The 54,188-nt window shown below is 53.0% G+C and carries 71 protein-coding genes (2 of these 71 running past the window's edge); 60 read left to right on the top strand and 11 right to left on the bottom strand.

Annotated elements, in window-relative coordinates:
- From F3F93_RS00645 to gltX, 3 genes are all read left to right on the top strand, one after another.
- Positions 1-100, top strand: the final stretch of a protein-coding gene (locus F3F93_RS00645) for a hypothetical protein (protein ID WP_176957227.1). 110 nt of this gene lie to the left of the window's left edge; the window shows 100 of its 210 coding nt (coding positions 111-210); its start codon lies beyond the left edge, outside the window; it ends in the stop codon at positions 98-100.
- A 94-nt stretch (positions 101-194) separates the two neighbouring features.
- Entirely contained in the window at positions 195-971 is a 777-nt protein-coding gene (locus F3F93_RS00640) for a methyltransferase domain-containing protein (protein WP_176957226.1), read from the top strand.
- 259 nt (positions 972-1,230) lie between these two features.
- Positions 1,231-2,619, top strand: coding sequence for a glutamate--tRNA ligase (gene gltX / locus F3F93_RS00635; protein WP_176957225.1), 1,389 nt, complete (start codon positions 1,231-1,233; stop codon positions 2,617-2,619).
- A 6-nt stretch (positions 2,620-2,625) separates the two neighbouring features.
- On the opposite strand, the gene F3F93_RS00630 is transcribed toward gltX, so the two are convergent.
- Entirely contained in the window at positions 2,626-3,483 is an 858-nt protein-coding gene (locus tag F3F93_RS00630; RefSeq protein ID WP_176957224.1) for a 50S ribosomal protein L11 methyltransferase, read from the bottom strand.
- Between the two features lie 101 nt (positions 3,484-3,584).
- Between F3F93_RS00630 and F3F93_RS00625 the strand changes: the two genes are divergently transcribed.
- From F3F93_RS00625 to F3F93_RS00595, 7 genes are all read left to right on the top strand, one after another.
- Positions 3,585-4,253, top strand: coding sequence for a hydrogenase (locus F3F93_RS00625; RefSeq protein WP_241696868.1), 669 nt, complete (start codon positions 3,585-3,587; stop codon positions 4,251-4,253).
- A gap of 70 nt (positions 4,254-4,323) precedes the next feature.
- A complete protein-coding gene (gene ruvX / locus F3F93_RS00620) occupies positions 4,324-4,749 on the top strand; it encodes a Holliday junction resolvase RuvX (protein WP_347239160.1) in 426 nt (141 codons plus the stop codon).
- On the top strand, positions 4,746-5,255 hold the full coding sequence (gene pyrR / locus F3F93_RS00615) for a bifunctional pyr operon transcriptional regulator/uracil phosphoribosyltransferase PyrR (RefSeq protein ID WP_176957222.1): 510 nt from the start codon (positions 4,746-4,748) through the stop codon (positions 5,253-5,255). The genes ruvX and pyrR overlap by 4 nt, the downstream gene beginning before the upstream one ends.
- Positions 5,255-6,256: an aspartate carbamoyltransferase catalytic subunit gene (locus F3F93_RS00610; protein ID WP_176957221.1), complete on the top strand. Its 1,002-nt coding sequence runs from the start codon at positions 5,255-5,257 to the stop codon at positions 6,254-6,256. The genes pyrR and F3F93_RS00610 overlap by 1 nt, the downstream gene beginning before the upstream one ends.
- On the top strand, positions 6,253-7,542 hold the full coding sequence (locus tag F3F93_RS00605) for a dihydroorotase (protein WP_176957220.1): 1,290 nt from the start codon (positions 6,253-6,255) through the stop codon (positions 7,540-7,542). Before F3F93_RS00610 ends, F3F93_RS00605 begins: the two co-directional genes overlap by 4 nt.
- A complete protein-coding gene (locus F3F93_RS00600; RefSeq protein WP_176957219.1) occupies positions 7,535-8,407 on the top strand; it encodes an FAD-binding oxidoreductase in 873 nt (290 codons plus the stop codon). The genes F3F93_RS00605 and F3F93_RS00600 overlap by 8 nt, the downstream gene beginning before the upstream one ends.
- On the top strand, positions 8,404-8,952 hold the full coding sequence (locus F3F93_RS00595; protein WP_176957218.1) for a DUF924 family protein: 549 nt from the start codon (positions 8,404-8,406) through the stop codon (positions 8,950-8,952). Before F3F93_RS00600 ends, F3F93_RS00595 begins: the two co-directional genes overlap by 4 nt.
- 45 nt (positions 8,953-8,997) lie before the next feature.
- Here the strand turns inward: F3F93_RS00595 and F3F93_RS00590 are convergent, their stop codons facing one another.
- Complete coding sequence (locus F3F93_RS00590) at positions 8,998-9,225, bottom strand: hypothetical protein (RefSeq protein ID WP_176957217.1); 228 nt, start codon at positions 9,223-9,225, stop codon at positions 8,998-9,000.
- Positions 9,226-9,404: 179 nt separating this feature from the next.
- Complete coding sequence (locus tag F3F93_RS00585; RefSeq protein ID WP_176957216.1) at positions 9,405-13,976, bottom strand: NAD-glutamate dehydrogenase domain-containing protein; 4,572 nt, start codon at positions 13,974-13,976, stop codon at positions 9,405-9,407.
- 80 nt (positions 13,977-14,056) lie between these two features.
- Here F3F93_RS00585 and radC point away from each other — a divergent pair, with 80 nt between their 5' ends.
- Entirely contained in the window at positions 14,057-14,731 is a 675-nt protein-coding gene (gene radC / locus F3F93_RS00580; protein ID WP_241696866.1) for a DNA repair protein RadC, read from the top strand.
- Positions 14,732-14,781: 50 nt separating this feature from the next.
- On the opposite strand, the gene F3F93_RS00575 is transcribed toward radC, so the two are convergent.
- A complete protein-coding gene (locus F3F93_RS00575; protein WP_176957215.1) occupies positions 14,782-16,041 on the bottom strand; it encodes an HD domain-containing phosphohydrolase in 1,260 nt (419 codons plus the stop codon).
- 158 nt (positions 16,042-16,199) lie between these two features.
- Here F3F93_RS00575 and F3F93_RS00570 point away from each other — a divergent pair, with 158 nt between their 5' ends.
- Both F3F93_RS00570 and rlmB read left to right on the top strand, forming a co-directional pair.
- On the top strand, positions 16,200-17,159 hold the full coding sequence (locus F3F93_RS00570; protein WP_176957214.1) for a DHH family phosphoesterase: 960 nt from the start codon (positions 16,200-16,202) through the stop codon (positions 17,157-17,159).
- Complete coding sequence (rlmB, locus tag F3F93_RS00565) at positions 17,149-17,904, top strand: 23S rRNA (guanosine(2251)-2'-O)-methyltransferase RlmB (RefSeq protein ID WP_176957213.1); 756 nt, start codon at positions 17,149-17,151, stop codon at positions 17,902-17,904. The genes F3F93_RS00570 and rlmB overlap by 11 nt, the downstream gene beginning before the upstream one ends.
- A 13-nt stretch (positions 17,905-17,917) precedes the next feature.
- On the opposite strand, the gene F3F93_RS00560 is transcribed toward rlmB, so the two are convergent.
- On the bottom strand, positions 17,918-18,094 hold the full coding sequence (locus F3F93_RS00560; protein ID WP_176957212.1) for a zinc-finger domain-containing protein: 177 nt from the start codon (positions 18,092-18,094) through the stop codon (positions 17,918-17,920).
- 101 nt (positions 18,095-18,195) lie between these two features.
- Here F3F93_RS00560 and folB point away from each other — a divergent pair, with 101 nt between their 5' ends.
- The 40 genes from folB to F3F93_RS00360 all read left to right on the top strand — a co-directional run bounded on the left by folB (position 18,196) and on the right by F3F93_RS00360 (position 42,694).
- Positions 18,196-18,561, top strand: a complete 366-nt coding sequence (gene folB / locus F3F93_RS00555) for a dihydroneopterin aldolase (protein WP_176957211.1) — start codon at positions 18,196-18,198, stop codon at positions 18,559-18,561.
- A complete protein-coding gene (folK, locus tag F3F93_RS00550; RefSeq protein ID WP_176957210.1) occupies positions 18,561-18,983 on the top strand; it encodes a 2-amino-4-hydroxy-6-hydroxymethyldihydropteridine diphosphokinase in 423 nt (140 codons plus the stop codon). The genes folB and folK overlap by 1 nt, the downstream gene beginning before the upstream one ends.
- A gap of 92 nt (positions 18,984-19,075) precedes the next feature.
- The gene (locus F3F93_RS00545) at positions 19,076-20,212 is read left to right on the top strand and encodes a Re/Si-specific NAD(P)(+) transhydrogenase subunit alpha (RefSeq protein WP_176957209.1); all 1,137 of its coding nucleotides are present in this window, start codon (positions 19,076-19,078) and stop codon (positions 20,210-20,212) included.
- 11 nt (positions 20,213-20,223) lie between these two features.
- Positions 20,224-20,541: a proton-translocating transhydrogenase family protein gene (locus F3F93_RS00540; RefSeq protein WP_176957414.1), complete on the top strand. Its 318-nt coding sequence runs from the start codon at positions 20,224-20,226 to the stop codon at positions 20,539-20,541.
- A 9-nt stretch (positions 20,542-20,550) separates the two neighbouring features.
- On the top strand, positions 20,551-21,954 hold the full coding sequence (locus F3F93_RS00535) for an NAD(P)(+) transhydrogenase (Re/Si-specific) subunit beta (protein WP_176957208.1): 1,404 nt from the start codon (positions 20,551-20,553) through the stop codon (positions 21,952-21,954).
- 219 nt (positions 21,955-22,173) lie between these two features.
- Positions 22,174-22,545: a 30S ribosomal protein S12 gene (rpsL, locus tag F3F93_RS00530; RefSeq protein ID WP_176957207.1), complete on the top strand. Its 372-nt coding sequence runs from the start codon at positions 22,174-22,176 to the stop codon at positions 22,543-22,545.
- A 15-nt stretch (positions 22,546-22,560) separates the two neighbouring features.
- Positions 22,561-23,031 (top strand): 30S ribosomal protein S7, encoded by a 471-nt coding sequence (rpsG, locus tag F3F93_RS00525; RefSeq protein ID WP_176957206.1) that lies wholly within the window; start codon positions 22,561-22,563, stop codon positions 23,029-23,031.
- Positions 23,032-23,182: 151 nt separating this feature from the next.
- The gene (fusA, locus tag F3F93_RS00520) at positions 23,183-25,261 is read left to right on the top strand and encodes an elongation factor G (RefSeq protein ID WP_176957205.1); all 2,079 of its coding nucleotides are present in this window, start codon (positions 23,183-23,185) and stop codon (positions 25,259-25,261) included.
- Positions 25,262-25,271: 10 nt separating this feature from the next.
- Positions 25,272-26,462: an elongation factor Tu gene (gene tuf / locus F3F93_RS00515; protein ID WP_176957204.1), complete on the top strand. Its 1,191-nt coding sequence runs from the start codon at positions 25,272-25,274 to the stop codon at positions 26,460-26,462.
- 11 nt (positions 26,463-26,473) lie between these two features.
- Positions 26,474-26,782: a 30S ribosomal protein S10 gene (rpsJ, locus tag F3F93_RS00510; RefSeq protein ID WP_100266087.1), complete on the top strand. Its 309-nt coding sequence runs from the start codon at positions 26,474-26,476 to the stop codon at positions 26,780-26,782.
- Positions 26,783-26,796: 14 nt separating this feature from the next.
- Positions 26,797-27,429 carry a 50S ribosomal protein L3 gene (gene rplC / locus F3F93_RS00505; protein WP_176957203.1) on the top strand — a complete coding sequence of 211 codons (633 nt, stop codon included), beginning with the start codon at positions 26,797-26,799 and terminating at the stop codon, positions 27,427-27,429.
- Between the two features lies 1 nt (position 27,430).
- Positions 27,431-28,054: a 50S ribosomal protein L4 gene (gene rplD / locus F3F93_RS00500; RefSeq protein ID WP_176957202.1), complete on the top strand. Its 624-nt coding sequence runs from the start codon at positions 27,431-27,433 to the stop codon at positions 28,052-28,054.
- Positions 28,051-28,350, top strand: a complete 300-nt coding sequence (gene rplW, locus F3F93_RS00495; protein ID WP_176957201.1) for a 50S ribosomal protein L23 — start codon at positions 28,051-28,053, stop codon at positions 28,348-28,350. The genes rplD and rplW overlap by 4 nt, the downstream gene beginning before the upstream one ends.
- A 3-nt stretch (positions 28,351-28,353) precedes the next feature.
- A complete protein-coding gene (gene rplB / locus F3F93_RS00490; protein WP_176957200.1) occupies positions 28,354-29,184 on the top strand; it encodes a 50S ribosomal protein L2 in 831 nt (276 codons plus the stop codon).
- Positions 29,185-29,192: 8 nt separating this feature from the next.
- Complete coding sequence (gene rpsS / locus F3F93_RS00485; protein ID WP_176957199.1) at positions 29,193-29,471, top strand: 30S ribosomal protein S19; 279 nt, start codon at positions 29,193-29,195, stop codon at positions 29,469-29,471.
- Between the two features lie 5 nt (positions 29,472-29,476).
- A complete protein-coding gene (gene rplV / locus F3F93_RS00480) occupies positions 29,477-29,818 on the top strand; it encodes a 50S ribosomal protein L22 (protein WP_176957198.1) in 342 nt (113 codons plus the stop codon).
- An 11-nt stretch (positions 29,819-29,829) separates the two neighbouring features.
- Complete coding sequence (rpsC, locus tag F3F93_RS00475; protein WP_176957197.1) at positions 29,830-30,480, top strand: 30S ribosomal protein S3; 651 nt, start codon at positions 29,830-29,832, stop codon at positions 30,478-30,480.
- 27 nt (positions 30,481-30,507) lie between these two features.
- Positions 30,508-30,930, top strand: coding sequence for a 50S ribosomal protein L16 (rplP, locus tag F3F93_RS00470; RefSeq protein ID WP_176957196.1), 423 nt, complete (start codon positions 30,508-30,510; stop codon positions 30,928-30,930).
- Positions 30,927-31,124: a 50S ribosomal protein L29 gene (gene rpmC, locus F3F93_RS00465; RefSeq protein ID WP_176957195.1), complete on the top strand. Its 198-nt coding sequence runs from the start codon at positions 30,927-30,929 to the stop codon at positions 31,122-31,124. The genes rplP and rpmC overlap by 4 nt, the downstream gene beginning before the upstream one ends.
- Before the next feature lie 14 nt (positions 31,125-31,138).
- Complete coding sequence (rpsQ, locus tag F3F93_RS00460) at positions 31,139-31,405, top strand: 30S ribosomal protein S17 (protein ID WP_176957194.1); 267 nt, start codon at positions 31,139-31,141, stop codon at positions 31,403-31,405.
- A 15-nt stretch (positions 31,406-31,420) separates the two neighbouring features.
- On the top strand, positions 31,421-31,789 hold the full coding sequence (rplN, locus tag F3F93_RS00455; protein WP_176957193.1) for a 50S ribosomal protein L14: 369 nt from the start codon (positions 31,421-31,423) through the stop codon (positions 31,787-31,789).
- 23 nt (positions 31,790-31,812) lie between these two features.
- The gene (gene rplX, locus F3F93_RS00450) at positions 31,813-32,142 is read left to right on the top strand and encodes a 50S ribosomal protein L24 (RefSeq protein WP_176957192.1); all 330 of its coding nucleotides are present in this window, start codon (positions 31,813-31,815) and stop codon (positions 32,140-32,142) included.
- Positions 32,143-32,153: 11 nt separating this feature from the next.
- Positions 32,154-32,693, top strand: a complete 540-nt coding sequence (gene rplE / locus F3F93_RS00445) for a 50S ribosomal protein L5 (protein WP_176957191.1) — start codon at positions 32,154-32,156, stop codon at positions 32,691-32,693.
- A gap of 12 nt (positions 32,694-32,705) precedes the next feature.
- A complete protein-coding gene (locus tag F3F93_RS00440) occupies positions 32,706-32,891 on the top strand; it encodes a type Z 30S ribosomal protein S14 (protein WP_176957190.1) in 186 nt (61 codons plus the stop codon).
- 13 nt (positions 32,892-32,904) lie between these two features.
- On the top strand, positions 32,905-33,300 hold the full coding sequence (rpsH, locus tag F3F93_RS00435) for a 30S ribosomal protein S8 (RefSeq protein WP_176957189.1): 396 nt from the start codon (positions 32,905-32,907) through the stop codon (positions 33,298-33,300).
- Positions 33,301-33,308: 8 nt separating this feature from the next.
- Positions 33,309-33,842 carry a 50S ribosomal protein L6 gene (gene rplF / locus F3F93_RS00430; protein WP_176957188.1) on the top strand — a complete coding sequence of 178 codons (534 nt, stop codon included), beginning with the start codon at positions 33,309-33,311 and terminating at the stop codon, positions 33,840-33,842.
- A 24-nt stretch (positions 33,843-33,866) separates the two neighbouring features.
- Entirely contained in the window at positions 33,867-34,220 is a 354-nt protein-coding gene (gene rplR, locus F3F93_RS00425; RefSeq protein WP_176957187.1) for a 50S ribosomal protein L18, read from the top strand.
- 13 nt (positions 34,221-34,233) lie between these two features.
- Positions 34,234-34,713, top strand: coding sequence for a 30S ribosomal protein S5 (gene rpsE, locus F3F93_RS00420; protein WP_176957186.1), 480 nt, complete (start codon positions 34,234-34,236; stop codon positions 34,711-34,713).
- Between the two features lie 18 nt (positions 34,714-34,731).
- Positions 34,732-34,923 (top strand): 50S ribosomal protein L30, encoded by a 192-nt coding sequence (rpmD, locus tag F3F93_RS00415; RefSeq protein ID WP_176957185.1) that lies wholly within the window; start codon positions 34,732-34,734, stop codon positions 34,921-34,923.
- 3 nt (positions 34,924-34,926) lie between these two features.
- On the top strand, positions 34,927-35,379 hold the full coding sequence (gene rplO / locus F3F93_RS00410) for a 50S ribosomal protein L15 (RefSeq protein WP_176957184.1): 453 nt from the start codon (positions 34,927-34,929) through the stop codon (positions 35,377-35,379).
- A 4-nt stretch (positions 35,380-35,383) separates the two neighbouring features.
- The gene (gene secY, locus F3F93_RS00405; RefSeq protein WP_176957183.1) at positions 35,384-36,715 is read left to right on the top strand and encodes a preprotein translocase subunit SecY; all 1,332 of its coding nucleotides are present in this window, start codon (positions 35,384-35,386) and stop codon (positions 36,713-36,715) included.
- Positions 36,715-37,356, top strand: a complete 642-nt coding sequence (locus tag F3F93_RS00400; protein WP_176957182.1) for an adenylate kinase — start codon at positions 36,715-36,717, stop codon at positions 37,354-37,356. The genes secY and F3F93_RS00400 overlap by 1 nt, the downstream gene beginning before the upstream one ends.
- A 2-nt stretch (positions 37,357-37,358) precedes the next feature.
- Entirely contained in the window at positions 37,359-37,577 is a 219-nt protein-coding gene (gene infA, locus F3F93_RS00395; RefSeq protein WP_018288171.1) for a translation initiation factor IF-1, read from the top strand.
- Positions 37,578-37,741: 164 nt separating this feature from the next.
- Positions 37,742-37,855 carry a 50S ribosomal protein L36 gene (gene rpmJ / locus F3F93_RS00390; RefSeq protein ID WP_100266064.1) on the top strand — a complete coding sequence of 38 codons (114 nt, stop codon included), beginning with the start codon at positions 37,742-37,744 and terminating at the stop codon, positions 37,853-37,855.
- A 70-nt stretch (positions 37,856-37,925) separates the two neighbouring features.
- On the top strand, positions 37,926-38,294 hold the full coding sequence (gene rpsM / locus F3F93_RS00385; RefSeq protein WP_176957181.1) for a 30S ribosomal protein S13: 369 nt from the start codon (positions 37,926-37,928) through the stop codon (positions 38,292-38,294).
- An 11-nt stretch (positions 38,295-38,305) separates the two neighbouring features.
- On the top strand, positions 38,306-38,707 hold the full coding sequence (gene rpsK / locus F3F93_RS00380; protein ID WP_176957180.1) for a 30S ribosomal protein S11: 402 nt from the start codon (positions 38,306-38,308) through the stop codon (positions 38,705-38,707).
- 12 nt (positions 38,708-38,719) lie between these two features.
- A complete protein-coding gene (gene rpsD, locus F3F93_RS00375) occupies positions 38,720-39,349 on the top strand; it encodes a 30S ribosomal protein S4 (RefSeq protein ID WP_176957179.1) in 630 nt (209 codons plus the stop codon).
- A gap of 17 nt (positions 39,350-39,366) precedes the next feature.
- Positions 39,367-40,344, top strand: coding sequence for a DNA-directed RNA polymerase subunit alpha (locus F3F93_RS00370; RefSeq protein ID WP_176957178.1), 978 nt, complete (start codon positions 39,367-39,369; stop codon positions 40,342-40,344).
- A 34-nt stretch (positions 40,345-40,378) separates the two neighbouring features.
- Positions 40,379-40,765, top strand: a complete 387-nt coding sequence (gene rplQ / locus F3F93_RS00365) for a 50S ribosomal protein L17 (RefSeq protein ID WP_176957177.1) — start codon at positions 40,379-40,381, stop codon at positions 40,763-40,765.
- A gap of 198 nt (positions 40,766-40,963) precedes the next feature.
- Positions 40,964-42,694, top strand: a complete 1,731-nt coding sequence (locus tag F3F93_RS00360) for a PAS domain S-box protein (RefSeq protein WP_176957176.1) — start codon at positions 40,964-40,966, stop codon at positions 42,692-42,694.
- Positions 42,695-42,715: 21 nt separating this feature from the next.
- On the opposite strand, the gene F3F93_RS00355 is transcribed toward F3F93_RS00360, so the two are convergent.
- Positions 42,716-43,267 carry a septation protein A gene (locus F3F93_RS00355; RefSeq protein ID WP_176957175.1) on the bottom strand — a complete coding sequence of 184 codons (552 nt, stop codon included), beginning with the start codon at positions 43,265-43,267 and terminating at the stop codon, positions 42,716-42,718.
- Between the two features lie 127 nt (positions 43,268-43,394).
- Between F3F93_RS00355 and F3F93_RS00350 the strand changes: the two genes are divergently transcribed.
- The gene (locus F3F93_RS00350) at positions 43,395-44,606 is read left to right on the top strand and encodes an alpha/beta fold hydrolase (RefSeq protein ID WP_176957174.1); all 1,212 of its coding nucleotides are present in this window, start codon (positions 43,395-43,397) and stop codon (positions 44,604-44,606) included.
- On the opposite strand, the gene rnhA is transcribed toward F3F93_RS00350, so the two are convergent.
- The gene (rnhA, locus tag F3F93_RS00345; RefSeq protein ID WP_176957173.1) at positions 44,585-45,025 is read right to left on the bottom strand and encodes a ribonuclease HI; all 441 of its coding nucleotides are present in this window, start codon (positions 45,023-45,025) and stop codon (positions 44,585-44,587) included. The two genes, F3F93_RS00350 and rnhA, sit on opposite strands and share 22 nt — an antisense overlap.
- On the bottom strand, positions 45,022-46,113 hold the full coding sequence (locus F3F93_RS00340; protein WP_176957172.1) for a mechanosensitive ion channel family protein: 1,092 nt from the start codon (positions 46,111-46,113) through the stop codon (positions 45,022-45,024). The genes rnhA and F3F93_RS00340 overlap by 4 nt, the downstream gene beginning before the upstream one ends.
- A gap of 164 nt (positions 46,114-46,277) precedes the next feature.
- Between F3F93_RS00340 and F3F93_RS00335 the strand changes: the two genes are divergently transcribed.
- The 4 genes from F3F93_RS00335 to F3F93_RS00320 all read left to right on the top strand — a co-directional run bounded on the left by F3F93_RS00335 (position 46,278) and on the right by F3F93_RS00320 (position 48,736).
- Positions 46,278-46,853 (top strand): YceI family protein, encoded by a 576-nt coding sequence (locus F3F93_RS00335; protein ID WP_176957171.1) that lies wholly within the window; start codon positions 46,278-46,280, stop codon positions 46,851-46,853.
- 114 nt (positions 46,854-46,967) lie between these two features.
- On the top strand, positions 46,968-47,258 hold the full coding sequence (locus F3F93_RS00330; RefSeq protein ID WP_176957170.1) for a hypothetical protein: 291 nt from the start codon (positions 46,968-46,970) through the stop codon (positions 47,256-47,258).
- A gap of 36 nt (positions 47,259-47,294) precedes the next feature.
- Positions 47,295-48,047: a tRNA pseudouridine(65) synthase TruC gene (gene truC / locus F3F93_RS00325; protein ID WP_176957169.1), complete on the top strand. Its 753-nt coding sequence runs from the start codon at positions 47,295-47,297 to the stop codon at positions 48,045-48,047.
- Between the two features lie 59 nt (positions 48,048-48,106).
- Complete coding sequence (locus tag F3F93_RS00320) at positions 48,107-48,736, top strand: inorganic pyrophosphatase (RefSeq protein ID WP_176957168.1); 630 nt, start codon at positions 48,107-48,109, stop codon at positions 48,734-48,736.
- A 94-nt stretch (positions 48,737-48,830) separates the two neighbouring features.
- Here F3F93_RS00320 and F3F93_RS00315 read toward each other — a convergent pair whose 3' ends face one another.
- The 3 genes from F3F93_RS00315 to F3F93_RS00305 are packed head-to-tail and all read right to left on the bottom strand — an operon-like array spanning position 48,831 to position 51,756.
- Positions 48,831-49,859, bottom strand: coding sequence for a metal-dependent hydrolase (locus tag F3F93_RS00315; RefSeq protein ID WP_176957167.1), 1,029 nt, complete (start codon positions 49,857-49,859; stop codon positions 48,831-48,833).
- Positions 49,847-51,016 (bottom strand): anhydro-N-acetylmuramic acid kinase, encoded by a 1,170-nt coding sequence (locus F3F93_RS00310; RefSeq protein ID WP_176957166.1) that lies wholly within the window; start codon positions 51,014-51,016, stop codon positions 49,847-49,849. The genes F3F93_RS00315 and F3F93_RS00310 overlap by 13 nt, the downstream gene beginning before the upstream one ends.
- 14 nt (positions 51,017-51,030) lie before the next feature.
- Entirely contained in the window at positions 51,031-51,756 is a 726-nt protein-coding gene (locus F3F93_RS00305) for a hypothetical protein (protein WP_176957165.1), read from the bottom strand.
- A gap of 176 nt (positions 51,757-51,932) precedes the next feature.
- Between F3F93_RS00305 and tyrS the strand changes: the two genes are divergently transcribed.
- Both tyrS and F3F93_RS00295 read left to right on the top strand, forming a co-directional pair.
- Positions 51,933-53,117, top strand: coding sequence for a tyrosine--tRNA ligase (gene tyrS, locus F3F93_RS00300; protein ID WP_176957164.1), 1,185 nt, complete (start codon positions 51,933-51,935; stop codon positions 53,115-53,117).
- A 55-nt stretch (positions 53,118-53,172) separates the two neighbouring features.
- Positions 53,173-54,188 carry the 5' portion of a M48 family metalloprotease gene (locus F3F93_RS00295; protein ID WP_176957163.1) on the top strand. Its footprint extends 529 nt past the window's final position, so only the first 1,016 of its 1,545 coding nucleotides appear in the window; it begins with the start codon at positions 53,173-53,175; its stop codon lies off the right edge, out of view.

Genomic DNA, 54,188 nt, shown 5'->3' with positions numbered 1-54,188 from the left:
CGGCAGGGATATCGGCAGGCCGCTGCGCATGATTATACTCTCGCTGATTCTCTGGTATGCCACCATCTATATTGCCAAAGACTTTGTCGGGCGGTTTTAACGTTTCAGAATCTATGCTGCCCTCTGCGCAGGTTTCCTTTGCTAATCACTGCTAAGCCCAAATAATAGGCGCTCTGAATCGGGAGCGACTACCTATGATCCACTCTGATCGAAATTTTGATGATCTGACCGAACGCTTTGCACGTAATATCTACGGTAGTGCCAAGGGTGAGGTGCGGCTGGCGATTGTCTGGCAACATCTGTTGCAGACGCTGCCGCAACTGACGGCTGGCAAGCCGCTGCGTATTCTTGATGCCGGTTGCGGTCTGGGTCAGATGGGTTTGAAGCTGGCCGAGCTCGGCCATGAGCTGGTGCTCTCCGATCTTTCCGGGAAGATGGTGGATCAGACCCGCACGCTGTTTGCTGAAAAACTGCCGGACGTGGCTGTTGAATGTCTGCATGGCCCGGTACAGGAGATGTCTGCCGATGCGCTGGGGCAGTTTGATCTGGTGCTGTTCCATGCTGTGCTGGAGTGGGTGGCAGAGCCGAAAGAGACATTGGAGCATCTGCTCACCCTGATCAGACCGGGCGGTGATCTCTCGCTGATGTTCTATAACCGTGATGCGCTGATCTTCCGCAATCTGATTCGTGGCAACTGGCGCAAGGCAGAGAGTGATAACCTGCAGGGTGAAGAGGGTGGTTTGACACCCTATAACCCGTTAACGCTGCAAGAGGTCGAGGGTTGGTTGGAAGAGTGGAACTTTGAGCTGCTTAGCCGGGCCGGTGTGCGGGTGGTCTATGACTATATGGATCGCAAGATGCGCGAGGCGCGGCCTGTCGAAGAGGTGGTGCGTATCGAGATGAAGTATGCGCGGCAGCCGCCATATCTGCAGATGGGGCGCTATCTGCATCTGATTGCAAAGAGGCGCTAGAGCTCCTACTTGAGGAATTCTGAGATGGCCATGCCGAGCATCAGGAAGCCGATGAGAAACAGAGCGATACCCAGATAACGTTTGACGGGATTTTCCTGATCGTGCTGTTTGTCGCTCATGATTCTCTTCTCCATGCCTTGGGGATAAGCGCAATTATCGCGCTCAATCGGCTGCTGGCAAATCGGAACCTGTAAACAGCTCCTGCTTCCAGTTATGCTGCGCCGCCCGATTGATAGAGATTGTTGTTCAGGAGTATCCCATGACAGTTCGTACCCGTTTCGCCCCATCGCCCACAGGCATGCTGCATATCGGTGGTGCCCGCACCGCCCTGTTTGCCTGGCTCTATGCCCGCCATCACGGTGGTGAGTTTGTGCTGCGCATTGAGGATACCGATCGCGAGCGTTCCACCGAAGAGGCGACGGCAGTGATTCTGGACGGCCTGAAATGGTTAGGACTGGATTGGGATGGTGAGCCGGTTTTTCAGGCTGAACGTCAACCTGAGCATATCGTTGCCGTCGATCAGTTGATCGAAGAGGGGCACGCCTACCGCTGTTACTGCAGCAAGGAGGAGCTCGATGAGATGCGCGAAGCGCAGCGTACGGCGGGCAAGAAGCCGATGTATGATGGCCGTTGCCGTCACCGCTCGGATCGTCCTGAAGGGGCTCCTTTCGTGGTGCGTTTCCGCTCTCCTGACGAGGGGGAGACCATCGTCAATGACCTGGTGCTGGGTACGGTAACCTTCCCAAACGTTGAACTGGATGATCTGATCCTGCTGCGTACCGATGGCACGCCAACCTATAACCTGGCGGTTGTGGCTGATGATGCGGCAATGGGTATTACCCATGTCGTACGCGGCTCTGATCACCTGAACAACACCCCGCGCCAGATTCAGCTTTATCAGGCGCTGGGTTTGCCGATTCCACAGTTTGCCCATATTCCACTGATTCACGGCCCCGACGGTGCCAAGATGTCCAAACGTCATGGTGCAGTAGCGATTACCGAATACCGTGAGAAGGGTTATCTGCCCCATGCGGTGAACAACTATCTGGCGCGCCTTGGCTGGTCACACGGTGATGAGGAGGTCTTCTCCCGCCAGCAGCTGATTGAGTATTTCGATCTGGCGGCAGTCGGCAAAGGGGCCTCCCGCTTTGATCAGCAGAAGCTGGATTGGTTAAACGGACACTGGATGCGTGAAGCTGAGGCTGCCGATCTGGTGGCTGAGGTGGCGCGTCTGCTGGCCGTTGATACCGCAGCAGGGCCGGATCTTGAGCCTGTGATCGCATCACTGCAGGAGCGCTCGAAGAATCTTGTTGATCTGGCTGAAGGGGCACGTTTCTTCTATACCGCACCAAGCGCATATGATGAGAAGGCGGTAGCCAAGAACTTCAAAGAGGGTACCACCGAGCTGGTTGAGAAGTTTATTGCCGGTATCGAAGCGATGGATGATTTCTCCGGTGAGGCTGCACATGCGCTGATTGGCCAGGTATGCGAAGCTGAAGGGGTGGGCATGGGCAAACTTGCTCAGCCGATCCGTATCCTCGTGGCCGGTGGTCCTGTCTCGCCACCGATTGATCTTACCCTTGGTCTGCTCGGCAAGGATGAGTCACTGGCGCGTCTGAAGAACGGGCTGGCTGCTCTCAAGCAGTAACTGGATTCACTGACTTCGTGGTGAAAACTCCACGCTGGCCCAGTCGCCCTGTGCATCTCGTCGTGTTTCACAAAGCCCCTCTTTGATGTAGGCCTCAGCCACATCATCGACCTGCGTGGTTAGCAGGCCTGATAAAACCAGTCGTTCACCGACACAGGGGGCCAGCTCTTTGGCCATCCAGACCAGCGGTCCGGCGAGAATATTGGCAACGACCAGATCGAACTGGTCAGCAGGCGGTGTGTCATCCAGCTTTGCTTCTAGTGTCACACCGTTGATGGCAGCATTGGTTTCACACGCCTCCACCGACTCCGGTTCCATATCGATAGCCAGCGCAGAGCCTGCGCCCAGCTTCAATGCGGCAATGGCCAGAATGCCGGAGCCTGCCCCCATATCGAGCAGTGTAGCAGGGGGATTATCGGCACAGATGCGCTCAACCGCTTCCAGGCAGAGCTGTGTGGTGGGGTGGGTGCCGGTGCCAAAGGCCATGCCGGGATCAAGTACGATATCGATTCGGCCATCATCAGCGGCCTCGCAGAATGAGGGGCGCACCCTGAGGTTGTTGCCGATATCCATCGACTGCCAATCCTTCTGCCAGGCGGTCTCCCAGTTCTGCTGCTCCAGCGTTGCCATTGTGATGCTATCCCGGCTTATGCCCTGTAGGATTACAGCATCAGCTATGGCCGCTTTGGTCTGCGCCTCATCCTCTGCAATGGCAAACCATGCAATGCGATCGGTTAATTCAGCATCCACATCGGTCTCTTCAGCTGAGCCGAGTGCGCCCAGTGAGGAGATCAACAGTTCAAAGGCCTCCTCTGAGATAAGATCCGTCCGGATTTTCAGTTCAATGCATTTTGATGCTTGCATCTTTGGCTCCCCTTCGTTGCAATAGCCCTCCTGATACCGGAGGTCATTTTCAAGTGCAGTACTCTTCTACATATCGCATGCGGGTGAAAGAGAATATCCGTATGACCGATCCAGACTGTCAGGATACGGTCATCCACCTCTCGCTTGAAGCGTTGCGCGGCCAGGTGGGGAACTTTCGCCCGGGTCAATATGTACGCATTGGTATCCCCAAATTAAATGATCCTGCCCCCGGCTATTTTGCCATTGCCTCCTGCCCCGATGAACCGGATGGATACGAGTTCTTTATCAAGGATGCCGGGCCACTCTCTGCCTACCTCTGTGAAGTGGAGCCGGGCACCCTGCTGGAGGTGGAGGGACCTATGGGCAAAGGGTTTGATCTTGCCCCCTACAAAGGCAGTGATATCTATCTGATTGGTGTGGGTACCGGCATCGCGCCGCTTCGTAGCCTCTGGCACAGCATTATCCGCCACCGGGAGGATTTCGGCAGGGTGGCGATCTACGCCGGATTTCTCTCTGAGATGCACCAGCTTCTGACTGAAGAGCTGGCTGAACTCTCGCGCCATAATATAGAAGTATCCATCACGCTGGAGCTGGGACACGACAGTTGGGATGGCCCTATCGGTTATGTGCAGCATGCGCTGAAGAGCGATGCGCCGGATGGCACCAACGCAGTTGCCTGTCTTGCCGGCATGAGTGCAATGGTGGACGCATGCACCGAAACGCTGCAGAATCTCGGATTTAATGACGACCGCATTCTGCTCAACCACTGATTCTTTGAAGCCCGATTCCGGAGCTGAATCGCCCCATTCAAAGTCCTCACCTGAAAATTCCACCCAACCCCTGCAACTTCCACTGCTTGCACTTGATATCGGCATGAAGCGCATCGGTGTGGCTGTTTGTGATCGTCTCGGCATCTCCTGCCGCGGCGTCACCTATCTGCATCGTAATGATAAGGGGTGGCCGCAGCAGCTGCTTAAACTTATCCGCGAGTACGGCAGCAAAGGCATTGTAGCCGGACTGCCCAAAAACATGGATGGTACGGAGGGTGTGCAGGCAAGAGATGCCCGCGCTGCCGTTAAACAGCTGCAGAGGACAACTGCATTGCCTGTTGTTTATCAGGATGAACGGCTCTCCACCTGGACCGCCAAAGAGCGCCTTTATGCCCAAGGCTTAAACGAGAAAAAGGTGAAAGAGAAAATTGACCAGACGGCGGCAGCCGTCATTCTGGAAGATTTTCTACTGGCACATCCGGAGTTGAAACCATGACAGATTCGATCCTCTACACGCCGCAGGCTGTTGAAGATGCACTGAACAGAATGGCTGATGCCATGCAGGCCCCTGAACTCTTTCTGGTCGGCATCCACAGTGGTGGCGCCGATGTGGCAGATGCCATCCAGCAGCGTCTTGAAGCAAGCGGGACAAGGGTGAATCGCGGTAATCTTGATATCAGCTTCTACCGTGATGATCTCGATACCATTGCACCGCATCCGCTGGTGCGCCGCAGTGAGCTTCCCTTTGATGTTGCAGGCAAAGATATCTGGCTGGTGGATGATGTGCTCTACTCGGGCCGCACCATACGCGCCGCGATGGATGAGATCTTTGATTACGGCAGGCCGGCATCGATCCGTCTGGCGGTGCTGGTGGATCGCGGTGGCAGACAGCTACCGATTGCTGCTGAGTGTTTCGGCTTTAGTCATGAGGCACCGGCTGATTGCAATGTTGAACTGGTAACAGATGGAGAATGGCTCATTGAGCAGAGGCAGGTGAAATAGTGCGACCAATAAAACATCTCTTCGGCATTGCTGATCTCGACAGGGAGCAGATTGAATATCTGGTCAACCTCGGTGACTCCTTTATCGACATCAACCGCAGACCACTGAAAAAGGCGCCGACACTGCGTGGTAAAACCATCATCAATCTCTTCTTTGAGAACTCAACACGCACGCGCACCAGCTTTGAGCTGGCCGGCAAACGACTCTCTGCCGATGTCATCAACATCTCCGCCTCAACCAGTGCCACCAAGAAGGGTGAGACACTGCTTGATACCGGACAGACACTGGCAGCGATGCAGCCGCATGTGCTGGTGATCCGCCACTCGCTGGCCGGCACCTGCGAATTTCTTGCCGACTACCTGCCCAATACCGCACTGGTAAATGCCGGTGACGGTGCTCATGAACATCCGACTCAGATCCTTACCGACCTGCTGACTATGAAACAGGCATGGGGAACGCCAGCAGGAAAAGTGATTACCATTGTTGGCGATATTGCCCACTCACGTGTTGCCCGCTCGCATCTTCTGGCCGCGAAAAAGCTGGGTTATACGATGCGGGTTGTGGCACCGAAAACATTGCTGCCATCCCAGATTGAGCGTTACGGCTGTGAGGTGTTCCACGATTTTGATGCGGCGCTGCCCGGCTCTGATGCGGTGTACATGCTGCGTGTGCAGACAGAGCGACTGACCGACAACTGCGCCTTTCCATCGGTGCGCGAGTACCATGAGGCCTACGGCCTGAATGGTAAACGACTGCGTGCCGCTGGCCCCGACTGTATCGTCATGCATCCCGGCCCGATGAATCGTGGTGTGGAGATTGCCACTGATGTCGCCGATTCAGCCAGAAGTCATATTCTTGATCAGGTGGAGCATGGTGTAGCCATTCGTATGGCTGTGCTGGCGGCACTCTGCGGTGGTCAGGAGGAAGAGAAGAAGATGGGCGGCAGTAGCAGAAAACAGCTCTCCGAAGAGGCGATGCAGGCGCAGGGGAGACTAATATGAGCGGCACACTGCTGATTAAAAATGGACATATCATCGATCCGGCAAACGCTGTCGACGGGGTAGCCAACCTCTGGATCAAAGATGGCAAGATTGTCGCCATAGGCGCCTATGATGGTGAGGCTGAGCGGGAGATCGATGCGGATGGGAAGATAGTCTGCCCGGGGCTGATCGATATGCATGTGCACCTGCGCGAACCGGGTCAGGAGTGGAAAGAGGATATTGAGTCGGGCTCACGTGCGGCAGTGGCCGGTGGTGTCACTTCGATCTGCTGTATGCCCAATACAGGCCCCCATATCGATCATGCAGGCATTGCTCTGCAGATCATTGCGCGAGCTAAACAGGTGAATCTCTGCAATGTACATCCGATCGGTGCGGTGACCAAAAACCTTGAAGGTAAAGAGCTGACCGAGATGCGCGAACTTTCGCGCTGCGGTTGTGTTGCATTCTCCGATGATGGCTTGCCGATCTGGCATGCCGGTGTGATGCGCAAGGCACTGGAGTATGCCTCAAGCTTCGGTTTCATGGTGATTCAGCACGCCGAGGAGAAACAGCTGACCGCTGGTGGTGCCATTAACGAGGGGTGGATCTCTACCCAGCTTGGTGTCTCCGGTATGCCTGCAGAGGGTGAGGATTCGATGATCGCCCGCGACATTATGCTGGCCCGCAAGGCCGATGCCCGTTACCACGTGGCTCATATCTCCACACAGGGCGGCGTAGCAATGGTGCGCCAGGCTCGTGCTGAAGGGTTGAAGGTCTCTACTGAAGCGGCACCACACCACTTCGCACTCACCGAAGAGGAGGTGCTGGGCTACAACGTCGATGCCAAGATGAGTCCGCCACTGAGAACGGAAGCTGATCGTCTGGCGGTGATCGAGGGGCTGCGGGATGGCACCATCGAGGTGATTGCCACTGATCATGCGCCCCATCACGAGGATGATAAACGTTGCGGCCTCTCCTGTGCTGCGTTCGGTATTGTCGGTCTTGAGACGATGCTGCCGGTATCGCTTGATCTGGTACGCGCCGGTGTTCTGACGATGTCCGAACTGATCGCCAAGATGACAAGCAATCCGGCCCGTTTGCTGGGGCTGGATGCAGGCACACTCTCTGTCGGTGCTGAGGCAGACGTCACCATCTTTGATGCTGATGCAACCTGGATGGTGGATCGTGAGAAGATGGTATCAAAAGGAAAGAATACACCCTGGCATGGTAAAACGATGACAGGGCTGGTGACTCACACCGTCAAAGCGGGTCGCATTGTGTTTGCAGAAGGGGACGTGTGTGGCTAATCATCAGGGTACAATTTTTGAAGAGCAGGCTGAGGTGCTGGCCCATATCACCCATCCCGGGGATCAGTTTGTGATGCGCGTGAAAGCGCCCAAAACTGCAGCCAAAGCCAAACCTGGTCAGTTTGTGCATCTGCGCGTCTCTGATGAGCGGGCGCTGCGCCGGCCGATCTCGATCATGCTCACTGATCCGGAACGTGGTACGGTGGATCTTCTGTATAAAGCGATTGGTGAAGGCACCCGTCTGCTCTCGGAGCGAAAGGTTGGTGACACTATTCCGATGCTCGGCCCGATTGGTGAACCGTTTGATCTTTCCGACACCTCAAAACGTTATATATTGATTGGTGGCGGTGTCGGTATTCCTCCGATGATCTTTGCTGCTGATCATCTATACGGCAGGGGTGGCGATTGTGTGGTGTTTGCAGGTTCTGAAGTCGAATTTCCGTTCGCACTGAAACCATCAGCCACGCTGCTGCCCGGTGTGAATGGTAACGCGATTCTGGCGATTCGTTCACTCGAGGAGCGGGAGGTGCCGTCGCGGCTGGCCTCCAATGCCGGGCTGTATGGCTGTTATGAGGGACATGTGCCTAATCTGGCACGTGATTATCTGGCCGCCCTCAGTGATGAGGAACGCAAGCGTTGTGTGCTGCTCTCCTGCGGCCCGCATCCGATGCTGCATGCGGTGGCAAGGGTAGGGCGAGAGTTTGATCTGCCGACCTTCCTGAGCCTTGAAGAGCATATGGCCTGCGGTATTGGGGGCTGTGCCGGATGCGTAGTTAAAACAGTTGAGAATGGGGAAGAGAAATATCGTCGTGTCTGTGTTGACGGGCCGGTGTTTCCCGCAGAATTGCTGCCTGAATTCGCATGAACTCCGTCTATGCACTGGATGTTCTGCAGTTCTGGTTTGCAGAGCTTGAGCCACGTCAGTGGTGGGTGAAAGATGAGGCCCTTGATCGCGAGATAGCGGAGCGCTTTGGTGAGCTGCACAGTGATGCGGCAGCAGGTAAACTCTATCAGTGGCGTGAGGATGCGAACGGGCGTTTGGCTGAGGTTATTATCCTCGATCAGTTTTCACGAAATATCTGGCGCGATCGCCCTGAAGCTTTTGCCTGCGATGGTATGGCGCTGGTGCTGGCACAGGAGGCGGTGCGCATCGGGGCGGATCAGGAGTTTGATGCACCTGAAAAGGCCTTCTTCTATATGCCCTATATGCATAGTGAATCGATGGCGATTCATAGTCAGGCAGTCAAACTGTTTGATCAGCCGGGTGTCGAATTTAATCTTGAGTTTGAACTCAAGCATAAGATGATCATTGATCGCTTTGGCCGCTATCCGCATCGCAATGCCGTTCTGGGAAGAGAGTCCACGCCTGAAGAGCTCCGGTTTTTAAAGCAACCCGACTCCTCATTCTGATCATATAGAAACTGTTGCCTGACCTGGTTAAACGAGCGTGGATAGTTAGTAGACCAGCAGGTCGGGCTCTTTCAGTTTGTAAGTCATACCGGACTTGCAGGTGTAAACGGTGGTCTCTCCAGCCTGATCAACGAGCAGAAGGCCGCCATGGTCGCGACACGTCTCTTCACCAATAGCTTTATAGTTTACCTGCCGCTCATCTGAGGCGCAGCCTGCCAGTATGCAGGAGATGGCAATGATGATCATTGATACAACGCCGGTTTTTATAGTCATGGTCACCTCCCGTTAAGTGATGCTCCACCTTATCATAGCAAAAGCGGAAACATAGCCGATGATTAGCTACTTTGGCTTGTAAGTAAACATGCCCCTTCAACTTCATGCGGTTATTTGATCTGCTACAGGTCTGATTCACATTCAAAATCGTTATCAGGGCAGCAGTCCCTGTTACCGTCTCAGCTTTCGATAATAGATTCTAACCGGGTCAATGCCAGCAGTAGTTGCATGCGCCTTGATTCGGCGCGACGCGGTTCAGCTGGCTGGTTCGTATCACTAGCCTCACTACGCATCAGGTGCTCAACCTTTACCCAGGCAGAGTGCTGGTGCCATCTCTCCTTTGCAGTTGCATCATAACGACTGCCACCCGCATCCAGTAGTTGGCAGATCGCTTTCTCTTTCAGGATAACCAGCCGTTGCAGCCACTCCCGGCGCAGGCTGTGGGCATCTGCAGAGCCCCAGTCAGATGAACGCAACTGCCGCTCCATCGCTCTGATCGGCAGCAGCTGCATACAGGCTCTGCTGGCTGCAAGGCAGCGGTTTAGTGGCATCTGATGCATTGAGGAGATATGCAGTGCGCAGGCGGCATGAGCCAGTTCAGGCAGAACTGTCAGTTGCTCAAGTCCCTCTGCCTCCAGTCCGCCCACATCAGGTTCGGCTCTCTTCTCCAGCATCAATTTATCTCGGAAACGTGCCAGGCCACTACGCTGTTTTTTCAGCCACGCCTGATCAAGCCGGTCAATCGGGCAGAGGCGCAGAAGCTCTTCAGCAAAGTGGAAGAGTTGCTCCTGCAGTTGCTGCTGCAGAGCAATCGCCTGATCGGGCTCTGTAACCTTGAGCCATATCGCATCGCGAAGTGGTTTAACCTCGAGAAGTGCCTCACTGATCAGCAGTGCCTCAACGATGTGGCTCACCGAGTGATCGACCATGCTCTCCAGATGGTGAACTGCACCAAGGCCGAGATGGTTGACGATATGATTACTCGCCACGGTGTGAATGATCTCAGAGGCCAGAGGATGATCTGAAAATTTTGCAGCAAAGCGTTTGTGCAGGGCATCAGGGAAGTAGCTGTTGAGCAGCTGCTGGTTAAAGGCACCATGCTGATGGAATGATTCAGCGCTGAGTCGGGCATGGATGCGGTTCTTCTCCTGACCCAGCAGCACTGAGAGCTGTGGACGAAGATGCAGCAGCTCATCCTCCTGCATGCGCGGCGCAACGGCTTCACCCAGCCAGCCCTGCTGCGTAAGATGGTCACGCAGCCTGCGCAGGCGAAGCGGGTGCTGGCTTGCAGCCGCTTCGGCCAGCGTGATGGCACGCGACTGCAGCAGGTTGTTATTCAGACAGTCGGCAGTAACCGCTTCAGTCAGCGACTTGAGCTGACTGTTGCGCTTATCAAAGGATATTTTGTTTCCTGATTGCGGGGAGAGAAGAATCTTCAGATTCACCTCATGGTCAGACATATCCACACCTGCTGCATTATCCATTGCATCGGTATTGATGATGCCACCAGCGACTGCATATTCGATGCGTGCTTTCTGGGTCAGCCCGAGATTGCCCCCTTCACTGATCACCCTGCAACGCAGTTGTGTGGCATCGATGCGTACCGCATTGTTGCCGGGATCGCGCACATCAGCATGGCTCTCCGAGGCCGCTTTGATATAGGTGCCGATACCGCCGTTATAGAGCAGGTCAACAGGTGCAGAGAGAATGGCCCTGATCAGTGCTTCGCCTGAGAGGCTTGTCTCCTCACACATCAGCTGTTTGCGTATATTGCTGGCCAGTGGGATCGATTTGGCACTGCGCTCAAAAACGCCACCCCCCTGACTGATCAGCTGCTGGTTGTAGCTCTCCCAGCCTCCCGTCTGCTCAAACAAGCGCTGCCTCTCGGCAAATGCTCCGGTCGCATCCGGCTCAGGATCAAGGAAGATATGCCTGTGATTAAAGGCGGCAATCAGTCGCAGATTGGGGTTTAACAGCATGCCGTTGCCAAATACGTCACCACCCATATCGCCAATGCCAACACAGCTGATCGGATCGTTGTATGCATCGATGCCGAGTTTGCCGAAGTGGTGCGCCACACATACCCAGGCTCCGCGCGCAGTAATGCCTACCTGCTTATGGTCATAACCAAAGCGGCCTCCACTGGCAAAGGCATCACCAAGCCAGAAACCGGCCTGCAGTGAACGCGCATTGGCATCATCAGAAAAACGGGCTGTACCTTTATCCGCAGCAACCACAAGGTAGGGGTCGTTGGCATCACTTGCGGCGATGCGAATCCCCTCTGCCGCAACGGTAACTGCCCTGTCCATATTGTCGGTCAGTGCCAGCAGGGTATCAATAAAGGTGCGGTACTGATCCAGTACAAACGAGGAGCCAGTGCCGCCGCGCACAACAAAACCTCCTTTGGAACCGGTGGGCACGATCTGGCCATTTTTTACCACCTGTGTGCTCATCAGCTCCAGTACCTCGGTGCGGAAATCGGATGGGCGGTCAGAGTGGCGCAGGCCACCACGTGCAATGGGGCCGGCACGCAGGTGGACACCTTCGATATGGACGCCGTGAACAAAGATCTCCCGATAGGGCTTGGGCTCCGGCGCATAGCTCAGTTTGCCGGGGTCAATCTTGATGCCGACAGGTTCACCGAATTGGCGAATAAAGGCGTTGCTGCGCAGTGATGCTTCGACAAGTTCGGCCAATGCTCTGAACCAGCGATCGTCAGAGAGGTTGCTGATGCTGCCCATCGCCTCGTGGAACAGCTCACGGGCTTCGGCAAGAAAACTCTCCGGCATGGCTGGCAGATGGTGGGCTGCAAAGAGTTTGTGCAGTGCGGCGGTCACCTCGGGGTGGCGCAAAATCATATCCGAGAGCGGCAGTTTTGCAGCATCGGGGATCAGTTGAATCAGATGATTGCGCAGTGTAATCACTACAGCAATTTGATCGATCTCAAGTCGGGCTGTAATCAGTAGCGCATTGATCGGATCGTGGTCGGCTTCATCATTAAGCGCCTGAGCCAGACCCCTTCGCAGCCTCTGGGCATCCTCTTTGTCCAGATGGCGGGGGGCGCGGCAGGTGAGTGAGCTGATATGAATGCAGCCACAGCGGCCATCGGGGTTTTCAAGGCAGTCCGGATCTCTGCCAAAGGGGACAACCGCCTCCTGAATTGGGTCCAGGCCAAAGGCGCGGATGGTATCTACAAGCGTGCCCAGCGAAGGTTGCTTGAGTGAATAGATGTGCAGCTCCACCTCATCGCCTGTCGCTTTGGCACGCGGGGTTACATAAACGCGTGTGCGTCCGCTCTGCAGAACGCGTTCGCGCATCTGCAGGTCACGGGTGAACTGGGCTGGTGGAAAGAGTTCCTGATAGAGCGGTGGAATCAGTTCCAGTTCATTCAGGGTTGCCGGGATATCAAAAATGTCGGAATGGCGCATCACTTCGGCGCGTGCGATATCTTTCCAAAAGATAATGCAGTGGCGAATAAGCTCTTCGAGGTTGTTCTGCTGGATGGCTGGCGAGCTGCGATCAATGCCGATAAGGATGATGCGATGGGGGCCGATACCGAATGTGTCATAGCCATGGGTGATCTGCCCGGCAGCGGCGAGCGCCTGCAGCATATGTTGCATGACGGTTGGGCCGAAGCGTTTGGCTGTGACGGTAATCATCAGGATATCGCTGTTGCCCTCGAGTACAGGGATCAGACGGGCGACCAGCTGCATCGGGCCGGCCAGATCAATGATCTCCTTAAGGGGCTCCAGCCAGTCGCTGCCCTTACTGGCCAGAAGGATACGCTTGGGCATGCGGTCAAACAGGGTGCGAATTTCGCGACGATAAAATGCCGAGTGCTGCAGCAGTGTGTCACCGGCCAGTTCACGCCAGTGGCGGGCCAGAAGCGGCAGGTAGCTGGCATTGGCGTAGCGAGCGCTGCGGGAGAAGTGGCCGATAAGTATAATCTGCTGCATCTCACCTTTAGCCCCTCTCCAGCTGGCGCGCACCACCTCTACGCTGGCCGCACTATAGAGGTACTGGGCGCAGGCACTCAGGCTGAGCCAGCGCAGACCTATCTCTGTCGCTGGTTGTGTAGTGTTGATCTGATCGAGCAGTCCCGGAGCGATGCGATCAAGCACACGACTCTTTTTTGCCACGCCGAAGCGCGTGTTGTCGTGAATAATGCCGAAATAGAGGAAGTGGGCGTCATTCATCCAGTCGAGAAGCGATGCGCCGTCACTATCGTCTGCCATCAATCCGGCTACAGCCCGGGCCACCAGTTTCTGCATGGGTTGGTAATCACGAACCGAGAGATCAACTGCCTGCAGAATCGCCTGAATATCTTTTTTCAACGGCTCTATATCGGGCGTGATCGTGGCTGAGATGTGCAGGGCGATAAACATAAAGTTCGCCTCATCCCGAGCGTCCGGTTTGCGCAGTTCAAGGGAGCAGAACTCATCATCACACTCCATTTTTGCAACCATGGTCTGCTGGCCTATAGGCTGGATGTCGCACTTGAGCAGATACCCTTTGATGGCATCAAGGTAGAAGGCCTGATCAGGGCAGCGGATGGTGAATATATGGCGGTGAAGATTGCCGTGGGTGAGGGTGCGTGCTGAGAGCGCCACCCGTTTGCTTTTACCCTTGGGAAGCAGGGCGAGGAAATCCTTAACCAGCACAGCCAGAAGCCGTTTTGGAACGATCTCTATACGGTGCTGCTGGCGCGCCTGATCAAGCAGGTCGATGAGCTGGGAGCGAAGCTGTCGCATGGTCACAGCATAGGTGCTGGCGGGAGGGAGGGCAATCGCCTCTGTTTGACGCGTTGATGGTGATCGGCTTTGATAAGAGTATGGACGCAACGATCAGAGGCCATCGCCAACGTTTAAGAGCGCGTTTTGCAGCCCATGGCTTTGACGGTTTTCATGACTATGAGGTGCTTGAGCTGCTGCTCACCTACGCTATTCCGCGTGTTGATGTGAAACCGATTGCCAAGCGGCTGCTGGATATTTTCGGCACGCTGGCCGGTGTGTTCGATGCTTCTGTAGCCGAGCTGGCGCAGGTCTCCGGCATGGGTGAGAAGGGGGCACTGTTTCTGATGCTGATCCGTCAGGCAGAGCTACGCTATCTCGCCTCTGATCTGCCGGGCAAAAAGGTGTTCGACCGCCCTGAACGGGCAAAAGATCATCTGCGTATTCTTGTGCAGGGGCGTGGCATGGAGTGTTTCGGCGCCATCTTCACCGATCAGCAGCACCGCCATATCGCCACACAGGTACTCTTTGAAGGCACCGTGGATCGCACCGCAGTATTTCCTCGCAATCTGATGAAACGGGCGCTGGAGCTCGATGCCAAAGGGCTGATCCTCTTCCATAACCATCCCGGTGGCACCACGCATGCCAGCCGCGAAGATATCGAGTTGACCAAACGGTTATCAGAAGCGTGCGCCGCACTGGATATTAAACTCCTCGACCATTTTCTCATCGCTGGCAGAGAGGTGTTCTCCTTCAAAGAGAAGGGCTGGTTTTAATCTGCATGTGTCATTTTCTCGCCAATATGAGATTGAGAAAGAAGCTCTGATCAGTGGGCTTTAGCGGCAGCGGCCTCTTTCTGATCCTGCAGTGTGGCTTTGCGCCAGCAGGATTCCAGATGCTCCCCCACCATCTCAACAACTCGCGCGTCGAGTTTGCCGACGTTGGAGTCATTGGAGAGAATAGAGTAGATCTCGGCCGGGGTTAAAGCCGGGCGATAGGGGCGATCCTGAGCCAGCGCCTGAAAGACATCGGCTACAGCTACGATGCGCGCCTCCAAGGATAGCCTGTGCTCTTTGGCATGGTAGGGGTAGCCACCACCATCCACCCGCTCGTGATGTTGTCCTGCCCAGAGGGCGATATCGTCAAAGCCGCGAATCTTCTTCAGGATATTGAAGGTGTCAAAGCTGTGGCGCTGGATGGTTTTAAACTCAACATTGGAGAGTTTGCCTGATTTCTCCAGCACATCATCAGGCACTCTCAGTTTGCCGATATCATGTAAGAGGCCGGCCAGATAGAGCATATCACAGTTATGTTCCGCAACTTCAAACAGTTCACCCAGGTGTTGCGACAGATTGGCAACACCCTGCGAATGTTCGTAGGTGTAGGGGCTCTTTGCATCAACGATATGGGAGAAAATCTTGACCAGACTTTTGACATCTTCAAACGGGATGGGGCGAGTGGTTTCGTGGGCTATCCACTCATAGACGTAACCATCGACATGCTCACGTTCCAGTGACAGCCAGAAGGCTTCGGAGTCGGCAACCTCCAGGAAAACATTGACCAGTTCCGGATTGAACAGCGTACCGCTGTTTTCGACGATCTTCTCTTTTATCGCATCGGTGCCGAGCAGGATATTGGCATCTTTTACCTGCGCATGCAGGGAGAGAACATCAACACGATCAACCAGGAAGATCAGGTTGGCCATGAGTTTTACATCGTCTGGAAGGTTGAGCTCTTTGAGTTTGTCCCAGTGGGTATGGTGATGCAGGATAACATCCGAGAGGTGGGCCAGCGGCGGCGTGATGCCAAGCAGGGCGGCACCAATCTCGCAATGGCCGTGCACCTTCTCCCACTCAAACTGGGCCAGTCGGGCATGTACTGAGGTGTTGGATACACCGCAGTCGTGCAGAATGGCGGCCTGGAACAGGCTGTCGAGCGTAGAGGCCTTCAGTCCCATCTCCCTGCCGCACTCAGCAGCCATGAATCCCACGCGTTTACCGTGATGAATCTGCACCACTCCGACCAGATCCAGCGCATCTGAAAGGCTGTAAACAAGCTCATGCAGGTTGATGTTGAAGTTGCTCAATGCAGGGCCTCCTGGCGGCAGGGAAAAGAGTTGATACTGAGCTTCTACTCTATCGCGAGTTACGAGTTATACATGAGCATAAATATTATGCCTATTGTTAATTCATCGATTCTGTGCTTTTGCTTGCATTTGCAGGTCTGGTTGCGAAGGGTTTGCCCATGACCTGTTTTGATATATTTAATGGCGACGCCGATGGCATCTGCGCCCTGCACCAGTTGAGGCTCTCCTGTCCGCGCAAATCCGAGCTGGTTACCGGCGTGAAGCGCGATATTTCGTTGCTGAAAAAGGTTGAGGCTCAGGCTGGAGATAAGCTGACTGTGCTGGATATATCTCTGGATAAAAACCGCGATGATCTGTTGCGGCTGCTTGATGCTGGTGCTGAACTCTTTTACTGCGATCACCATTTTGCCGGGGAGATCCCGACGTCGGATCGTCTGCAGGCCCGAATTGATACTTCGGCCGATACCTGCACCAGTCTGCTGGTTAACAGCTATCTCGATGGTGCGCATCTGCCGTGGGCTGTTACGGCAGCATTTGGTGACAATCTGTTTGATTCAGCCCGTGCCGCAGCCGCCCCGCTGAAGCTCTCCGATGCCCGGCTCTCACAGCTGGAGCAGCTCGGTACGCTGATCAACTACAACGGATATGGCGTAACACCTGAAGATCTCCATTTTCATCCGGCCGATCTCTATCGCGCCATCTCACCCTACGCTGACCCTTTCGCTTTTATCGCTGAGTCGGCTGACTTCGCCAGACTCGCTGAGGGTTATGAGGCCGATATGGCTCAGGCGCGCAATCTTACACTGGCAGTCGAGGAGGAGTATATCGCTGTGGTGGTGCTGCAGGATGCGCCGTGGACGCGGCGTGTCTCCGGTGTCTATGGCAACGAGCTTGCTCGTCAGTATCCGGATCGGGCGCATGCGCTTTTGACCGCGCTTCCAGGTGGTGAGTTCCGCATCAGCGTGCGCGCTCCGTTGAATAATAAAACCGGCGCGGATGAGCTCTGCATGATGTTCCCGACCGGTGGTGGCAGAAAAGCGGCAGCCGGCATCAATGCACTGCCGGCAGCGATGTATGATGCATTTATCGACGCATTCAGGGAGAAGTATGAACAGTAATGGAAATGTGATCGCCGGTATTCACGCCGTCAAACATGCACTTGATGCAGGTGATGCGATTGATGAGTTGATGATTGAGCGGGGTAAATCGCATCCGCGCTTAAATGAGCTGATCCATCTGGCCAAAAAGAAAGGTTTAAGGGTGAATTTCATGCAGAAAGATGCGCTGGCTCGCCTTGCTGATGGTGTGCCGCATCAGGGTGTGGTGGCCCGCATGGCTGTTGCCGGAGCCAGGAAGGGGCTCTCCTTTGAGCAGTGGCTTGATTCGCTGAATATGGATGCCGGGCCTATGGTGCTGCTGCTGGATCAGGTGACCGATCCACACAATCTCGGAGCCTGTGTGCGCACCGCTGAGGCGGCAGGTTGTGTCGGGGTGATTGTGCCCAAGGACCATGCTGCCGATCTGCATTCGCCTGTTGTGAGCAAGGCTGCCTGCGGTGCACTGGCACGACTGCCGCTGTTGCAGGTGACCAATCTGAAGCGTGCGATGGAGAAGCTGCAGCAGGTGGGTTTCTGGGTTGTCGGGCTGGCAGGAGAGGCTGATTGTTCGATCTATGCAGCCGGACTGAAGGGTGCGACGGCGGTGGTGATGGGTTCTGAGGGTAAGGGTATGCGCAGGCTGGTGCGTGAGGGTTGTGATCAGTTGATCAGTATCCCGATGCCCGGCCATGTGGAGTCATTGAATGTATCGGTGGCGACAGGCGTTGCTCTGTTTGAGATCAACAGGCAGCGCGTTGAAGGTTAAGCCGGAAGCTGTTTCAGGCTGCTTTTTTTTCGGTGCTGGCGGAGTCGGTTGTTGTCGTGCGGATGAACTTCTGACCGCAGTATTGGCACTGGCCATGCCCCGGTTTCAGGCTGATGTAGATCAGAGGGTGCTGACCGTTGTCTGAACATGAAACGATCTCTTCAGTTGATTTAATTGCGACACTACTCATTGGGACCCCTCTCCTTGCACCAAAAAAAGCGCGGCGAATAATGGTGCAAAATGGCAAAGTGTCAAGTTTTCATCATCTGAAAAAGATATATGGAGTATGTCATGAGCGTTAAAGACCTTGTGCTGATTGAGGGATTGGAGATCAGGACCGTGATTGGAATCTATGACTGGGAGCGGGAGATTCGCCAGACTGTGCGGCTTGACCTGGAGATGGCCTGGGATATTTCGCGGGCTGCAGCATCGGATAATATTGAAGATGCACTGGACTATAAATCGGTATCCAAACGACTGATATCGTTTGTTGAGGGTTCGAGCTTCGGGTTGATCGAGAAGCTGGCAGAGCAGTGTGCGCAGATTCTGATGAACGAGTTCGCAGTACCGTGGTTGCGCCTGAAAATGTCCAAGCCGGGGGCTGTGCGTGGTACTGAGAATGTTGCGGTGCTTATTGAGCGGGGGTGCATCGACTGATGGTCCAGGTGCTGATTGGCATGGGCTCCAATATTGAGCCCGAGCAGAATCTCAGGCTTGCGGCTATTGCGCTGCGCAGGGATTTTGAGGAGGTATGTTTCTCTGCGGTCTACCATTCGCCAGCGGTAGGCATGGAGGGGGCGGACTTTCTTAACGCCTGCTGCAGGGTTGAATCTGAGCTGCCTGCATCGCAACTCAAGGCCCGGCTGAAGGCGCTTGAGGATGCACAGGGGCGTGATCGCTCTGAAGGGTCGTGGAGGCCGCGCACGCTGGATCTTGATGTGTTGATGTATGACGGGCAGGTGCTTGATGATGAGCTCTACCGGTATGCTCACGCCTATGTGCCGGCGGCCGAACTCGTTGCGCTGGAGCTTCCCGGAGATGGTGCAGGGGCAGTAACCTTAGTCGAATTGCGCTTGTAATACGGGGCGGTGCTTTTACAATGCCACTTCCATTGAGTTGTCATCATGATGATCACAGTTCAGACAACTTGCTCACAGGGGAAAATGAACAGATGTTGATCGCGGTTCCAGCCGAAACCCAGCTTCACGAAAAACGCGTTGCAGCCACACCTGAAACGGTAGCCAAATTTATGGCGGCCGGTTGTCGTGTAGTGGTTGAGAAGGGGGCGGGTCTTGCCGCCAACTATCCTGATGCGGCCTATCTCGAAAAAGGGGCTGAGCTGGCAGACGACTTTGCCGCTACCTGTGGCAGTGCCGACCTGATTTTGAAGGTGCGTCCGCTCAATGAGGCCGAAATACCGGCCCTTAAAAAGGGGGCTGCGGTTGTCAGCCTTGTCTCACCATTCACCAATCCACTGCTTAAAAGCTATGCCGATGCGGGACTGACCTGTTTCTGCATGGAGATGGTGCCGCGTATTTCGCGAGCCCAGAGCATGGATGTGCTCTCTTCGCAGGCCAATATTGCCGGTTATAAGTCGGTGCTGCTTGCGATGGAGCACTATCAGCGTTTCTTCCCGATGCTGATGACAGCTGCTGGTACTGTACAGCCTGCCAAGGTGCTGATTATGGGGGCAGGTGTGGCAGGCCTGCAGGCGATTGCCACGGCAAGGCGCATGGGTGCCAATGTTGAGGTGTTTGATGTGCGCGCTGCAGCCAAGGAGCAGGTTGAGAGTCTGGGTGCCCGTTTTGTTGAGGTCGCTTCGGATGTCGATGCCGAAGATGCCGGTGGTTATGCCAAAGAGATGGATGATGATTACAAGCAGCGTCAGGCTGATCTGATTGCCGAGCGCGCGGCTAAAGCCGATATTATTATCACCACGGCGCTGATTCCTGGCAGGCCTGCGCCGGTGCTGATCACAGAAGAGATGGTGAAAAGCATGAAGCCGGGTTCAGTCATTGTGGATCTGGCTGTTGAGATGGGTGGAAACTGCCCGCTCTCCGAGCTGGATGAAATTGTCAGCAAGCATGGCGTGACGCTGGTCGGTGTTGGCAATATTCCGGCTCTGATGGCTACTGATGCCAGTGGCCTCTATGCGCGCAACCTGCTGAACTTCCTGACTCCGATGCTGGACAGGGAGAGTGGCGGGCTGTCCATCAATATGGACGATGAGGTGATCGCATCCTCGCTGCTTACCCGCGATGGAGAGTTTCTTAAGCCTGAGCTGTTGAATAAGGGAGAGAAGGCGTGAATATAGATGCTGTGGAGAATGCGGCGCAGGCTGCACAGGATGGGGCGGCTGATCCTATTGTCCTCTCCGTTACCGTTTTTGTTTTGGCGATCATTGTCGGATATCACGTGGTCTGGAATGTTACACCTGCACTGCACACGCCGCTGATGAGTGTAACCAATGCCATCTCCAGTATTATTATTGTCGGTGCACTGCTGGCGGCTGGCCCGTTGGAGATGAATCTGGCGACCGTGCTCGGTCTGATTGCCGTAGGTCTTGCTTCGGTGAATATCTTCGGTGGTTTTATGGTGACGCAGCGCATGCTGGCGATGTTCAAGAAGCGGACGTAAGGGGAACTCATGTTATCAGCCAATATGGTGGAGCTGGCGTACCTCGTCGCATCCGTACTGATTATTTTTGCCCTTAAGGGGCTGGCCAGTCCGGCCTCTGCCCGTCGTGGTAATGCCTTCGGCATGCTCGGCATGGGCATTGCTGCGCTGGTGACGCTGCAGCTTGATGCCGTACAGAACTACGCCTGGATTGTTGCGGCTATCGCCATCGGCGGTCTGATTGGTGGCGTGGTGGCACGCAAGGTGCCAATGACCCATATGCCTCAGACCGTGGCTTTCATGCATTCGCTGGTCGGTCTGGCGGCGGTATTGATTGCTGTATCGGCCTGTTATGACCCGGTGGCTTATGGTATTGCCAATGCACAGGGCGGCCTCTATCTGGCCAGTCGTGTTGAGCTGTTTCTCGGCACCTTTATCGGTGCCATTACTTTTACCGCATCACTGATCGCTTTTGGTAAATTGCAGGGGCTTCTTTCTGGTCGGCCATTGCAGTTCTCCGGCCAGCATCTGCTCAATCTGGTGTTGGGTGTGGTGATGATTGGTTCGGGCATTATGTTCTGCGTCAGTGGCGCATGGCTGCCATTTCTGATTATGCTGGCTGTTGCACTGGTGTTGGGCGTGTTGCTGATTGTGCCCATTGGTGGCGCCGATATGCCGGTGATTGTTTCGATGCTCAACTCATACTCAGGCTGGGCTGCGGCAGGTATCGGATTTACACTGGGTAACAATATGCTGATCATTGCCGGTGCGCTGGTCGGCTCTTCCGGTGCGATTCTATCTTATATTATGTGCAAGGCGATGAATCGCTCGCTGTTTAATGTGTTGCTGGGTGGGTTTGGTGGCGACGCTGCAGCGGCATCGGCTGCAGGCGGTGAGGTTGTCGAGCGTCCGGTGAAGAGTGGTGCGGCTGAAGATGCGGCATTTATGATCGGCAATGCCCGCTCTGTGGTGATTATTCCGGGTTACGGGCTGGCGGTTGCACGTGCTCAGCATGCTCTGAAAGAGATGGTGGATGTGCTGCTCAAGCAGGGTGTGGATGTGAAATTCGCCATTCACCCCGTGGCAGGACGTATGCCGGGTCATATGAATGTGCTGCTGGCTGAAGCCGATGTGCCGTATGATATTGTTTTTGAGATGGATGAGATTAACTCTGAATTTGCAGATACTGATGTTGCTCTGGTGATCGGTGCCAATGATGTGGTTAACCCTGCAGCCAAAACTGATCCGGCCAGTCCGATCTACGGTATGCCGATTCTGGAGGCCTCTAAAGCCAAACATGTGATTGTGGTCAAACGTTCGCTGGCTGCCGGCTATGCAGGACTGGATAATGATCTGTTCTATATGGATCAGACTATGATGCTGTTTGCCGATGCCAAAAAGGCGTGTGAGGCGATTGTTCAGGCGCTGGATTGATCTGCCGGCTACCTGCCAGTTAATAATAGCAAGCGCGTTAAAAATAGAATTTCCGGCTGCATGATTACTGTAGCTGGAGCGGAATGTGTCGAGTCTGTTTTTTTAGTGATGAAAGCGGTTGACAGCAATAGAGAGCGACACTAAGGTTCGCGACCCTTCGCCAGGGCTGTGCTTTTTTTCAGCAAATTGGCGGGGTGAAAGTTTGGAGAAGAGGTAACAATGCCAACGATTAATCAGTTGATTCGTAATGAGCGAAAAGACAAACGCAAGATCAATAAGGTCCCAGCTCTGCAGGCTTGTCCGCAGCGTCGTGGCGTTTGTACCCGTGTTTACACCACAACCCCGAAAAAGCCGAACTCGGCACTTCGTAAAGTTGCGCGTGTACGTCTGACCAATGGTATGGAAGTGACTGCATACATTCCTGGTGAAGGCCACAAGTTGCAGGAGCATTCAGTTGTTCTGATCCGTGGCGGCCGTGTAAAGGATTTGCCGGGTGTTCGTTACCATATCCTGCGTGGTGTTCTGGATACGACAGGTGTTGAGGGCCGTAAGCAGGCTCGTTCTAAGTACGGCGCCAAGCGTCCTAAGTAAGAGAGGAATTGAGATATGCCACGTAAAGGACCTGCCCCACGTCGCCCGGTCACACCGGATGCGAAGTTTGGTGACACAACCGTTTCCAATGTAGTTAACAAGGTGATGCTTGACGGTAAGAAGACCGTTGCAGAAGCGATTGTTTATGAGGCGATGGATATCGCTGCGCAGAAGACCGGCAGTGAGCCTCTGGCTTGCCTGTTGAATGCGATCGAGGCTATTAAGCCTGCCGTTGAAGTGAAGTCTCGCCGTGTTGGTGGCGCGACCTATCAGGTGCCGATCGAAGTTTCTGATCGTCGTCAGCACTCACTGGCTGTGCGTTGGCTTGTTGAGTTCTCCCGCAAGCGTTCTGAGCACACTATGGCTCAGCGTCTGGGTAACGAGATGGCTGATGCTGTTGCGGATCGCGGCGGAGCCTGGAAGAAGCGCGATGAGACTCATCGTATGGCTGAAGCGAACAAGGCGTTCTCGCACTTCCGCTGGTAAGCAAGATTTGCAGGCTTCGGCCTGCTGTTTAAACCCGGACCTGCCGAGCAGGTTCATTGCAGAAGAGGGTTGCCTCTCTGCTGGATGAGGGGTCTGGCCTCTTATCCGGGAACAGTTTGTTCTTTTAATTTGATGGTAAAGGAGTGGCGACGTGGCTCGTAAGACCCCACTGGAACGTGTACGTAACATCGGCATTATGGCTCATATTGACGCTGGTAAAACTACCGCGACTGAGCGTATTCTTTTCTACACCGGCGTAAGTCATAAGATTGGTGAAGTGCATGACGGCGCTGCTACCATGGACTGGATGGCGCAGGAGCAGGAGCGCGGCATCACTATTACCTCGGCTGCAACAACCTGTAGCTGGAAAGACCATCAGATTAATATTATTGATACCCCTGGACATGTGGATTTCACTATTGAAGTAGAGCGCTCACTGCGCGTTCTTGATGGTGCGGTCGGCGTATTCTGTGCGGTAGGTGGCGTGCAGCCACAGTCAGAGACCGTTTGGCGTCAGGCTGACAAGTATAAAGTTCCCCGTGTTGCATTCGTTAACAAGATGGACCGTACCGGTGCTGATTTCTTCAACGTGATTGAAGAGATTCGTGAGCGTCTGGGTCACAATGCTGTTGCTTTGAATATCCCTATCGGTGCTGAAGAGAATTTCCAGGGTGTTATCGATCTGGTCTCTATGAAAGCGATCGTCTGGAAAGATGAGGCGATGGGTGCAATGTACGAGGTTCAGGAGATTCCTGAAGATCTTCTCGAGGTTGCTGAAGAGCGTCGTGAACTGCTGCTGGATGCTGTTCTGGTTAACGATGAAGAGCTGATGATGGCCTACCTTGAGGGTGAAGAGGTTGACGAAGCGGCACTGAAAGAGTGCATTCGTAAATCAGTTCTCGATATCTCTGTGATTCCTGTTCTCGCAGGTACTGCCTTTAAGAATAAGGGTGTTCAGACGCTGCTTGATGCTGTTGTTGAATACATGCCTGCACCGACTGATGTTCCTGCGATTACCGGTGTTCATCCCGACACCGAAGCGCCGGATACTCGTCCGTCTTCAGATGATCAGCCGTTTGCAGCGCTGGCATTCAAGGTGATGACTGACCCGTTTGTAGGTACGCTGACCTTCTTCCGTGTCTACTCCGGTTCAATTGAAGCGGGTTCTTATGTTATCAACTCGACCAAGGACAAAAAAGAGCGTCTGGGTCGTATTCTGCAGATGCATGCCAATGAGCGTTCCGAGATCAAGGAAGTTCGTGCCGGTGATATCGCAGCTGCCGTAGGTCTGAAGTTCACCACTACCGGTGATACACTCTGCGATGCTGAGCATCCGATCATTCTTGAGCGTATGGAGTTCCCTGAGCCGGTGATCTCGGTTGCTATTGAGCCGAAGACCAAGGCGGATCAGGAGAAGATGGGTACTGCACTGGGCAGGCTTGCTGCTGAGGATCCATCTTTCCGTGTTCGTACCGATGAAGAGACTGGTCAGACCATTATCTCAGGCATGGGCGAGCTTCACCTTGAGATTCTTGTTGACCGCATGAAGCGCGAATTCAATGTCGATGCCAATGTTGGTAAGCCGCAGGTTGCCTACCGTGAAACCATCCGTGCCAAGGTTAAGGCTGAAGGCAAGTTTGTTCGTCAGTCCGGTGGTCGTGGTCAGTATGGTCACTGCTGGCTTGAAGTTGAACCGAATGAAGTTGGTGCCGGTTTTGAATTCATCGACAAGATCTCCGGTGGTTCTATTCCGCGTGAATATATCCCGGCTGTTGGTAAGGGTGCTGAAGAGGCGATGCAGAACGGTGTTCTGGCCGGTTATCCGATGGTTGATATCAAGGTTACCGTGGTTGACGGCTCTTACCATGACGTCGACTCCAATGAGATGGCGTTCAAGGTTGCTGGCTCCATGGGTCTGCGTAACGGTTGTGCGATGGCCAAGCCGGTTATTCTTGAGCCGATGATGGATGTTGAGGTGGTAACACCTGAAGATTACATGGGTGATATCGTTGGCGATCTGAATCGTCGCCGTGGTCGCGTTCTCGGCATGGAAGCACGTGGTAACGGTAAGGTTATTGAGGCTGAAGTTCCGCTCTCTGAGATGTTCGGCTACTCAACCAATGTTCGTTCGATGTCTCAGGGTCGTGCGACCTACACAATGACATTTAAACACTATGAAGAAGTACCAAACAATATTGCGCAAGAAATTATTGCTGCTGTTAAAGGTTAAGGAGTAGATCATGGCAAAGGAAAAGTTTGAACGTAATAAGCCGCATGTGAACATCGGTACCATCGGTCACGTCGACCATGGCAAGACCACGTTGACCGCTGCAATCACCAAGGTTCTGTCTCTGACAGGCGGCGCTGTGTTCAAGGACTACGGCGACATTGATGGTGCTCCGGAAGAGCGCGAGCGCGGTATTACTATCGCTACAGCTCACGTTGAGTATGAGACTGAAGCGCGTCACTACGCACACGTTGACTGCCCGGGCCATGCTGACTATGTAAAAAACATGATCACCGGTGCTGCGCAGATGGACGGCGGTATCCTGGTAGTTTCTGCTGCTGATGGCCCTATGCCACAGACCCGTGAGCATGTACTGCTGGCGCGTCAGGTAAACGTACCTCACCTGGTGGTATACCTGAACAAGGCTGACATGGTTGATGATGAAGAGCTGCTTGAGCTGGTAGAGATGGAGGTTCGTGAACTTCTCGACTCTTACGACTTCCCGGGTGACGACACACCAATCATCATCGGTTCTGCACTGAAGGCACTGGAAGGCGATGAGTCTGAGATCGGCGCGCCATCTATCCTGCGTCTGATGGCTGCAGTGGATGAGTACATTCCTACCCCTGCACGTGATGTAGACAAGCCGTTCCTGATGCCTGTTGAGGATGTGTTCTCCATCTCAGGTCGCGGTACTGTTGCAACCGGTCGTATCGAAGCTGGTGTGATCAAGGTTGGTGAAGAGATCGAGATCGTTGGTATCAAAAACACTGTTAAGACTACCTGTACCGGTGTTGAGATGTTCCGCAAGCTTCTGGATTCCGGTGAAGCAGGCGACAACGTAGGTCTTCTTCTTCGTGGTGTTAAGCGTGAAGATATCGAGCGTGGTCAGGTTCTGGCCAAGCCAGGCTCCATCACGCCACACACCTCATTTAAAGCTGAAGCATATATCCTGAATAAAGAAGAGGGTGGTCGTCATACCCCATTCTTTAACGGTTACCGTCCACAGTTCTACTTCCGTACAACTGACGTAACCGGTTCAGTTACCCTTCCTGAGGGAACTGAGATGGTAATGCCTGGCGATAACATCTCTATGGATGTTGAACTGATTACCCCAATCGCAATGGATAAAGAGCTTCGTTTCGCTATCCGCGAAGGTGGTCGTACGGTCGGCGCTGGCGTCGTAACCGACATAACTAAGTAAGGGGGCCGTACGTGGCAACTCAAAGTATTCGTATTCGCCTGAAAGCTTTTGATCACCGTATTCTTGATAAGAGTGCGGCTGACATTGTAGCTACAGCAAAACGTACCGGTGCAGAAGTACGTGGTCCGATTCCAATTCCGACCAAGATTCGCAAATTCTGCGTAATCAAATCTCCGCACAAGTACAAAGATTCTCGTGAACAGTTCGAGATTCGTACCCACAAGCGTATGCTTGATATTGATAAGCCAACTCCACAGACCGTGGACGCGCTAATGAAGCTTGATCTGCCATCCGGTGTGGATGTCGAGATCAAACTTTAATCGGGAGGATAATCATGAGTGTTGGATTGATCGCCCGGAAAGCGGGCATGACACAGATCTTCGCAGAAGATGGTACTGCGGTGCCTGTGACTGTTTTGAATGTTGAGCCGTGCAAGGTAATCGCACGTCGTACCTCAGATCGTGACGGTTATGATGCTGTTCAGGTCGGTTATGGTGCTGCCAAGCGTCATAACAGCCGTGCTGTTCAGGGTCATTTTGCCAAGCAGGGCCAGGAAGTGACCGGCGGGCTGAAAGAGTTCCGTGTCGCTGCGGATGCTGAGTTTGAGCTGGGTCAGGAGCTGAACGCTGCACAGTTTGAAGTTGGTCAGAAGATCGACATCTCAGGCACCTCTAAGGGTCGCGGTTTTGCCGGTGTAATGAAGCGTTACAACTTCGCAGGTGGCCGTGCGACCCACGGTGCTGAAAAAGTACATCGTCAGATGGGTTCTACCGGTCAGTGTCAGTGGCCGGGCCGTGTATTCCCGGGCAAGAAGATGCCTGGTCACTACGGTAACGAGCGTGTAACGACTCAGAATCTTGAAGTGGTTCGCGTGGATGCCGAATCCAATCGTATTCTGGTAAGGGGTGCTGTACCTGGTTCGCGTGGCGGACTGGTTGAGCTGCGCCCTGCCGTGAAGGGAGCGTAAGATGGCGAAGATCACCATCGTAGATCAGAACAATAAAGAAGTGAGCAAGCGTGAGCTGAACCCGGCTGTGTTCGGCCTGGATTCCGACGCTGGCTTCGTTCACCGTGTATATGCATCTCTTGCATCTGCACAGCGTGCAGGCACAAGTGCGACCAAGACTGTGGCTAATGTTTCCGGTGGCGGCAAAAAGCCATTCAAACAGAAGGGTACAGGTCGTGCACGTCAGGGTACTACCCGTGCTGCACAGATGCGTCATGGTGGAACCGCACATGGTCCGAATGCAAACACCACGTTTGATTCGCGTATCAACAAGAAAGAGCGTCGCCGTGCACTCTGTCTGGTTCTCTCCGACTGCGTTCGTGAAGGCAAGTTGACTGTTGTCAACAAGCTTGAGCTGGAGGCGCCAAAGACCAAGGCCTTTATTGAGGTGCTTGGCGCTCTGGAAGCAACTTCAGGTCTGTTTGTTCTGGACGCAGCCAATAGCAATGTGGAGCTCTCCGGTCGTAACATTCCTCACACCAAAGTGGTGCTTGATGGTCAGATGACCATTCACGACCTGCTTAAATGTGAGCGTGTGATCCTGACTGAAGCTGCTGTAGATAAACTTGAGGAGCGTCTGTCATGAGTGCAAACATCAATCATTTCGACATCCTGCGTCAGCCTGTAATTACCGAGAAGAGCTATTCAGGTACCGGCGCAGCCAATCAGTACACTTTCCGTGTCGCCCGTAAAGCAACCAAAACTCAGGTTAAGGCCGCTGTTGAAGCTGTCTTCGAAGTGAAGGTTGATAAAGTTCAGGTTATCAATATGCCTAGCAAGCCGAAACGTCGTGGAGCCCAGACCGGTTCCCGTTCGGGTTACCGCAAGGCTGTGGTTCGTCTGGCTGAGGGACATAGTCTGGAAGTGGCGGAAGAGGTATAAATCATGGCATTGAAGGCATTAAAACCAACAACTAACGGCAACCGTGGCCGTATCGGTGTGGTTAATGAAGATCTGCACAAGGGCGCTCCTGAGAAGAGCCTGGTAGTAGGCCTCACCAAATCCGGTGGTCGTAACAACAATGGTCGCGTTACCAGTGCCCATCGTGGCGGCGGACATAAGCGTCTCTACCGTATGGTTGATTTCAAGCGTGACAATTTCGGTATTGGCGGTAAGGTTGCGCGCGTTGAATATGACCCCAACCGTACAGCGCACATCGCGCTGGTTGTTTTTAGCAACGGTGACAAGCGTTATATCCTCGCACCACAGGGTCTTCGTCCGGGTGATGAGGTCATGAGCGGTCCTGATGCAGAGATTCGTCCGGGTAATGCGTTGCCACTGTCGAATATCCGCGTAGGTACTCAGGTGCATAACGTAGAGATGAAGCCCGGTAAGGGCGGTCAGATCGCACGCAGTGCAGGTGCATCTATTCAGTTGATGGGTAAAGAGGGCGGTCGTGCCGTTCTGAAGATGCCATCCGGCGAGTTCCGTCGTGTGGATATTCGCTGTCTGGCAACGATTGGTGTGATGGGCAATGCTGACCACTCCAACCGCAAGGTAGGTAAGGCTGGCCGCACACGCTGGCTGGGTGTTCGTCCCAATGTTCGTGGTGTTGCCATGAACCCGGTAGATCATCCACATGGTGGTGGTGAAGGCCGCACATCCGGTGGCCGTCATCCGGTTACACCTTGGGGTGTACCAACCAAGGGTCATAAGACTCGTGCAAAGAACAAGGCGTCGAACCGTGATATTATTCGCCGCCGCAACCAGAAGTGAGGTAAGAGATGGCACGCTCATTAAAGAAAGGTCCGTACATTGAGGCCTCCCTTCAGAAGAAGGTTGATGCTGCACTGGCCGCAGAGAAGAAATCTGTGATCAAAACCTGGTCACGTCGTTCTACTATTGCGCCCGATTTTGTAGGTATGAATTTTGCAGTACACAACGGACACAAGTTTATTCCTGTGTTCGTAACCGAGAACATGGTTGGTCATAAGCTGGGTGAGTTTTCACCTACCCGTACCTACTATGGTCACGGTGCTGACAAAAAGGCTAGGAAGAGGTAATCGGCATGTCTGAACAAGTACGTGCATTGCACAAAAACAGCAAGATCAGCTCCCAGAAGGCGCGTTTGATGGCAGATGCTATCCGTGGTCTGGACGTTGATCGTGCGCTGGCAGTACTGACCCTGTCTCCTGCAAAGTCAGCTCGTCTGTATGAGAAAGTTCTCAAGTCCGCTATTGCTAACGCCGAGCAGAACCATGGCCTGGATGTAGATACACTGTATGTATCTGAAGCAAAAGCAGATGCAGGCATGACGCTGAAGCGTTTCCGTCCGAAAGGAATGGGTCGTATGCGTAAACGTTTCCACCGCCACAGCCACTTGACCGTTGCTGTTAGCGAACGCGGTTAAGGGGAGAAGTCATGGGACAGAAAGTAAATCCAATTGGATTCCGTCTTGGAACGATTCGTAACTGGGAATCGATCTGGTACGCCAATGACAAAAATTTCGGCAACAACCTGCGTGAAGATATTAAGCTTCGTCGCCATGTTAAAGCTCGTCTGAAACATGCCGGTGTATCTCGCATCATCATCGAGCGTCCTGCTGATAAGATTAAAGTAACTGTTCATACCTCGCGTCCTGGTGTTGTGATTGGTAAGAAAGGTTCCGAGATCGATGCAGTACGCAACGAACTGATCAAAACATTCGGTCAGGAAGTTCAGGTATTTATCGTAGAGGTTCGTCGCCCTGAAGCAGAGGCACAGCTGATAGCAGAGAATATCGCTTTCCAGCTCGAGCGTCGTGTCGCTTTCCGCCGTGCTATGAAGCGTGCGGTTCAGAGTGCACTGCGTATGGGTGCTAAAGGCGTTCGAATCAACTGCTCCGGTCGTCTGGGTGGTGCTGAGATTGCACGTACCGAGTGGTACCGCGAAGGTCGCGTGCCGCTGCACACCCTGCGTGCTGATGTGGACTACGGCTTTGCCGAAGCGCACACCACCTACGGTGTTGTTGGTATTAAGGTTTGGGTATTCCATGGTTTGAAGCTAGGCGACACCGCCGCTGACAACGCATAAAGATTGAGTTGAAGAGGATTAGTAACGATGTTGCAACCTAAGAAAATTCGCTGGCGCAAGCACCATAAAGAGCTGCAGCGCATTCGCGGTAAAAGCCCGCGTGGCGCAAGCCTGAACTTTGGTCAGTATGGCCTCAAAGCGATGGAACCTGGACGTATTACCGCCCGTCAGATCGAAGCGGCGCGTATTACTATTAACCGTCACGTCAGACGTCAGGGTCGCGTATGGATTCGTATCTTCCCGGATCTTCCGGTTTCCAAGAAACCTGCTGAAGTTCGAATGGGTAAAGGTAAAGGTTCACCTGAGTACTGGGTTGCCGCTGTTAAAGCTGGTCGTATCCTGTATGAGATGGACGGTATTGATGAAGAGATGGCATATGGCGCACTTCAGCGTGCGGCTGCCAAACTTCCAATCCGTACCAAGATTGTCGTGCGTGGAGTAGGACGATGAGTGATATCAAGAAAGCAAAAGATCTGCGTGGCATGAAAGATGCCGATCTGAAAGAGCGCATGGATGAACTGGCAGCTGAGCACATGAAGCTCCGTTTCCAGAGGGCCACGATGCAGCTGAACAATACCGCACGTGTTGGTCAGGTACGCCGCGAAATCGCACGTATCAAGACTATTCTTGCTGAGCGCGGCTAAGGGGTAAAAGAGAGATGTCCGAGGCAACAACAAACAAGCGCACCCTGGAAGGGGTAGTAGTTAGTAATAAAGGTGAGAAGACCGTGGTGGTGCAGGTTGAGCGTAAATTCCTGCATACCCGTTACCGTAAGACGGTTCGTTCACACAAGAAATATATGGCTCACGATGCTGAAAACACCTGCAATGTAGGTGATACCGTACGTATCATTGAATCTGCTCCAATCTCCCGCCGCAAGCGCTGGGTTATGGAAGCGGTTCTGACACGTGCTGAGCAGCTGTAATCCGGAGGTTTTGCAATGATTCAGAATGAAACCGTACTGCAGGTTGCAGATAACTCAGGCGCCAAGCGCGTTAAATGCATCAAGGTTCTGGGTGGCTCTAAACGTCGCTACGCCAGCGTTGGTGATGTGATCGTGGTAGCTGTAAAAGAAGCAATGCCAGGTGGTAAAGTGAAGAAGGGTGAGGTTCAGCGTGCTGTTGTAGTGCGTACGGCCAAAGAGTTCCGTCGTCCAGACGGCTCCTCCATCCGTTTTGACGAAAATGCGGCAGTCCTGCTCTCTAAACAGAATGAGCCAATGGGTACCCGTATTTTTGGCCCTGTAACACGTGAACTGCGTGCCAAGGGTTACATGAAGATCGTTTCACTTGCACCAGAAGTGCTGTAAGCGGAAAGAGAGGCGAAAGAATAATGACAACGTTGGTTAAAACCCGAATTCGCAGAGATGATGAAGTGGTTGTAATTTCCGGTCGCGACAAAGGTGCGCGTGGTAAGGTCATCCGTGTAATGCCGCAGGATAGCAGTGTGCTGGTAACAAAGGTGAATATGATTAAACGTCATACCCGCCAGAGCCAGGCCAGTGCTGGTGGCATCATCGAGAAAGAAGCCCCTATGGCCATCTCGAATGTGCAGTACTACTGCTCCAAATGTAAATCTGGTGTCCGTCTTGGCGCGAAGCTGCTTGAAGATGGTCGTAAAGTCCGCACCTGCCGCAAATGTGGCGAAGTGCTGGATAACTAGGAGTTTCGACAATGGCTCGTTTGAAGGAATTTTATAAAGAGACGGTTGTGCCTGCGCTGAAGGAAGAGTTCGGCTACAGCAACCCGATGCAGATCCCCGGTCTTACCAAGATCGTGGTCAATATGGGTGTGGGCGAAGCGTCTCAGAACTCGAAAGCGATTGAAGGCGCACTGGCTGACATGACCGCAATTACCGGTCAGAAACCTGTGACTACACGTGCTCGCAAGTCTATTGCAAACTTCAAGCTGCGTGACGGCATGGTTGTCGGCTGCCGCGTAACTCTGCGTGGCGATCAGATGTGGGAGTTCCTTGACCGTCTGGTCAATATTGCTCTGCCACGTATTCGCGATTTCAAGGGTGTTTCACCTAAATCATTTGATGGCCGCGGCAACTACACGCTGGGTCTGAAAGAGCAGATCATTTTTCCGGAAATCGAATATGATCAGGTGGATAAGGTTCGCGGCATGGATATCACTATCTGTACCACTGCGAACACCAACGATGAGGGACGTGCACTGCTGAAACAGTTCAGTATGCCGTTCCGCACTTAAGAGGGTTAGCTCATGGCTTCAACAAGAATGATTGTCAAATGCAATCGTAAACCAAAATTCAAAGTTCGCGCTTATACACGCTGTCAGCTGTGCGGTCGTCCGCACTCTGTTTACCGTAAACTCGGTATGTGCCGTATCTGCCTGCGCAAGCATGCCCTTGCCGGTGAAATACCTGGCATGGTTAAGTCGAGCTGGTAAGGGGTATAGAACTATGATGATGGACCGTATTGCCGACATGTTGACGCGTATTCGTAACGCGCAGACGGCTGGAATTGAAAAGGTTGAGATGCCTGCGAGTAACGCTCTGCTGGCTATCGCTGAAGTACTTAAGGAAGAGGGCTATATCGCTGCTGTGAAAGCCTACAACCACAAGGGACACCGTTTCCTGCGCCTGACCCTGCGCTATGATGACGACGGTAAAGCGATTATTCATGAGATTAAACGCATCTCAAAATCTGGACGCCGTGTTTATGTTGGCGCCGATGAGATCCCGCGTGTGAAGTCCGGTTACGGTGTTGCTGTAGTGAGCACCTCTCAGGGCATTATGACCGACAAGAAAGCTCGTGCTGCAGCAATCGGCGGCGAAGTTCTCTGTACGGTATTTTGAGGTAAGTTATGTCACGTGTTGGTAAAGAACCTATTAATATCCCTGCCGGAGTTGAGATTCGTCTGAATGACGACTCGGTAACGGTTAAGGGCGCAAAGGGTGAACTCACCTCTCCTCTGTTCGCAGGTATCTCTGTTGAGCAGGAGGGAAACACTCTGACTGTGAAGTGTGACGATCTTGAGACCAAGAAGACAAAATCTTTCTTCGGTCTGGCTCGCATGCTGATCGCAAACAACATTACCGGTGTAACTACAGGTTTTGAGAAGAAGCTTGAGCTGCGCGGCGTTGGTTATCGTGCCCAGGCACAGGGTAAGAATCTGAATCTCTCCCTTGGTTTCTCACATCCGGTTATCTATGCGCTGCCTGATGGCGTAGATGCAGCTGTTGATGCAAGCATTATTACTGTATCCGGTATCGATAAGCAGAAGGTTGGCCAGGTTGCTGCAGAGATCCGCGCTTACCGTCCACCAGAGCCTTATAAAGGCAAGGGTGTCCGTTACGTCGGTGAGTATGTAGCGATGAAAGAAGGCAAGAAGGCTTAAGGGCGACAGGTTAGGAGATAAGAGATGTCTGTTAAACGTTATGAATCCAATGGCGCTGTGCGCCGTGCTCGCAAGGTTCGCGCTCGCGTTAAGGCCACCGGCCGCCTTCGTCTGAGTATTTTTCGTTCTGCCCGCCATATCTATGCGCAGGTAATCGACGATGCTAATGGTACAACATTGGCAACTGCATCCAGCCTGGACGCTACCGTTAAATCCGGTGGCAACAGAACTGGCGCAGAAGAGGTAGGAAAATTAATTGCCGAGCGCGCTGTTAAAGCGGGTATCAGTGAAGTTGCTTTCGATCGTGGCCGCTTCTCATACCATGGTCGCGTAAAGGCACTGGCAGAAGGCGCCCGTGCCGGCGGCTTGAAGTTCTAGGAGATTATAGAAGATGATCAATGTAGACGAATTGGAACTGAACGAGAAACTGATTACGATCAACCGTATCGCCAAAACAACATCCGGTGGACGTCGCATGAGCTTCTCCGCTCTGATGGTAGTTGGTGATGGCAATGGGCACATCGGTTTTGGTCATGCCAAAGCGAAAGAGGTTCCTGAAGCGATCCGCAAGGCTACCGACATTGCCAAGAAATCAATTATCTTTGTACCACGCAAAGAGGGTACCATTCACTATAAAGTGATTGGCATTCAGGATGCAACGCGTGTGATGCTTAAGCCCGCCTCCGAAGGTACCGGCGTAATCGCAGGTTCTGCGGTACGTGCAGTACTTGATGCTGTCGGCATCAAAGATATTCTGACCAAATCACTCGGTTCCCGTAATGCACTGAATACCGTGCGCGCTACCTTTAACGGTTTGAAAGAACTGGAAAGCCCTGAGCAGATTGCCACCCGTCGTGGCAAGTCCGCTTAATCGGATTAGGAGTTTCAAATGGCTAAGAAAGAGACTATTCGCATCCGCCAGTTTAAGAGCGGTATCGGTTACGCCAAAGATCAGAGGGCAACTCTGGTAGGTCTGGGTTTCCGTCGTATGAATCAGGTTGTAGAGCTGGAAGATACCCCTTCTGTTCGCGGTATGGTGAACAAGGTGCGTCATCTCGTTCGTATTGAGTCCGGAGAGTAAGAGATGAAACTGAATGAACTGAAAGCAACTGACGGTGCCCGCAAGGATCGTAAGCGTAAAGGTCAGGGCATTGCGTCCGGCAACGGTAAGACTGGTGGTCGTGGCCACAAAGGTCAGAAATCCCGTTCCGGTGGTAAAGTAGCCCGCGGTTTCGAGGGTGGCCAGATGCCACTGATTCGCCGTGTTCCTAAACGTGGTTTTACTGCTCGCATCGATAATGATCTCCAGGTGATTAACCTGGGTCAGCTTAACGCATTTGATGATGGCGCAGCTGTTGATGCGGCTGCACTTTTTGATGCAGGTCTGGTTCGCAGTGCTGTGGATCCGATCAAGCTGCTGGCAACTGGTGAGCTTACCAAAAAGGTAACCGTCTCTGTTACTGCCGCATCTGCACAGGCAGCTGCGAAAGTGGCAGCAGCTGGCGGCACACTGAACCTGGCAAAGGCTGAGGCATAATTCTATGGCACAAGCTGGAGCAATGGGCGGCTTTGGAAACATCGGTAAGATTCCAGAGCTGAAGAGCCGCATCCTGTTCACCCTGGGAATGCTGATCGTATATCGTATCGGCGCGCATATTCCTGTTCCGGGTATCGATGCTGCTGTTCTGGCTCAGTTCTTCAGTCAGGCACAGGGATCACTACTGGGCATGTTTGATATGTTTTCCGGTGGTGCGCTTTCGCGTCTGACTATTTTTGCTCTGGGTATTATGCCATACATTTCGGCTGCAATTATTATTCAGCTGATGACAGTTGTATCTCCCAAACTTGAACAGCTGAAGAAAGAGGGTGAGTCCGGGCGTCGTAAGATCACCGAATATACCCGTTACTTTACGCTGGTGCTGGCAACCTTCCAGGGTATCGGTATCTCTATCGGTCTGGAGCAGTTCTCAGTTGGTGGTCAGGGTGTTGTGATTGAGCCCGGTCTGGCTTTCCGTGCTATGACGGTGATTACGCTGGTAACAGGTACCATGTTCCTGATGTGGCTGGGTGAGCAGATTACCGAACGTGGTATCGGTAACGGCATCTCACTGATCATCTTTGCCGGTATTGCTGCAGGCCTGCCTTCAGCGATTGGTGGTACACTCGAATTGGCGCGTACCGGCGAGTATTCAGCGTTTACTGTCCTCTCCCTGTTTGCTATGGCACTGCTTGTGACTGCATTGGTGGTTTGGTTTGAACGCGCCCAGCGACGTATTCCAATCCAGTATGCCAAGCGTCAGGTGGGCAATCGTCTTTACGGTGGCAAATCATCCTTCCTGCCGCTGAAGGTGAACACTGCCGGCGTGATTCCGCCGATCTTTGCCTCATCCCTGATTCTTCTGCCGGCTACATTTGCACAGTTTACCAAGAGTACGCCAGGTTTTGAGTGGCTGACTGATATCTCTGCAATTCTTTCGCCGGGTGCGTGGCTCTACATGCTGCTGTTCACTGGTCTGATCGTATTCTTCTGCTTCTTCTACACTGCTATTGTCTTTAACCCTAAGGATACGGCAGACAACCTGAAGAAGAATGGTGGTTTCATTCCGGGTATTCGTCCTGGTCAGAAAACAGCCGAATATGTTGATGCCGTACTTACACGCATCACCGTCGTTGGCGCAGCCTATGTGAGCATGGTATGTCTTCTGCCGGAATGGTTGATCGCTGAGCTCTCCGTACCGTTCTATTTCGGTGGTACATCCCTGCTGATCGTCGTGGTGGTTACGATGGACACCATGGGTCAGATTCAGTCCCATCTGATGAGTCATCAGTATGAGGGGCTGATGAAAAAAGCCCGCCTGAAAACCGGTAAGTAATGAATCTGATTCTTTTTGGCCCCCCGGGTGTTGGTAAAGGCACGCAGGGTGAAAGGCTCGCAACTGAAGAGGGCATCCAGCACATGGCCATGGGTGACCTGCTGCGTGCAGCTGTGCGCGAAGGTACCGAGGCTGGCTTGAAGGCCAAGGCATTCATGGATGGCGGCAAACTGGTTCCTGATGCCGTGGTTGTGGCCATGATTGAAGAGAAAATTTCTGCTGACAAAGATGCAGGTTTCCTGCTCGATGGCTTCCCTCGCAATGTGCCACAGGCACAGGCGCTGGATGCAATGTTGGCTAAACATGGTGTTAGCATTGACCATGTTGTGTTTATGGATGCACCAAAAGAGAATCTGCTGGAGAGGCTTTCGGGCCGATTGATTTGCAGGGCTTGCGGTTTTGGATTTCATAGGCAGTATTCACCGCCCCAAAAATCGGGGTATTGCGATCGCTGTAGTGGCGAGCTTTACCAGCGGGACGATGATCGCGAAGATGTGATCGCCCACCGTTTGGAAGTGTATCAGGAACAGACTGAACCGCTGCTGGGTTATTACCAGGGCAGAGAGGGTTTCAGCAGGATCGACGCTTCCGGGGAAATGGATCTGGTGTATGCCGGACTTAAACAGGCGGTAGTGAATTAAACATGGCGAAAGAAGATATTATTGAGATGTCAGGGGAAGTGGTTGAAAAGCTCCCGAACGCAATGTTTAAGGTTAAACTGGAAAACGGGCATGAGTTGTTGTGCACCATTTCTGGAAAAATGAGGAAGTACTACATCCGTATTCTTCCTGGCGATAAGGTTACTGTGGAGATCTCTCCGTACGACCTGTCTCGTGGTCGTATCAGCTACCGCGAAAAATAGTTTGTTTGTATGAAAAGCCGGATCTGTCTGGTTTTTCATAACGCAAGGGCAAACGCTTAATTTTGACCTTGCACTCAAAACCAGTCACGCAAGTGAGCGGTTTTGGCAGGCCATTTATGGCCTGTGCCGGATTCCGGTGAATTGATTTTGAGGAGGTGCCAGGCGTGAAAGTCCGAGCATCAGTCAAGAAAATGTGTAACAAGTGTCGTGTGATTCGCCGTAAAGGCGTTGTCCGCATTATTTGCGAGAACGCACGTCATAAACAGCGTCAGGGTTAAGTAAGTTGCGCGAGAGCAGCCTTATGGCTATTGTTCGCGCCCTTTTTCTTAAGGCCTAAGGAGGCAAGAAGTGGCTCGTATTTCGGGTGTAAATATTCCGACTCAGAAGCGTGTGGTTATCGCGCTTACCTACATCTTTGGTATTGGATCGACTAGTTCGAAGAATATCCTCGCCAAAGCAGGTGTAGATGCTGACACGCGTGTGAAAGATTTGAGTGACGATGATGTCGCAAAGATCCGCACTGTGATCGATGAGTCATACAATGTTGAAGGTGATCTTCGTCGTGAAGTGACCATGAACATTAAGCGTCTGACAGATCTTGGTTGCTACCGTGGTCTTCGTCACCGCAAAGGGCTGCCTGTTCGTGGACAGCGCAGTAAGACCAATGCCCGTACCCGCAAAGGACCGCGTCGTACAGTAGCCGGCAAGAAGAAGTAAGGGGATAGACGATGGCTGCACCTAAGAAAGGAAAAGCTGCTCCTGCTAAGAAACGCGTTCGCAAGAATATTGCCAACGCTGTTGCTCACATCAAGGCAAGCTTTAACAATACAATTATTACCTTTACCGATGATGCCGGTAACGCAATCTGCTGGGCAACCAGTGGTGGTTCAGGCTTCAAAGGCTCACGTAAAAGCACTCCGTTCGCGGCTCAGGTTGCTGCAGAAGATGCTGCACGTAAGGCTATGGATCACGGCGTGAAGAACTGTTCAGTTCTGGTTCGTGGACCAGGCAACGGCCGTGAATCTGCACTGCGTGCAATTTCAGCCGTAGGTATCAATGTCACGTCTATTCGTGATGTTACCCCAATTCCACATAATGGATGTCGCCCGCCCAAGCGGCGCCGCGTTTAGGAGTATTATTAAATGGCACGTTATCTGGAAGCCAAATGCCGCCTGTGCAGGCGTGAAGGCGAAAAACTGTATATCAAGGGAAGCAAATGCTACTCGGACAAATGTCCGATCGAGCGTCGCCCTTATGCACCTGGTATGCACGGTCAAAACCGTCGCAGCAAGGTCTCCGATTATGGTATGCAGCTTCGTGAAAAACAGAAAGTTAAGCGTATCTATGGTCTGCAGGAGAAGCAGTTCCGCAGCTACTTCAAGTCTGCTGATGCCATGCCTGGCATTACAGGTCTGAACCTGCTGCACCTGATTGAGTCTCGCCTAGACAATGTGATCTACCGCATGGGTATGGCTTCATCCCGTACTGAAGCGCGTCAGATTGTACGTCATGGCCTGGTTAAGCTTGATGGTAAGGAAGCAAATATTCCTTCTATGCGTGTACCTGTAGGTGCCCGTCTTGAGCTGGCTGACTCTGCTAAGGAGCACCTGCGTGTGACTGCTGCAGTTGAAGCTGCAGGAAACCGTGGTACTGCTGAGTGGATGGATGTTGATCTGCCAACTCGTCAGGGTACCTTCCGTGAGCTTCCAGCTCGTGATCAGCTTGACGCGGGTATCCGTGAACAGCTGATTGTTGAACTTTATTCCAAGTAATCACTGAGGGCCGACAGATGCAGTTGATCAATCCGCGCAATATCACCATTGAAGAAAAAGTGGTTGGCCGTTCTGCCAAGATCGTGTTCGAGCCTCTTGAACGTGGTTATGGCACCACGATCGGTAACAGCCTGCGTCGCATGCTGCTTTCGTCACTGCCAGGTGCCGCTGTAACATCCGTTGCTTTCGATGGTGTTACCCATGAGTACGATACGATTAAGGGTGTTCGTGAAGATGTGATGGATATTATCCTGACTCTGAAAGAGCTCGACATTCGTATGGAAGGCAACGATTCAGCAAGTATCTCTCTGGATGTTAAGGGCTCTTCTGTTGTTACTGCAGCTGATATCAAATGCCCTGCCGGTTTGATGGTTCTTAACCCTGAACTGGTTCTGGCACACCTGAATGACGATGGCCACCTGAAGTTTGAAGCGGTTGTTGCCAAGGGTCGTGGTTATGATCCGGCATCTGAGCGTGAGGTTGATGAGCGTGCAGTTGGTTCTCTGCTGGTTGATGCGTCTTACTCTCCTACCCGTCGTGTCGCTACCCGTGTTGAACCAGCTCGTGTTGGTCAGCGCACCGATTACGACAAACTGATCATGGAGATTGAGACTGACGGTTCATTGAGTCCTGAAGAGGCGATCAATGCCGCGGCAGCCATTCTTGAGCAGCAGTTGGCAGTATTTGTTGATTTTGCTGCTATTGATCTGGGCGCACCGGCTGAAGCTGTAGATGACGGTCTTGACGACCTTCTGGCACAGCCGATTGAACACCTTGACCTCTCTGTTCGTTCTATGAACTGCCTGAAGTCTGATGATGTGTTCCGCGTTGGTGATCTGGTTCAGCGTAGTGAGCAGGAGATGCTGCGTACGCCGAACTTCGGCCGCAAGTCTCTCAACGAGATTAAAGAAGTACTTGAAAATATGGGCCTTGAACTGGGAATGAAGCTGGAAAACTGGCCACCCCAGGATGCCAACGATTCGCTCGACAGCTGAATCGCATTTAACGATTGAATAGAGGATACGAGAGATGAGACATCGTAAACATCATGGTTCTTTGGGCCTGCCAACCGGACACCGTCGCGCACTGATGGCTAATCTGGCTACAGCACTGCTGACACATGGCCGCATTGAGACCACAGAAGCGAAAGCACGCGCACTGCGCCCATACGCTGAGAAGCTGATTTCACTTGGCAAACGTGGCGATCTGCATGCCCGTCGTCAGGCGCTCTCTAAACTGCGTTACCGTCCGATCGTAGATCGTCTGTTCGGTGATGTTGCTGCAGCATGTTCTGATCGTGCCGGTGGTTACACCCGCATCATCAAGACCGGTTTCCGTGCCGGTGATGCTTCACCAATGGCAATCATCGAACTGGTTGATACCATCGCTGCTGCTGATGAGGCGACTGAAGCTTAAGCTTCCAGCTTAACGACTAAATCCAAAAGGCTCCGCATTGCGGGGCCTTTTTTTTGGTTTATCGCGGATTTGCGATGAACCATTTTTTCACTGAGTTTAGCCAGAGCTGTTTAGTAGGCAAATTATATCAAAGGGCATAATGGGGGAAAACTGGCATCATGCTTGCATCTAATGAGATGCTTAACTCAAGGGGATATCATGGCCAGTAGTGACTCATATTTTGATATCAAGAGTAAAATCATATTCCTGATTGCTGGCGTATTTATCCCTCTGGTGCTGTTTGCCTGGGCCTATCAGTCCGGCCAGCGTTTTTTATCTCAGGAGATTCCTCTTGTTGACTCGATCATGCAGCTTCGAGTTGATCTCACAAGTACCCACTCATTGATCCATGAATATGTAGAGGGGCACCAGAAAATCAGCAAAAATGATGTCACAGATCTGATTCGTAAAGTTAAGTCTGATGCAGGGGCTATTCATTATGGGTATGTGCAGATGGGCGATATCTCATCAATGGTTCCAAGCTCACAGCACTTGCAGCGTGAATTTGATGAGATGAAACGCGCAGTTGATCAACTGATCGAATACCTGCTTGAATATGAAGATGAATTACATCTTCTGGTTAAAGATGATGTGATCCATGATAAGTATTTCATCAGCGCTGAATGGGCTGCTGGCGAGTTGGATGAGGAGATTCACAACCAATTCAGTGATAGCTTAAACCAACAACCTACACTGTTTGCTGCACTGCTTCTTATATGGCTTCTGATGCTTCTTCTGATGTTGAATTTATTGAGACAAAGCCGAATAGCTCATGCTGTTGAGTTTGCGCGCAACATGAAGCTTGCCCAGGCACTGGAGCACTCCGGATCGTCGATCATTATCACCGATACCGATGCTAATATCGAATATGTAAATAGCGCCTTCTGTAATCTGACAGGTTATGAACGTGACGATGTAATCGGCAAGAAGACATCTATTCTGAATAGCGGGCAGCAGAGCAGCTCGTTTTATCAACGGTTGTGGCAGATGATCTCATCAGGAAAGGTGTGGCATAGCGAGTTGGTGAACCGTCGAAAGGACGGTTCGACCTGCCCGATTGTGATGTCGATAGCACCTGTTATTAATCAGAATAACCAGATCACTCACTATATCGCCAGTCAGGAGGATATGAGTGAATATGAGGCGCTGGAAGAGAAGTTGTACAAATCTCAGAAACTGGAGACTGCCGGGATTCTCGCCGGAGGCATCGCCCATGATTTTAATAATGCACTGACGGCGATCAAGGCCAATGCGCAGATGCTTGAACGGAAAGCAGAGGATCGTACGGGCGTACTTAAACGGGCTTCAGTCATCAATCAGGTCTGTGATATTGCAGCCCAGCATATCTCTCAGCTGCTTAAGTTTGTCAGAAATGAGGATCTTAAATTTAGCATTATCGATCTTAATGACTGTATGAATACGGCCTGTGAGATTGCATCAATGGGAGCCGACAAAGCGACTATTCGTACTGAACTATCTGAGCAGGAGTTATATGTGCGCTGGAATGATGTTCAGGCGCAACAGATCATGATCAACCTGATCAATAATGCGATGCATGCTGTACAGAGGGTAGAATCACCATGGGTCAAAGTCAGCGTAAGTAAATTTGAGGTCTCCGACTCCTTTGTACAAAAATTTCCACTGATGACCGATAATCACTACGCATGCATATCCGTGAAAGACAACGGTTATGGCATCCCTGAAGATAAGCTCGATACTATTTTCGAAGTCTTCTTTACCACTAAGGCGGAGGGTGAGGGGACCGGACTTGGCTTATCGATGGCCCACGGAGCCATCACAAAGGTGGGTGGCGTGATGGAGGTGGCGAGTCGTGTCAACGAAGGGACAGAGTTCAGGATCTACCTGCCTTTGCAGGCAGGTCCAGAGTAATTCAGAGCTCTGAATTACCCTTTATTCATCACCCTTATCGGCCGTGGACTCTTTAAGGTGGGGAACCAGATAGAGACTCTGGGCAATGATGAACAGCAGGGTTAGCCCCATCAATCCAAAGAGTTTGAAATTCACCCATGTGTCGGTATCAAATGCGTATGCGACATAGATATTCACCGCGCCGAGGAAAACAAAGAAACCTGCCCAGGCGAGGTTGAGTTTAGTCCACACCAGTTGCGGGAGCGTGAGGTTGCCCCCCATCATGCGTTCAATGATGGTCTTTTCACCAATAAACTGAGAGCCAATAAAGACAATGGCAAACAGCCAGTTGATCGCTGTTGGTTTCCATTTGATGAAATTCTCATCCTGCAGGGCAAGGGTAAGGCCGCCAAACAGCGCCACCAGAGCCAGTGTGATCACATGTGTTTTTTCAAATGAACCTTTGATCAGACGGTGGCCTACAGTCTGAATAGCCGATGCAGCAATCAGTACTGCAGTGGCGGTGTAGATGTCATACATCTTGTAGACGATAAAGAAGAGCAGTACGGGAAGGAAATCAAAAAACATTTTCATACCATGAATCCGACCACAGCCGGAGGCTGTTGCCAAGTAGGAGTGATGCAATTTATTTGCGAGCCTGATTGGAACGGAATGTTAACCGAGGTTGGCAGTTGCAGCCGGATCGACAATAATGGGCCATATGTTATGTGATCATCGACTATTCAGGCACACCGCACTGATTGTGTTCGCTCTCCTCATCTCCGCCTGCACAACGACAGAAAAGGATCGGCAGGTTGTCGATGATCTCTGGTCGGCGTGGGAGAAGAGCGAAATACTCTCGCAGGTGGATTACCCCGATGCTGTACCGGTAGTGCTGGTGCATGGGTGGAATGGTGGCGAGTTTACCTGGCCGGTTCCTGAGCGGTTGATCGCGCTGGAGCAGAAGCTGCAGCGTGATATCTTTCTGTTTACCTACCGAACAGGCATTTTTGCCAATCGCTATCCGCCTCTTGAAGTCCTTGAGGAGCAGCTTGACCGTTACCTCGCCCCGTATGCGGCAGTGGATCTCGTGGCGCACAGCATGGGGGGGCTTTTGGTGCGTCAGTATCTAAGCCACCATGCTGACCATCAGGTGCGACGTGTGGCTTTTCTGGCCACCCCCCATTTTGGCACTGACGTGGCACAGGTGCTGGTTCGACTCGGCAGTGTTATTCCGGAAGGCAATATCCAGGCGACAGAGATTCAGCCCGGCAGCGATTTCCTCTGGCAATTGAATGCCCTGCAAGGTGCCGAGCTGGAGGGGCTGGAGGTGCTTAATGCTTATGCTGTAGATCGGAAGTTACTCAACAGTGATCTGATTGTAGACGCCTCTTCTGCCTACCTGCCCGGAAGTCACAATATTGTCATCAGGGGCAATCATCACTCCCTGGCCAAACGCCTTGATGAGCAGGATGCAGTGATTAAGTTCCTCATCGATGGCTCCCTGTCAGATGCGCAGCCTGCACCTGCTCGAAGGGATGTTTGGCTTCGCTTTATCGTTGATGGCAAGGTGGTTAAGCTCTCCGAGGCCAATGTTAAATCATTCAATGTCAGAGGTTTGCCCAACAAGGAGTATGTGCTCTGTTGCGAATTGAGGTCGGGCATTAATAGTCAGGCGGGTTATAAAACAGTGATCCTCGAAGCGCTGGAACCGGGTAACAGCTATACCTTCATGCCTTATGGCGGCAGGAAACCATTGAAGCTTAGCGCAGCGCAGCTCATGCAGGCCCCGCAACCTGTATCCATGCTTGAATTTGATATTGATGCACTATCTGCACCAGCCGTAACCGAAAGTGATCAGCAGCCTGAGGTGCCAGCTATGCCGCTGCCCGAAGCGCAACCGTCAGAGGTTCAGCCTGCAGGGATGCCCTGACGCGCTAACTCGTCAGCACGTTCGTTTTCAGCATGGCCGGCATGGCCTTTCACCCACTTCCAGGTGACATCATGAACAGCAGCCAGTTTGTCCAGCTCCTGCCAGCGCTCAAGGTTGGAGACCGGTTTCTTGCCTGCTGTTTTCCACCCCTTCTTTTTCCAGTTGTGAATCCACTCGCTCATGCCCTGCACCACATATTTGGAGTCGGAGATGATGGTCACCTTGCACGGTTTGGTCAGCGCTTTGAGCGCTTCAACAGCAGCCTGCAGCTCCATCTGCTGGTTGGTGGTGTGGGCTTCACCGCCGTACAACTCCTTTTCATGCCTGCCCATGCGCAGCAGTACCCCCCAGCCGCCTGGGCCGGGGTTGCCAGAGCAGGCACCATCGGTAAAGGCTTCCACTACCGGTTTCTCACTCACTGTGGCTTCTCCTGTTCAATATAAAGTGTGCGGGTTGGAAATGCGAAATCAAGCTCCATCTCTTCTAGTAGATGCATGATCTGCAGGTTAATCTCCTGACGTACCTGCAGATACTCCTCCCACACTTTGCTGGCGGAGAAGTAGTAGAGAAAGATTGATAGGGATGAGTCGGAGAACTCGTCGAATTTGACCAGTTTATAACTCTGATCAACGCCCGGATGGTTGACGAGTATCGCCTCGATGCCCTTGATTGCCGCATCCATTTTGGCCGGCGTGGTATCATAGGTCAGGCCGATGCGCATTTTGATGCGCCGCTCATTTCTGGCATCAATATTATCGATCACCATATTGGCCAGCGATGAGTTGGGCACATTGACCAGTGTTCGCTCAAAGGTACGGATTTTCGTGGAGCGGAAACCGATCTCCTCCACCACTCCTTCAAACTCAGTGGTTTTAATCCAGTCACCCACGGTAAATGGGCGATCCACGAGAATCATGATCGAGCCGAAGACGTTGGCAATGGTATCCTTGGCTGCCATAGCGATGGCGATTCCGCCAATGCCGAGCGAGGCGAGCAGGCCGGAGATCGAGTAACCCATATTCTGCGCCACAACCAGCAGACCGGTGAGTACAAGAAATATCTTCAGTGTTTTACCGATAAAGGGGACCAGCTGATCATCCATAGCCGACTCGGTCTCCTGGGCCCGGGCCGTGAAGTAGGCAGAGAGCCCTTCGAGGAGGCGCCAGAGAAACCAGATAGTGAGCAGAATTGAGATGATGCGTCCGGCACTGTCGGCAATGGCTACCAGTGGGAAAATTTCAGCAGGAGGATTTAATATATGTACGGCAAGCAGAATTCCGAACACGTAGACAAGCAGCCCGACAGGGCGTTCAGCAGCGGAGAGTAGTACATCATCAAGTTTGGTTATAGTGCGTGCAGCCAGTTTCCTGCTCAGGCGCTGGAAGGCAGAGAGCACAAAGGTTCGGGCAATCACCGTAGCCAAAATGACAGCGGCAGTGATAAGCCAGCGGCTTAGTGGAATATCCAGAAGCATTGTCTCGCTTAACTGGGCCCAAATCGCTTGCATGTGACTCTCCTTGAATCGAACGTGGCGGCAATCATAGCTGAAAAGGCTGGTATCTCACACCGTAGAGAGAGTGATTTCCACACTCTGAACAGGGGTTCCTTTTCATCTATGCTTCATCTTTCTGCTCATAGCTTTTTGCCATCAAATTTGTTTGTGGAGAGACGATGAAAAAACTTTGTATGTTGTTGTTTTTGATGATGGTGCCTGCGGCGGCCTGGTCTGGAGAGTGGCTGCTTGATGGCAACCGATCCGATGTTAACTTTGTTTCAGTGAAAAAAGAGAGTGTTGCCGAGGTGCATCACTTCAATGGGTTAAGTGGTGTCATACAGGAGCATCATGCTGAGATAGCGATTGATCTGAGTTCCATTGAGTCAGGGATCGCTATTCGCAACCAGCGCATGCAATCGATGCTTTTTGAGGTGTCCCGATTTGCCTCGGCGAAGATCTCCGTTGATCTCTCTGGCGTAAACTATGAGGCACTGAAGGTTGGCGAGAGCGTTACACTGCAGCTGCCTCTGCTGCTTGATCTGCACGGCATCAAAAGGCCGGTTGTTGCAGATGTACAACTTATTGCAGTTGCAGATGGTTTGCTGGTAACAAGCAGGCAGCCGGTGATTGTGAAGGCTGCTGAGTTTGGCCTGGATGGTGGCATAGAGGCGCTACGTCAGATCGCCAGCCTGCCGAGTATCGCCCATGCTGTGCCTGTCTTTTTTCACCTTCAATTCATTCGCAGCCGTTAGTCTCTCAGGCTTATCGCTAGCTGCGTATAGAGGCCGGACTATCTATGTTTATAAGATTGACGTGGATTGACCGGCTTTCTATCCTGTAGTGGCTAATCAGGCAGGAGGTTTCTTATGGGTGTTCATCTGTTGCAGTCGATGATTGACGATCATGCGGAGATGTTCGCTTTGATTGGCCGTCCGGTTCGCTACCTTGATGAATCTTACGAGGTGACCGACCTTCTGCATGATGAGGGGTTATTGATTCTCTCTGCTGATGTTGCGTGTGATGTACAGAATGACAGTTTTGGCCGTCCTCGCCGTCTGGTTCCCCGTCGTCAAAACCTTAGATTCCGTGATGCTGAAGGTCGTCCTACCAGCATCTGGGATGATCTCTCTTTTCTCGACGGGCCTCTGCGGGATTAAGTCGCACTTTTTCTGCATCAATAAAGTTATTACTGCATGTTAGAGATCCTGTACAGGGATGAGTGGCTGGTTGCTATCAATAAACCTGCTGATTTGCTGGTGCATCGCTCAATGATAGATCGGCATGAAACCCGCTTTGCCATGCAGATGCTGCGCGATCAGATCGGTCAGCATGTTTTTCCTGTGCATCGGCTGGACAAGCCAACTTCAGGCGTGCTGCTGTTCGCTCTGAATTCTGAATCGGCACGGAAAATTGCCGATGTTTTCACGGCCAGAGATACGCAGAAAACCTATCTGGCCATCGTGCGTGGCTTTACTGATGAGCAGGGAGTCATTGATTATCCTCTGAAAGAGGAGCTGGATAAAAAGAGCGACCGTAAAGCGCAGCAGGATAAAGAGGCACAGGAGGCCGTTACGGAGTACCGGCGTCTTGCAACAGTGGAGCTGCCTTATGCCGTCGGCCGCTACCAAACGGCAAGGTATTCTCTGCTCCACCTGACGCCAAAAACTGGCCGCAAGCATCAGCTGCGCCGACACCTTAAGCACCTGTATCATCCGATAGTGGGCGACACCACGCATGGTGATGGCAAACAGAACAGCTTTTTCCGGGAGCGGTTGGCATCTCATCGGCTGTTGCTTCATGCCACAGGTCTTGGTTTCATACATCCGGAGACAGATCAGTTGCTGCAGATCAATGCGCCGCTGCCGCCATCCTTCAAGAATATTGTTGATGCGCTGGGATGGGTTTTTCCAGTGGATGAAAGTCGCCAACCTGAACATCAGCTATAAACAGGTTCTTGTTTGATGATAGTTGTAGGTTTTGGCGTGATTTGTGCTAGAACTGAGCCATGAAATCATTCTCCCAATGGCGACCACACCCCTGGCACGGGCTGGATCCTGGAGCCGAACCGCCACGGCGGGTACATGCCTATATCGAGATCAGTCCGTTTGATACGGTGAAGTTCGAAGTCGACAAAAAATCCGGCTATCTGCGGGTGGATCGCTCGGTGCGCTCAAGCTCTCAGCACCCGGCTCTTTACGGTTTTATTCCACGCACGCTATGCGCTGATCGCGTGGGCAAGCTCATGCCGCATGCACAGCGCGGCGATAATGATCCTCTGGATATCTGTGTGATCTCCGAGCGACCAATTTCACGCATTGAGATACTGGTAAATGCGCGTGTGATCGGTGGTCTGCCGATGTGTGATCACGGCGAAGCGGATGATAAAATTATTGCGGTAATTGATGATGATCCCTTCTGGTCGAAGGTGGATGATATTTCAGAGATGCCACCGGCAATCATTGATCGCCTGATGCACTATTTCCTGACCTACAAATTTGAGCCGAATAAGCCGCATCATGTCGAAATCGGAGAGCCTTATGGTTTTGAGCATGCGGCCAAGGTGATTGAGGCTGCGCTGGCTGATTATGAAGAAGAGTATGTTGCGGCTCCCGAGCGGCGTCATATCGCAGACTAGTACCCTTTCTGTCAGGCCGCTGCCTGTCGCTGTTTAAGCTCTTGAGCTGTTGGTTGTACTCTGAGGCGGGGCTGTTTGTATTGCAGCAGGGTCGCTAGAGCCAGTTGAACGGGGCGGAGGTGAGAGTGAGTTCACTCTTTCGGTCATTGCGCCAGATCAGCCAGGCGCGTGGTGCCTGAGAACCTTGTTGCAAGTCGATGTGAAGCTGGAAGGCAGGCCGCACCCCGGGAGCACCGCCACCAAAAGCCAGATCACCGAATTCGAGGTGATCGCCACTCTTTTTCAGCAACACAGGAAAGCGGGCGAACCAGCTATAGAAGGCGGTGCCCGGCAACCCTTCTGCCAGTTTAACAGTGTGCATGGCAGGTAGCTCCTGCCACTTGATATCCTGCGGCCCGGTCATCTCGCTTGAGATTAATCCTGTCACAAAGCTTTCATCAAACAGAGGCCGAGTGCCTGCGAACTCAGGTTTCAGGTTGACTGCCGCGCGCGCATAGTGATCCGGATAGCGGGCAATCAGCTGCCAGTTGAAGGGGGAGAAGGCCAGTGGCAGAGCATAGTGTGCGCTGGCTTGCGGGTGTGCTTTTCTGCTCAGATCAATCGCCTGCTGCTGGTTGCTGTAGGCCACTCCCAGATAGGCGCACATCAGCACAAGGCTTAACACGCCCATGTTACGGCTCTGTGATCGCCACTGCAGACCGATCAACAGCGGAACCAACAGGCTGGCAGTGAATATCGGATCGATAATAAACAGCAGGTCAAGTGAGGCACGCCAGTCAGAGATCGGGGCCAGCAACATGGTGCCGAAGGTGGTGATCAGATCCAGTGAGATATGCAGCAGCAGCGCCAGGGCGATCATCCACGGCATGGCCGTATTCTTTTTGATCGTTCGGGAGGAGAGGCTGATAATCAGCCAGCCCCAGAGCGGCAGCATCAGCAGCGAGTGAGTGAGCCCTCGGTGGTGTTGCAGATAAACTGTTTCAGAAAAAAAGCGCAGGATGATGTCGGAATCCGGAGCCATAGTGAGCAGCACCAGAAACAAGAGCTGCTTACCCGGTAGCGGATGTCGGGGAAAAGCACGGGCCAGTGCCGCGCCTGAGATGGCGTGGGTTAGCGGATCCATGTAGGGATGCTTGTAATCAGCTCCTGCCAGTTGTTGCCGGGGGTGATCTGGCCGCCGCAAACGGCATGACGGGCGCCGGTAACTTCACACAGCGTATTGGTCTCACCCATCAACGTCTGGCGAGCCAGCACTGCAAAGCTGAGTGCCTCGACAGCCTGCGGTGGAATGTCTTCGGCATCTGTTGTGGTGACTGAAGCCGGAGCCAGCTCTCTTGTCAGCAGATCCATCAGATATTCATTGCGAACGCCACCGCCACAGATAAGCCATTTTGCCGGTTCTATCGGCATGAAATTGATGCTGTTGACAATGGAGTCGACGGTGTACTGGCAGGCGGTCGCCATGCGGTCAGCATCCGAGATATCCGGCCAGCCGAGAATCAGATTGACGATATCCTCACCGAACTCTTCACGGCCTGTGGATTTGGGTGGTTTGCGCTGCATGAAGGGGTGTAACATCAGCTTCTCCAGCAACGCCGGGCATACATCGCCGCTGGCCGCCAGCACACCATTCTGATCATAGGCGTTGCGGCCATCGCTGAAGGCAAGCATCAGCCCGTCCATGATCATATTGCCCGGCCCGGTATCAAAGCCGATGGTGCTGCCATCGATGCCAAGCCATGTGACATTGGCAATGCCGCCGATGTTGACCACGGCGATATTTTTCCGTTCATGGGTAAACAGGTGACGATGCGAGAATGGCACCAGCGGCGCCCCCTCTCCTCCGGCCGCAATATCACGGCTGCGGAAATCAGATACCGTGGTAATGCCTGTCTGCTCCGTCAGTGTGGCCGCGCAACCGATCTGTACTGTATAGGGGTAATCGGCTTTGGGGTGATGACGGATGGTTTGACCGTGACAGCCGATGGCGGTGATATCTTCTCTCTTCAGGCCAACCCCGTGCATGGCTGCGAGCACTGTGTCGGCATAGGCGTGTCCCAGAGCCCGATCAAGCTCGCCCAGAGTCTCAATTTCATTCAGACCGGGTGCAGCAAGTCTCAAAATCGGTTCACGCAATCTTTTCGGCATCGGATATTCAGCAAAGTGGATCAACTCCATACGGCTTCCCGGCTGACTGGAGATGCGCGTGATCGCCACATCGATGCCATCGGCGGAGGTGCCGGACATGATGCCGATGAACAGGTGGTGGTCAGATTGCATGCGGATAATCTGCGCTAAAAAGCCTGTGGAGCTGACTGTTCAGGCGCTGCCGGTGCTTCAATCGGTGTCTCTGTTGCCGGTGCCTCTACAGCAGGGGCCTCTTCTGGAGCTTCTGTTGCGGGCATGTCTGGCGCCGGAGCCTCTACAGCCGGCGTCTCAATTGCGGCTGCAGGCAGCTCTTCAGCCGGAGTCTCTACGACTGCTGCGTCGGTGGTCTCTTCGACAGCTGGCTCAGGGGCCACTTCTGCAGCTGGTGGCGCTTCGGCCTCAGGCTCAACCACTGCGGCTGCTTCGGAGGCTGTTGCTGGCAGCGAAGTTTCAGTGTTGTCTGCCGTTGCTTCTGCAGGTGAAGTCAGGTCATGCAGAATCTTCTCAATCTCGGCAATGGTGGCCTTGGTCTCTTCACGGGCCATGCCGCTGATCTCCTGGATATTGAGTAGCGCCTTCTTCAGCTGATTCTGAACCAGATTTTCACGGTTGCTCTCAACATCCTTGCTCAGGGCTACCACCTGATCGCCAAGGAGTTGAACGCTGCTCTCCAGGCTTGCCAGTCGTGCTTCGCCATTGGCCGGGGCGGTGGATGTGCCTGCTGCGATCGCTGCGTAGAGGGCAAGGAGCAGTGCGATGATTGAGATGTAGAGCGAGGTGTGAGGCTTGCAGGCGCTGTGTCTGCTGCAGGAGGACTCTTGATGCTCCTCTGCCGTTGCTTTGATAATCTCTTCCTGATTGTTCTCAGTCATGACTCTCTCCTTGAGATATAAGATGTTGCACTCTTACCATGTTTGATGATGGTTAGAATAGCACGCAGCCTGACTGTTGCCAGCCTCTTCTCTGTGATGCGGCTCGCATTTGACTCTGCGGTGGCGGTGCAGCTGTGAATTTGCCATGATTCGTGGCTCAATAGATAGAGGGATTTATGAATATTCAAGAACAGATGGAATTACTCAGTCGCGGCGCACTGGAGATCTTGCCTGCAGGCAGCCTTGAAGCGAAATTGAAGCTGGCTCAGAAAGAGGGCCGACCACTGCGTGTGAAGGCCGGTTTTGATCCGACGGCTCCCGACCTGCATCTTGGCCATACCGTGCTGATAGAGAAGTTGCGCCAGTTTCAGCACTGCGGTCATCAGGTGGTATTTCTGATTGGTGATTTTACCGGCACCATCGGTGACCCGACCGGTAAGAATGAGACCCGTCCACCGCTGACCCATGATGAGGTGTTGCTCAATGCCGAGACCTACAAAGAGCAGGTATTCAAAATTCTCGATCCCAAACAGACCGAAGTGCGCTTTAACTCCGAGTGGCTGGGTAATCTTACTGCCGCTGATCTGATTCGTATTGCCGGTAAAGCGACCGTGGCCCGTATGCTGGAGCGCGATGATTTCGAGAAACGTTATAAAGGTGGTCAGTCGATCGCCATCCACGAATTCCTCTATCCGCTGGTGCAGGGCTACGATTCTGTGGCACTTGATGCCGATGTCGAGCTGGGTGGTAACGATCAGAAGTTCAATCTGTTGATGGGGCGTCAGCTGCAGGATGCCTACGGCAAAGCCCAGCAGGTGATTCTCACTATGCCGCTGCTCGAAGGTTTGGACGGTGTGAATAAGATGTCCAAATCCCTGAACAACTATGTCGGTGTAGCAGAACCCGCCAAAGAGCAGTTTGGTAAATTGATGAGCGTCTCTGATGAGCTGATGTATAAATACTATGAGCTGCTCACTGATCTGAATCTCGATGAGATCAAAGCCAAACACCCGATGGAGGCCAAGAAGAGTCTGGCTGCACTGATTGTTGACCGCTTCCACGGTGAAGGGGCGGGGCAGGCCGCACGTGAAGGTTTCGAATCCCAGTTTGCCAAAAAAGAGATCCCTGATGATGTGCCGGAAGTAACAATGGCAGCAGAAGATGGGTCAGTGTGGATCATCAAAGCCCTGACCAGCAACGGCTTGACCGCATCCAATGGCGAGGCGATTCGCATGGTCAAACAGAATGCACTATCTATAGATGGAGAAAAAGTCATCGACAAGGATCACCAGCTGCTGCCCGGTGGCCCTTACCTGATCAAGCTCGGTAAACGGAAGTTTCTCAACCTCACTGTGGCATAAAGGGTGATGCATCCGCTAGGCTTCAGATAGTGCTTTATTATCAGGAGGTGGCGCGATGATGAAGAGGTCTCTTGTATCACTGCTGGTTACCCTCGGCCTGCTTGCTGGCTGTGCCACCAACCCTGTGACAGGAAAAAATGAACTGAGCCTGGTTTCAGAGGCGCAGGAGCTCGCTATCGGGGCACAGCAGTATAGTCCTGCCCGTCAGTCGCAGGGTGGCGACTATGTGGTGGATCGGCAACTCACGGCCTATGTCAACGAGGTAGGGCAGCGTCTCGCTACAGTCAGTGACAGAAAACTGCCTTATGAGTTTAAAGTGCTGAACAACTCTGTTCCCAATGCCTGGGCGCTGCCCGGTGGTAAAATCTCCATCAACCGCGGTCTGTTGACCGAGCTGAAGAGTGAGTCCGAACTGGCGGCTGTGCTTGGCCATGAAGTCGTGCATGCTGCAGCCCGCCACGGTGCGCAACAGATGAGTAAAGGGGTGCTGTTGCAGACTGCTGTATTGGGAACAGTCGTAGCCACACAGGGAAAAAGTTACGGTAATCTGGCCCAGCTTGGGGCCAATATTGGCGCCCAACTGATCAGTCAGAAGTATGGCCGTGATGCTGAACGGGAGTCCGACTTGTATGGCATGCAGTATATGGTGCGTGCCGGATATGACCCTCAGGGGGCAGTCGATCTGCAGCGTACCTTTGTCAAACTCTCTGAAGGCAGGCAACAGGACTGGTTAAGCGGGCTGTTCGCCACTCATCCACCATCACAAGAGCGGGTGGATGCAAATATGAGCCTGCTGGCCACGTTGCCTGCAGGTGGTGAGCGTGGCGTTGAGCGCTATCGCAGCAAAACCAGGCAACTGATACGCAGTAAGCCAGCGTATGAGGCTTATGACAGAGGGCGCGAAGCACTGGCCAGGGGGGATCTGGTTACGGCCGGTCGTCTGGCAGGCCGGGCAGTTGCCGGCGAGCCGAGAGAGGCGCTCTTCTATGGGCTGCAAGGTGATATTGAGCAGAAACACGGGCGCTTGCAGGCTGCGATTAAGCAGTATGACAGGGCCAGTAGTCTGAATCC

The sequence above is a fragment of the Mariprofundus sp. KV genome (genome assembly GCF_013387475.1).
Lineage (GTDB): Bacteria > Pseudomonadota > Zetaproteobacteria > Mariprofundales > Mariprofundaceae > Mariprofundus.
Note: the sequence above shows the minus strand (reverse complement) of the source record. Positions and strands in the feature narration are given on the sequence as shown.

Coding starts and splice junctions, on each gene's coding strand:
- F3F93_RS00545 (WP_176957209.1), top strand. CDS start 19,076: ATGTTGATCGCGGTTCCAGCCGAAACCCAGCTTCACGAAAAACGCGTT.
- F3F93_RS00355 (WP_176957175.1), bottom strand. CDS start 43,267: ATGAAAATGTTTTTTGATTTCCTTCCCGTACTGCTCTTCTTTATCGTC.
- rpsD (WP_176957179.1), top strand. CDS start 38,720: ATGGCACGTTATCTGGAAGCCAAATGCCGCCTGTGCAGGCGTGAAGGC.
- F3F93_RS00360 (WP_176957176.1), top strand. CDS start 40,964: ATGGCCAGTAGTGACTCATATTTTGATATCAAGAGTAAAATCATATTC.
- F3F93_RS00335 (WP_176957171.1), top strand. CDS start 46,278: ATGAAAAAACTTTGTATGTTGTTGTTTTTGATGATGGTGCCTGCGGCG.
- F3F93_RS00585 (WP_176957216.1), bottom strand. CDS start 13,976: ATGCGACAGCTTCGCTCCCAGCTCATCGACCTGCTTGATCAGGCGCGC.
- rplB (WP_176957200.1), top strand. CDS start 28,354: ATGGCATTGAAGGCATTAAAACCAACAACTAACGGCAACCGTGGCCGT.
- tuf (WP_176957204.1), top strand. CDS start 25,272: ATGGCAAAGGAAAAGTTTGAACGTAATAAGCCGCATGTGAACATCGGT.
- F3F93_RS00305 (WP_176957165.1), bottom strand. CDS start 51,756: ATGACTGAGAACAATCAGGAAGAGATTATCAAAGCAACGGCAGAGGAG.
- rplF (WP_176957188.1), top strand. CDS start 33,309: ATGTCACGTGTTGGTAAAGAACCTATTAATATCCCTGCCGGAGTTGAG.
- rplN (WP_176957193.1), top strand. CDS start 31,421: ATGATTCAGAATGAAACCGTACTGCAGGTTGCAGATAACTCAGGCGCC.
- rpmC (WP_176957195.1), top strand. CDS start 30,927: ATGAGTGATATCAAGAAAGCAAAAGATCTGCGTGGCATGAAAGATGCC.
- F3F93_RS00350 (WP_176957174.1), top strand. CDS start 43,395: ATGTTATGTGATCATCGACTATTCAGGCACACCGCACTGATTGTGTTC.
- truC (WP_176957169.1), top strand. CDS start 47,295: ATGTTAGAGATCCTGTACAGGGATGAGTGGCTGGTTGCTATCAATAAA.
- rpsH (WP_176957189.1), top strand. CDS start 32,905: ATGATGATGGACCGTATTGCCGACATGTTGACGCGTATTCGTAACGCG.
- F3F93_RS00340 (WP_176957172.1), bottom strand. CDS start 46,113: ATGCAAGCGATTTGGGCCCAGTTAAGCGAGACAATGCTTCTGGATATT.
- rplR (WP_176957187.1), top strand. CDS start 33,867: ATGTCTGTTAAACGTTATGAATCCAATGGCGCTGTGCGCCGTGCTCGC.
- rplW (WP_176957201.1), top strand. CDS start 28,051: ATGAGTGCAAACATCAATCATTTCGACATCCTGCGTCAGCCTGTAATT.
- F3F93_RS00535 (WP_176957208.1), top strand. CDS start 20,551: ATGTTATCAGCCAATATGGTGGAGCTGGCGTACCTCGTCGCATCCGTA.
- F3F93_RS00440 (WP_176957190.1), top strand. CDS start 32,706: ATGGCTTCAACAAGAATGATTGTCAAATGCAATCGTAAACCAAAATTC.
- F3F93_RS00640 (WP_176957226.1), top strand. CDS start 195: ATGATCCACTCTGATCGAAATTTTGATGATCTGACCGAACGCTTTGCA.
- F3F93_RS00560 (WP_176957212.1), bottom strand. CDS start 18,094: ATGAGTAGTGTCGCAATTAAATCAACTGAAGAGATCGTTTCATGTTCA.
- rpmD (WP_176957185.1), top strand. CDS start 34,732: ATGGCTAAGAAAGAGACTATTCGCATCCGCCAGTTTAAGAGCGGTATC.
- rplE (WP_176957191.1), top strand. CDS start 32,154: ATGGCTCGTTTGAAGGAATTTTATAAAGAGACGGTTGTGCCTGCGCTG.
- F3F93_RS00370 (WP_176957178.1), top strand. CDS start 39,367: ATGCAGTTGATCAATCCGCGCAATATCACCATTGAAGAAAAAGTGGTT.
- rpsE (WP_176957186.1), top strand. CDS start 34,234: ATGATCAATGTAGACGAATTGGAACTGAACGAGAAACTGATTACGATC.
- F3F93_RS00570 (WP_176957214.1), top strand. CDS start 16,200: ATGACCTGTTTTGATATATTTAATGGCGACGCCGATGGCATCTGCGCC.
- F3F93_RS00315 (WP_176957167.1), bottom strand. CDS start 49,859: ATGGATCCGCTAACCCACGCCATCTCAGGCGCGGCACTGGCCCGTGCT.
- F3F93_RS00310 (WP_176957166.1), bottom strand. CDS start 51,016: ATGCAATCTGACCACCACCTGTTCATCGGCATCATGTCCGGCACCTCC.
- rplO (WP_176957184.1), top strand. CDS start 34,927: ATGAAACTGAATGAACTGAAAGCAACTGACGGTGCCCGCAAGGATCGT.
- rplV (WP_176957198.1), top strand. CDS start 29,477: ATGTCTGAACAAGTACGTGCATTGCACAAAAACAGCAAGATCAGCTCC.
- rpsL (WP_176957207.1), top strand. CDS start 22,174: ATGCCAACGATTAATCAGTTGATTCGTAATGAGCGAAAAGACAAACGC.
- F3F93_RS00625 (WP_241696868.1), top strand. CDS start 3,585: ATGACCGATCCAGACTGTCAGGATACGGTCATCCACCTCTCGCTTGAA.
- folB (WP_176957211.1), top strand. CDS start 18,196: ATGAGCGTTAAAGACCTTGTGCTGATTGAGGGATTGGAGATCAGGACC.
- F3F93_RS00590 (WP_176957217.1), bottom strand. CDS start 9,225: ATGACTATAAAAACCGGCGTTGTATCAATGATCATCATTGCCATCTCC.
- F3F93_RS00400 (WP_176957182.1), top strand. CDS start 36,715: ATGAATCTGATTCTTTTTGGCCCCCCGGGTGTTGGTAAAGGCACGCAG.
- radC (WP_241696866.1), top strand. CDS start 14,057: ATGGACGCAACGATCAGAGGCCATCGCCAACGTTTAAGAGCGCGTTTT.
- gltX (WP_176957225.1), top strand. CDS start 1,231: ATGACAGTTCGTACCCGTTTCGCCCCATCGCCCACAGGCATGCTGCAT.
- pyrR (WP_176957222.1), top strand. CDS start 4,746: ATGACAGATTCGATCCTCTACACGCCGCAGGCTGTTGAAGATGCACTG.
- rplX (WP_176957192.1), top strand. CDS start 31,813: ATGACAACGTTGGTTAAAACCCGAATTCGCAGAGATGATGAAGTGGTT.
- rplP (WP_176957196.1), top strand. CDS start 30,508: ATGTTGCAACCTAAGAAAATTCGCTGGCGCAAGCACCATAAAGAGCTG.
- F3F93_RS00605 (WP_176957220.1), top strand. CDS start 6,253: ATGAGCGGCACACTGCTGATTAAAAATGGACATATCATCGATCCGGCA.
- folK (WP_176957210.1), top strand. CDS start 18,561: ATGGTCCAGGTGCTGATTGGCATGGGCTCCAATATTGAGCCCGAGCAG.
- rpsK (WP_176957180.1), top strand. CDS start 38,306: ATGGCTGCACCTAAGAAAGGAAAAGCTGCTCCTGCTAAGAAACGCGTT.
- F3F93_RS00630 (WP_176957224.1), bottom strand. CDS start 3,483: ATGCAAGCATCAAAATGCATTGAACTGAAAATCCGGACGGATCTTATC.
- rlmB (WP_176957213.1), top strand. CDS start 17,149: ATGAACAGTAATGGAAATGTGATCGCCGGTATTCACGCCGTCAAACAT.
- rpsC (WP_176957197.1), top strand. CDS start 29,830: ATGGGACAGAAAGTAAATCCAATTGGATTCCGTCTTGGAACGATTCGT.
- secY (WP_176957183.1), top strand. CDS start 35,384: ATGGCACAAGCTGGAGCAATGGGCGGCTTTGGAAACATCGGTAAGATT.
- F3F93_RS00320 (WP_176957168.1), top strand. CDS start 48,107: ATGAAATCATTCTCCCAATGGCGACCACACCCCTGGCACGGGCTGGAT.
- rpsG (WP_176957206.1), top strand. CDS start 22,561: ATGCCACGTAAAGGACCTGCCCCACGTCGCCCGGTCACACCGGATGCG.
- rplD (WP_176957202.1), top strand. CDS start 27,431: ATGGCGAAGATCACCATCGTAGATCAGAACAATAAAGAAGTGAGCAAG.
- rpsQ (WP_176957194.1), top strand. CDS start 31,139: ATGTCCGAGGCAACAACAAACAAGCGCACCCTGGAAGGGGTAGTAGTT.
- F3F93_RS00330 (WP_176957170.1), top strand. CDS start 46,968: ATGGGTGTTCATCTGTTGCAGTCGATGATTGACGATCATGCGGAGATG.
- rplC (WP_176957203.1), top strand. CDS start 26,797: ATGAGTGTTGGATTGATCGCCCGGAAAGCGGGCATGACACAGATCTTC.
- rpsS (WP_176957199.1), top strand. CDS start 29,193: ATGGCACGCTCATTAAAGAAAGGTCCGTACATTGAGGCCTCCCTTCAG.
- F3F93_RS00595 (WP_176957218.1), top strand. CDS start 8,404: ATGAACTCCGTCTATGCACTGGATGTTCTGCAGTTCTGGTTTGCAGAG.
- rplQ (WP_176957177.1), top strand. CDS start 40,379: ATGAGACATCGTAAACATCATGGTTCTTTGGGCCTGCCAACCGGACAC.
- tyrS (WP_176957164.1), top strand. CDS start 51,933: ATGAATATTCAAGAACAGATGGAATTACTCAGTCGCGGCGCACTGGAG.
- infA (WP_018288171.1), top strand. CDS start 37,359: ATGGCGAAAGAAGATATTATTGAGATGTCAGGGGAAGTGGTTGAAAAG.